Genomic DNA, 57,671 nt, shown 5'->3' with positions numbered 1-57,671 from the left:
AGGTACCATTGATAAGCATCAGAGCCACTTTCCACTTCCAGCAAAACTCCATGATAACAGTCTCCGGTTTTGGTAATTACCGGAATGGAAGAGAATCCTGCAAAATAGCCTCCATATCCCACGGCCCCGTTTCCTGCTGCAATTCCGGCAGTGACAGGTTTGGTAGACGTTACGGTAATATTTCCGGTAACATTGGCCTTTGAATAGGTCACCCAGTTAGGATTCCCGTTTACAGGCACAAATCCTGTAACAGGGGCTCCGTTTACGGTTACTGTTGCTCCGGTTTGGGTAATAATATTAAGCTTAGTATCATAAGATGTATTACCAATCTTATTAATATATCCTATTTCATTAATTTCTTTAGGTAAGAAACAGCTCAATGGCGGGATAAAGTTCATCCCTCCTGTCTGGTAAACCGTACTTCCGGATGCACCTGCAAGAAGCTGATATACATAGACATTTTTACTGGAGGAAATACTCATATTATAATTTCCGTTCCCCTGATTGATGTAGTTGTTACCCTCAATCATATAATAGTCACCTGCATTCAGATTGACCCCGTTCACGGGATTTCCGTTTACGGTAAGGGTGGTGCCGTTTTCTGTAGCAATGATCATTGCTTTTTCCATTCCTACACTATTAGGTCCGTTTCCTTTTACCATGATGAAATCTTTCCCAAGTCTTTCCGTAGGCACGGCCTGATCCATTAATACATCTACGTTGGTATTGTTTTGAGCAGTATAAAGGCCGTTAAAATTTCCGTTGGTTACCGATATCGGCTTGTTGGCAACAATTTTGGCTCCTAATAATCCTCTTCTGTTACTCGTTCCGCCCATATTGCTGTTCACATCAAGAATATAAGATTTTCCTTTACTCAGGGTGAAGGTTTTGCTGGCCGAACTGGTGCCGTTAGAGAAAATAATATTAGGGTTGTAGCCCGATACGGTTACTGTGGTATTGTCTTCCGTGGCCGTTACTCCTACGGTGGAATTTACATAGTCTTTTGGAGAGGTTGTGGGAGCTGTTCCAACAAAAAATGTTTTTCCAACCCCTGCCATTCCTTTAGAAGTAATAATTTCAGCCTGTTGGGGAACTGAAAACCTGAAGTTGGCAAAGAATTTTTTGGTTCCTTTTACATGCAGCCCCATAGAGTTTGCCGTGAACAGGCTGTTGGGTGTGGAAGCAATCATGTAATTGTTCGGAATGGTAAGCTGCACAGGATTGTTTTTACTTACCTGTACCGTAGAAAATACAGTGTTGTTATTAGAAATCTGTACCGAGAACGGAGTGGTTTCATTGGTTGATAAATATAAGAAACATTCAGGTGTTCCCTGAAGAGAGCTTGCAGACATAGGAGCAAACCAGTGCTCATTATCCAGTTGTGCATTAACGATTAAGCCAATAAAAGTGCAAAAAGCGAGTAGAAATTTTTTCATGCGTTATTATAAGGGGCCGCAAATTTAAGCATTAATAATCAATTTTTTATATAAAAAAAACATTGAAATCGAGTTTGTGGTATAATTGCTTAATATTTAAAATTGGCTTCATATTGCGTTAATGATCACCGTTTTTTCATAAAAAAATCCCGGTGAAATTTTCACCGGGATCAGATATTTTTAAAGTGTACAGATTATAAGCTTACTCTTACAAATCCTGTTACTTTCAGGTCTCCGTTTACAGATTTTACATAGTCAGCAACTGAGATACTTCCGTCTTTAATGAAGTCCTGGTGTACCAAAGTGTTGTCTTTGTAGAATCTCTGCATTTTACCTTTAAGGATATTATCGATAATGTTTGCAGGCTTACCTTCTTCAGTAAGTTTGTGTCTTTCGATCTCTAACTCTCTGTCGATAGTTTCCTGAGAAACTGCATTCTCGTCAAGAGCGATTGGGTTCATTGCAGCAACCTGCATAGAAACAGCTTTAGCAGCTTCGTCAGCTCCGTCTACTTTAGCAGAAAGAGAAGTGATGGCAGCGATTTTGTTTCCAGCGTGGATGTAAGCTCCTAAGAAATCTCCCTGGATTCTTTCGAAAGATCCGATCTCGATTTTCTCACCGATAACTCCTGTTTGCTCTACTAATTTCTCAGCAACAGTGATCCCGTGGAAGTCAGTCGCTAAAAGCTCTTCTTTAGTAGCAGCGAAGATAGCCATTTCAGCCAATTCGTAAGCTAGCTCGATGAAAGCTTCGTTTTTAGCAACGAAGTCAGTCTCACAATTTAAAGAGATGATAGCACCTAAAGTGTTGTCCTCGTTTACTCTTGCGATTACTGCACCTTCAGTAGACTCTCTGTCAGCTCTGTTAGCAGCAACTTTCTGTCCTTTTTTTCTAAGGATATCTACCGCTTTTTCGAAGTCTCCTTCAGCTTCAACTAGAGCTTTTTTGCAGTCCATCATACCTGCACCTGTTTGGTTTCTTAATTTCGCTACGTCTGCAGCAACTGGTGTATAAGACATAATATCTATTATTTTTTATTTAAGATTAGTATTAATTTTTAGCTTAAATTTAGAGCAGTGCAAAGATAATGATTTTAATGATAAACTAAAAAATGACTTTTCACGTTATTAATATATTTAATACTATTTTAAAGATTTGATTAATGAAAAAAATCTTCCTCCTTCTGTTTATATGCATTTTTTCTCTTGGTTTTAGCCAGAAAAAGAAAAAAACAAAATCTAAAGCTGTTGTAGAAAAAGAGACTGTTATTATTTATACAGAGCAGGATGCTGAAACTTCAAAGGAGACCAGGGTGATTGCGGGCTTCATCAAACAAAACCCGGGGCATGCCCGGAATGATTACTTTAAAAAAAGACTGATGGAAATTATCATGGCCGATAATTCTCCTGAAGCAAAGCCTACCATTAAACCGATAAGTAAAGAAAAAATTGAAAACATCGTTAAAAATAACGAGCTGAACAGTGGTAAAGTAATTGCAGCCAATAAAACATCTGCAGCTAAAACTGAAAATAATACCAATAATTCTGACAAGGTAAATAACGCAATCAATGCTTTGAAAGAAGAAAGACTGGCGAGCTACGCCTCAGCAAATTCTGCAAAGAGTGCGGGAACTTCTGCTAAAGCGGGTCCTAGTGAGGCCAATAAGAAAACAGCGGCCATGCTTACCCATCTTTTTAATAATGATGTCAATAAAAATGAGGCGTATGTCAATATTAAAAACAGGTCTTCCTGTAACCTGATTGTAAAGATAAACGGAAAGAAATACTATAATCTGAGTGTTCCTGCGAAAGGGGAAAACTTTATTCTGATCGATAAAGGAGAATATGTTTTGACAACAATGGTGTGTGACGCCAAATATTCATCATTAAAGAAGATTACTCAGGATATTGAGATTGCCCTCAATGTGTCTGAATAGAAGAGAAGGAAACTAAAGTAAAAAAGGTTAAGAAGCAATTCTTAACCTTTTTTTTTATCCTTTAAACTGACCCATCGCAATGAATTTATCCTGTCTCTGGGTTTCAAGCTCCTGTCCTGTAAATTTGGAGAATGCTTTGATATTTTGTAAAATAGAATTTTTCAAGTTTAAATAAGTGGTCTCCTGGTCATAATGAGCGCCCCCAAGCGGTTCCTCAATAATTCCGTCGATGAACTTTTCTCTTAAGGCATCTGCCGGAGTAAGATTCAGTGCGTTGGCAGCATCTTCTTTGTGATCCCAGTTTCTCCATAGGATAGAAGAGCAGCTTTCCGGTGCAATTACCGTATACCATGTATTTTCCAACATATATACCTTATTTCCTACACCTATTCCTAATGCTCCGCCACTGGCACCTTCTCCGATGATGTAAGTGAAGATCGGCGTTTTCAGCTGAACCATTTCAAAAATATTTCTTGCAATAGCTTCTCCCTGTCCTCTTTCTTCAGCTTCCAGCCCCGGATAGGCTCCCGGTGTGTCTACTAAAGTTACCACAGGAATGTTGAATTTCTCAGCAAGCTTCATCAATCTTAAAGCTTTTCTGTATCCTTCAGGATTGGGCATCCCGAATCTTCTGTGCTGTCTTTCCTTAGTTGTTCTTCCTTTTTGAGTTCCTATGATCATCACTCTCTGACCATCAAGGGTAATCAATCCTCCAATCATTGCCGGGTCATCAGCGAAATTTCTGTCTCCGTGAAGTTCTAAGAAACTGCCTTTGTCTGCCATTCCGTTGATGTAGTCCAGGGTATAAGGACGATCCGGGTGACGGGACAGTTGTACTCTTTGCCAAGGTGTAAGATTGCCATAGATTTCTTTTTTCTTTTCTAAAATCTTATCCTCAATCTGGCTGCATGCTAATTTTACATCAACACCACTTTCTTCTCCTACTAAAGAACACGTCTGGTATTGGTCCATCAATTCTTTGATAGGAAGTTCGAAACTTAAATATTCCATTTCTTGAAGTAAATTAAATCTTTCAAATGTATGAAAAATTATGGTAATTCTATTTAAAATTATTTATAGCATTGCTTATTCTGGCGCTACTTTCCTCTTTTCCAATGATTTCCAGAATGTCCGGAACGTCCGGTCCTTTCAGTTCACCTACCAGGGCTAAACGAAGCGGCATCATTACTTTACCCATTCCCAGTCCTTTGTTTTCTGCGAAATCGTGCATGGTCTGCTTTAATGTTTCAGCAACAAAGTCTGTAGATTCAAGGGCTGCGGACAGTTCACCTAAAATGGCAGATGTGTCTTCATTCCATGCTTTTTTAGATGCCTTTTCATCATAGGATGTAGGTGCTTCAAAGAAGAATTTCCCGTTTTCATAGAGATCTTTAGGGAAAGTTGCTCTTTCTTTCATCAGAGGAATTACTTTTAAAAGCTTTTCGTCCGAAACGTCAGATAAGTCAAGACCTGAATTTTTAAGCATCTCAAGGAGTTCTTCATCCGTTTTCATCTGAATATACTGGTGGTTGAACCATTCTGATTTTTCCTTGCTGAATCTGGCCCCAGCCTTATGTACTTTATGAAGATCAAATTCTTCAGCCATTTCCTCAAGAGAAAGAACTTCTTTATCGTCTGCAGGAGACCAGCCTAATAAGGCAACCATATTGATGAATGCATCAGGAAGATAGCCGTTTTCTCTGTATCCTTTAGAAACAGCACCTGTTGCCGGATCTTTGAAATCAAGCGGGAATACCGGGAATCCGAATTTATCACCGTCTCTTTTGCTTAATTTTCCTGAAAGTCCTTTCTTTAAAAACTGTTTTACAGCAGCAGTTAACGGATTGTCTTTATCATTTTCCCCCAGCATTGATTTGAATCTCGGGCTTTTCACTTCTGAGAAGAATGATTTGATGATCGGTGCAGCTTCATCAAAAGAGAATTGATCGTTTTTCGCCACAAATTCATCCGTGAAAGATTTTGTGATTCCGTCAATATTATCTTTATTGATTAAGGCAGAAACATCAGGTTTTAAAATTAAGGAAAGGTGGGCAAACTGTGGCGCTTCCCAGCCCATTGCCTCATATAATAAAGTGTGCAGTCCTAAAGATGGCAGCCATTCTTCACCACGGATCACGTGGGAGATTTCCATTTCGTGGTCATCAATGATGTTGGCGAAGTGGTAAGTAGGCATTCCGTCATTTTTTACCAGAACTTTATCATCTAAAGTATTGGTATTTACAGATGATTTTCCGCGGATGATGTCCTCCAGGTTCAATACTCTGTCTACAGGCATTTTGAATCTTACAACATACGGAGTTTTTGCATCCAGTAATTGCTGAACTTCTTCTTCAGAAAGGGCAAGACTGTTTCTTAAGCGGTTTCTTGTCTTATTGTCATAAGAGAAAACTTCCCCTTTTGCTTCGAATTCTGCACGGATGGCATCCAGTTCTTCCGGAGTGTCAAATGCCATATAAGCATACTCTGTTTTTAAGATCTGCTCTGTATATCTGTCATAGATATCTCTTCTTTCAGATTGTCTGTAAGGGGCAAATTTTCCTCCTTTCTTAGGGCTTTCATCAGGGATGATTCCGCACCATTCCAAAGCTTCTTCAATATATTCTTCAGCACCTTCCACATATCTGGCGGTATCTGTATCTTCAATTCTCAATACAAATTCTCCCCCCTGGTTTTTTGCAAAAAGGTAATCATATAATGCGGTTCTTACGCCTCCCAAATGTAAAGGTCCCGTAGGACTTGGAGCAAAACGTACTCTTACTTTCTCCATTTCAATTAAAATTTTGTGCAAATTTACTTAAAGTAACCCAAAAAAATGAATTGTTTAGAAGGATTCTGCAGGAATCGGGCTATAAAACAATAAACTACCCGTTTTCATGGGTAGTTTATTGTTTTTATGAAAAGAGTCTGTCTTTGTGAATAAAATTTACTTTATTCCGTCTATTTGTTTTTTATCTTTTTAAAGAACAGGTTGATCTTTTTCCTGATCTTATTATACAAGGTGCGTTCAAGATAGTTGACCCTCTTATTTAATTTTTCAATTTCACTCAGATAAAAGACATCGTTGGCATTACCGGAGGTCTTATTCTCTTCTGTTTTCAGATATGAACTCTCAATAAAGCCTAATCTGATTTTAAATAAATTCCCAATAAACCCAATGGAGAAATTATTTTCGATCTGAAGTCTGGCACTCTCTCTGATATTGTTCAGGGATTCAAAATGATCCTTGATGTACTGCAGTTTCTCAATCGCATCTGTCAGTCTTGGTTTGGCCAGGGTAAGCCCTTCGTCAATCAGCCCTTTTGTGTTGGATGTTTTTATGAAGTCATATTGAACAAGAAAACTGTTGTTCACATTCATAAAATCAAGATTACCGGAGTATCCTGTTCCTACCACAATTTTTCCATAGGCCATAGCTTCCGCCATCGTCAGGCCAAAACCTTCTGAGCCATGAAGTGAAATCAAAACATCGGACTGCTGAATTAAAGAATGTAATTTTTCTTTTGAAAAATGCTCATTGATGATGATGACATTCGGAATGCTGGTATAGCTTTCCAATGCTTTTTGGGCATCCTTACTTCTTTCAAGATTATGGGTTTTAACAATTAAAACGCTGTCTTTGCTGTCTTTAAAGACCGATGTAAAGGCTTCAAGGGTGGCTTCGGGATTTTTCCTGATGGTGGTACTCAGTGAATCAAAAATAGTGAGATAAATTTTCTGATTGCCGGAAATACCGTATTGAGCCGGGTCAAAATCTTTTGACTCTGCCAGTTTCTGAATAGGATGTGAGAACCTGATAACAGGAATTCCGGTATATTGTGTGAAAATATTGACGCAGAAATCACTCGGAACCCAAAGCTCATCAAAAACCCCTAAAATCTTGATGACCTTGTCTGAAACCTCCGGAAATTCCCAGGCCCAGTATATAATATTGTAATAGTCATTCAGTTTCAGATCCTGGTTTTTGGAGAAAAAATCACTGATGAAATTAATATTGATATGGAAAATATTAATTGAAGCGTCGTTTTCTGAAGCAGTATCTTCAATTCTCTCAAAGGTTTCACTGGAATAATTAATCCGGTTAACTCTGATACCGATCGCTTCCAGGGCTAAAGCATTCAGCCGGGTTGCTTCGGAAATTCCAAAGTTGCCGTTAAAAAAGCCATGATAATTCACACTCAACTGCATAACCTGTAATGTTTTTAATTTTTCTTCTGTAAAAATATAAACCATTTTCACGGGTATTATATTTTCCAGAGCTTATCTGTCAGAGACGTTTTTTTATTTTGTACTTTATTTTTTCAATGAAGTTCCTTTTCACTTTATGCTCTTCATTTTCGTGAAAATAATTGGCCCTCCATGGTTTATCCGACTTGGTAACCAGCTCAAATAAAATTCTGTTTTTTTCAGCCAGCTTAAGTCTTTTCTGGTAGGTTTCGTCATCCAGCAGATTTTTATCTGTAGTATACGATATTTTTTGATAATGGTTCTGATGAAGTACGATAGGCTGATCAATAATCTCTATCTGTAAACCTTTTAATTTGACCCTGTGTAGAAATTCATTGTCATCAAAAGCAATTCCTCTTGCAAACCTTTCGTCAAAACCTCCTAAATCATATAAGTTTTTCTTTGTAATTGCTGCACAAAAATGATAGCCTTTGGGATTGGTCACAGAATGATTGTACCAGCAGTCAAGGCCATCTCCGATATATCCTACATTATTGTCCGCCATTAATTTCTGAAGTTTTTCAGGGCTTTCCAATAGGGTATGCAGATTATCCGTACTTTCTATTCCAAGCGAAAAACAGGAGAAGCTTATATAATTACTGTCATTGATATGTTTTTGGGTATATTTTAATACATCACCATAATGAAGGCATTCAGGATTCTGTAAGATCACAATGTCGCCCTTAGCCTCTCTGAAGCCGATATTAAACGGAATACATGAGTTGAAATACCATTTATCCGCTTTTTCTAGCCTGATGACCTTCAGGAAAGGATATTGTTCCGTGAGGTCTTCCAGCCTTTCCTCTTCATCACTGCCATCATCCACAGCAATAACTTCCAGTTCCATTGATGGGTCCGGAGATTGGCTTACAATACTTGAAAGGGTATTTTCAAATAATTTTTTCCGGTTGTAATAGGCTGTTACTATTGATATTTTCATTTGAATAATAAGAATTTTCTCTTTTTCATTTTCCAGTTACTCTGAAAAATCACTCCTAAATAATTTTTTTTCAGTTTGTCAATATGATAAAACTTTTTCTCGAGCGCATATTGTTTTTCGTAATGATATACTTTAAAAAATCCTTCTATGGGATAGATATCGATCAATCTTGTCTTGAGAAGATATTCTCCGTATATCACACATTCTGAAGGGGTGGTTATAGCGTCAATATCGCTAAAGAAATCTTCAAAGCTTTTATTTTGCTCCTTTAAATATACTTCAATTAAATGTTCCCAAACCTTACAGCTCCAAAGATAGGGTGATGGGCCATAATCCCATTCTTTTCCTTTATTTCCGAAAAAAGGACGGGTAGCTCTTAAAGCCTCCTTAAAGAAAATCTTCTCAGAATCTATGCCTATGTTTTCCATAGTCTCCAGAAAAGATTTGGATTCATGCATGATGGTATAAGGTGTTTTGTCATCATACATAAAGTCTGAGTAATAAAAATCCCGGATGAACTCTGAATCTGCATCCACACACAGATAATTTTCACAGATCCCCAAACGGTAGACGTTTACTTTTATAATTTGCTGGTATCTCCAGCCGTCTTTAATATCGCATTGAATTACTTCCGAATCTTTAATCACTTTATAATGGCTGATTCTCTCCTTAAAGAAATCAAAATCAGGATCATTTACAGAAATAATAACGGGAATATTGTCTTTATTATGCTTCTCTATAGATTGCAAAAGAATCTGTGTTCTTTCAAAATCCGGTCTGTAGGTTTTTATAAATAAAATTAAAGGAGCTGCAGCCATGGTATATTAATTTAAAATTGATTTCCAAAGCTCAATGGCTTTGTCTTCCGTGAAATTGTTTTTAAAGAACCGGATGGCATCCTCTTTTTGTTTTTCATACAAAGCAGGATCGTTGTTTAACTGCATAATCATATCAGCAAACTTTTGGGGATCATCACTTACCTGGCATCCGTTTCCTGTTTTCTGAAAGAATCCGTCCACAGCTTTATCGGTTCCCACTACCGGTATACCGAAAGATAAGGCTTCCACCACTTTTATTTTGATACCGGTTCCGCCAAGCATCGGGCAGATGGCTATTTTACTTTTATGGTAATAGTCTTTAAGATTATCCACAAAGAAGAACTTTTCAATACTGTCATGGTCTGGAATACGATTGCAGATCCTTCCTATCACACATATTCTGATGTCTTTATTCAGCAGTGGCAGTACATGGTCTATAAACCAATTGAGCGCATCCACATTGAACGGATTATCTGAACCTACGAAAATAAGATCATATTTTTTCTCAGTAGCTTCAGTTTCAAAGTTTTCAGGGAAACTGGGCGGAATATTGATAACCTTGTCTCCTAAAAAGCTTTTAAAAATAAAATTTTCTTCGTTGGATATGGTAATCACCTTGTCATAGAATGCAAGATTCTGAATTTCTTCATTAAATTTTTCCCCGATATTGAGTTTTTTATTTTTGTAATATTCATTGAGGGTAATCCAGTCATGCGTATCAACAATGGTGGTTGCACCCTTCAGATCTATTTTTCTGATAAGATCTGTCCAGAATTCATAGTTGATCAGGACATAGTCGTATTTTTTTTTCTGATAGAACCCGGCAAATGTATCCAGGAAATACCGGGTATAAAAGTAGCCGTTATTTTCTGTTTTTTGCTTCGTGAACATCTTTATGATCTTGTATTTCCAGTAGGTGTAGCTTGATAAGTCTCTTACCGGTCTTCTTTTCAGGATCAGAAAATCGTCAATGATATTTTTGTCTATACTTTCAACCGAATCATCAAAGCCTCTGTAAAACTCATCAACGCCTACCAGGTCAATATTCAATCCTAAAGATTTTAAATGTCTGAGATTGGTATACGATCTTGCTACATTGCCCGCTCGTTTTGAAAACGGGTTTTCAGGAAAAAAAAATAATATTCTTTTATTTGAGTTCATTCTAGCGATTAGTTATTGTAAGTAATATTGAATGTAAGTCGTCAGAAAAGTGATGTAATTTACATTTAATAAATTGAATTATAATCTTTTGAGCTTTTCTTTTACCTCTTCGGGAGAAAATGCTCTCAGACTGTCAACGGAATTCCGGCTTAAGGTGTTCCAGAGTTCTTCATTACTGTCCAGTTCAAGGATAGCGTCTGCGAAACTCTTTTCATCATTGGCTATCAATACATTTTTTTGATCCGTAAGTTTCATTCCTTCGGCACCGATATCTGTAGTGACAACAGGGAAGAAATATTCAAAAGCCTGCCCGATCTTTCCTTTCACTCCTGCACCGAATCTGAGCGGAGCTACCATGATCTTTGAAGTCATAAACAGCTCTTCAATGCTTTCCACAAAACCTAAAAACTTAAATTTCGGAAATTGTCTGATATCTAGCTTTTCAGCCACATTACCAATGATGCTTACTTCCAGCTCAGGTTTGGTTTCCCACACAAGAGGCATGATCTTTTCATAAAGAAACTTTACTGCATCAATATTCGGTTCGTGGATAGAGCCGATGAAAATAATTCCTTTGCTTTCATTAAAACTTTTCCTTTCAGAAATATCTATTTTAGGATAGTGGATATTGGAAACGGTAATGATTTTGTGTTGATCCGCATACTGTGCCATGATTTCTTTTTCTTTGTCGGAAATGGCAATGATATAATCCAGCTGCGGGGCAACAACCGTCTCGAGGCGGAAGAAATGTTTATAATTTTTCTTTAATGAAATACGGTTCGGTTCAAGTTCTATGGCCCTTTTAAACCTTAAAAAATGAATGTCTACCATATCGTAAATAAAACGGGTGTCCGGCAGGATGCTTTTCATTTTCTTATAGAACAGATTCAGGGCAAGCGGACCGTTGAACCATACATAATCTATATTTTTAAACGAAGACAGAAAATCATAGATATTCTTATGCCTGCTGTTTTCAACAAAAACAATGACATTATGCTGCTGATAAAACTTTACATAAGAATTGTCTTCAAAGATATGGGGGGCAAAAAGAATACAGTTGTATCCCAGTTCTCTGTAGATCAGAATAAGCTCCTTCAGCCTGTTGGCACCGGACTCTTTATCATGGGCAGGAAAATCTCTTGAGGCAAAAAGAATTGTTTTTTGGGAAGCGTCATACAGCTGAATGTTGACGATATCCTGAGTCTGAAGATGTTTGAGTCTTTCGTTTCTCTCGAAGTGTTTTTTTATTTTTTTTAAGATCCCCATTTGTTAGTTTTTAGTGTCCAGCTCAAAGACTTTGTTCACCCAACTGTCCAGCGTATATCGGTTGTAGATTTCATCCGGAATTTTTTCGTAAGGTTTTTCAAAGAAAGATTTGTCAAGATTACTAATATTTTCATTTAAAATCAAAATATTATTGGGATTGTAAAAATCATAGGTGCTAATGGCTTCATTATCGGTAATGATTTTCTTTTCAAGGGCCATGGCTTCAAACACTCTGAAGCTGAGTCCGTATTGTCCTTCACGCATCAGGTCCAGAAGAACCTTTGAGTTTTTATAATATTTGGGAAGATCGTTATGAGGAATCTTTTTGATACTGAAGATCAGGAAAAGATTTTTAGGAACTTTAATGAAAATATTGGTAAGCTGGTGCTTCCATGATTTTTTTCCGATCACCATGATCTGGAACTTCAGCCCCTGATCGATCAGTTTTTTAGCCAGTAATTTGATCATAGAAACTCTTCGGTTGTCATAAGAAGTGATGTAGAAGAGATCCATTTCCGGATGCTGGGTTTCTTCCGGGGTATGGGGAAGGTAGATGTAGTTGGTGATTTTTTCAAAACCGTGCTGCTCCACATCCATCCTGTCAAAAGAGAAGATTTTATCAAAAAGATAAAGTTTATCCTCTACAGGAACCCTTTCAAGATTGTCATAAAGATACGTAATCAGCCTGTCTGTATATTCCCGGATCTTTTGAAGGGTAGAAAGATCAAAGGTATCAGGATTCAGAACCAATATCTGGTCCTGATGGCCAAGCTGTTCCAAAGAGTCAAGAACATACTTCTGTCTCTTTTCTGTTTTAAGGTTTTTATTTAAAAAAGTTTTGCTTAAAGCATTGACTGCCCTTTCGTTGAAGTTGGAGTGAGTAACGGAGCTGATTTTTATATGGTGCGCATCAATACCCCGTTTGCATAATGTTTCAACAATATACTTATCATAATCCCAAAAATCATAACTAATGATACAAATCTTCATCCAACTAATTTTGCTCTTTTTTTAATGATTCATATGTTTCAAACACACTTAAAGATTGAAGGTAAGACAGCTGATATCCTTCCTTTCCGTCTAAAACACCAAGTCTCATTATATAGGCTTTAAAGAATTTAAAAGCTGTTTTAAGATATTGAACTAAAACACTGTACTTTTTCCCTTTTGCAGCCAGTTCTTTTCCTTTTAAAACTCCGTAGTGAACCATTTTCTTTTTGTATGACTCATAATCTGAAACGGAATAATGAAGTAATTTATTTTTTAAAATCCCGATGCTTCCGTTCACTTCCAGGGTTTCATGTACTTTTTTTCCTTCCATATATCTGGCCCTGGATTTCCGGAAAAGCCTGAAGTTTTTATCAGACTGTGTTCCCGAAAAGTGGATCGGTTTCCGGCCAAAAAAGAATTTCCTGTAAAAATAATAGGCATCTTTTTGTACGGGTTTATCGAGCTCCGCTATAATTTCCTGTCTCAGGGCCGGAGTAATTCTTTCGTCTCCATCCAAAAATAATACCCAATCGTTTTTGGCAGCATCAAGCGCTAAATTTCTTTGTTTTGTAAAGTCTTCAAATGTATTCTGAATCACCTTTACATGGGGGAATTGTTTGGCAATTTCTACAGTTTTGTCCGTACTGAAAGAATCTACTATGATGATTTCATCACAAAAATCAAAGCATTCAAGGACTTCCTGTATATTTTTTTCTTCATTGTATGTTATGATCAAACCACTTATATTCATCACAACGATTTGTTTAATAAGGAAATACGTAATATCTCTCTTAATGTCATTCTAAATAGTTTTAATCTTCAAAGATAAGTTTTAATTTGAATTTTATAGACGAATCTTTGTCATTTATATCTATTCTCTGTATCCCGCTGAAATACTGTGCTGAAGGCACATTTCAGTTTATCCTGATTCATACAGCAAATACAATTCCTAAATTGAAAAAAACATCATTTTTTATATATTTTTAAGAGTATTCCGGGGAAATATCATGATTGATATAATAAGGGTATGGCTTACTGTACCATACCCTTATTCTTTTTCAGGAACCAGCAATGGGATATTGCTGATTGTATTGTTGCATCACTGAAGGAAATCTCAGCTATTTGTACTCAAGAATTGTTTTTTCGATAATTTTTACACAGTCCATCAGCTGCTCTTCAGTAATAACCAATGGCGGAGCCAGTCTGATGATGTTACCGTGTGTCGGTTTGGCCAGTAATCCGTTTTCTTTTAACTGTAGGCAAAGATTCCATGCTGTAGAGCTTTCCGGAGTATCGTTGATCAGGATTGCATTTAAAAGGCCTTTTCCTCTTACTTTGGTAATCAGGTCAGATTTTTCAATGATTTTTTCAATTTCAGCTCTGAACAGCTGTCCGAGTTGTTCCGCTCTTTCAGATAATTTTTCTTCAGCCACCACATCCAGGGCAGCTACTGCCACTGCACAGGCAATTGGGTTTCCTCCGAATGTAGAACCATGCTGTCCCGGTTTGATCACATTCATGATATTGTCATTCGCCAGCACTGCAGATACTGGATACATTCCTCCGGAAAGTGCTTTTCCTAAGATCAGAATGTCCGGCTGCACGTCTTCATGATGACAGGCGATTAATTTGCCTGTTCTGGCAATACCGGTCTGTACTTCATCGGCAATGAAAAGAACGTTGTATTGTTTACACAGTTCGGAAGCATTTTTCAGGAAATTTTCATCCGGAACATATACACCGGCTTCCCCCTGTATCGGTTCTACCAGGAAAGCGGCAATATTTCCTGCCTCTCTGCTCAGAACTTCTTCCAGGGCAGCAATATCGTTATAAGGAATCTTGATAAATCCGGGAGTAAAAGGTCCATAGTTTTGGTTGGCGTCCGGATCGTTGGAGAAAGATACGATCGTAGTTGTTCTTCCGTGGAAGTTGTTTTCACAAACGATGATTTTTGCAGCGTTCTCTGAAATCCCCTTTACTTCATAGCTCCATTTTCTGGCAAGTTTTACAGCTGTTTCCACTGCTTCAGCTCCGGAGTTCATCGGAAGAACCTTATCAAATCCGAAAAGAGTCGTGATCTTTTGTTCGTATTCTCCCAGTCTGGAGTTGTAGAATGCTCTTGACGTTAAAGCCAGTTTCTGGGCCTGTTCTACCAAAGCTCCTACAATTTTAGGGTGGGAGTGGCCCTGGTTCACAGCAGAATATGCTGAAAGAAAATCATAATACCTTTTGCCCTCTACATCCCAAACGAAAACACCTTCTCCGCGATCCAGAACTACTGGAAGAGGGTGGTAGTTATGCGCTCCATGTTTGTCTTCAAGGTCAATAAAGTACTGTGAGTTTTTTGTTTGTTCTGCTGTTGACATATGTTTTGGTTTTCAACAAATTTACAGAATATTAATGAGATGAATAAACAAAAATAGACTACAGTATATGGCTGTAATTGAAGTGTATTTTAAGGGTGAAATAAGCTGTAACAGTAAATATTTTCTTGCCGGATAAACTGTTGCAGGTATTCTATCTTTAATATTGGCAATATTATGATAACGTACTTTATTCTGTGAATAATATCCTTACTGTTTTTCTTCTAGTACGAAATATCAAATACTTTTTCCATTTGTTTTTCATTGACAGAGCCAGGTGTAGCCTTTAGTAAAGTATTACGGAGCCAAACTGCCAGACTGTTTTCATAATGAGAAATTTTACCAATGGCTGAGCTTGTGTTGACGATGTAATGCGCTTTTTTCATACGGAGTTTTTCGTATTCAGTGAAGACTTCATTCATGTTTTTCCCTTCACCAAAAAGTTTTCCGAGGATATATGCATCTTCAATGGCCTGACAGGCACCTTGTCCCATATTAGGAGTCGTTGCATGGGCGGCATCACCAATCAGGCAGACACGATCTTTTTGCCATTCATAAATCGGTTCCAGATCAGTAATGTCACTGATAAATATTTTCTCTTTGGGTGTTTCGGAAATCATTCTGGAAATTTCTGGATTAAATTCTGTAAAAAGTTCAGCAGGAATATTGGGATTTTTAACCAAATTCTCGTTCACCACAGCGTACCAATAGACTTTTTGATCATTAATTCTCACGAAGCCGAAGCGTCTGCCTTTTCCCCAGGCTTCATAAGCCTGATGACTGTATTTTTCTGTCCAATCGAATTCGCTCACACCACGCCAGCATTTCTGTTTGGCAGATCTCAGTTTTCCAATGTTTAAAATCTGATGACGCACTACTGATTTAATTCCATCTGCACCAATAACAGCGTCTGCATTAGCGATCGTTCCGTCTTCAAAAGTGAGTTGACAGCCATTTCCCTGTTCTATTTTGGATAAGCGTTTAGAAAGCTTAATGTTTTCAAAACCAATTTCTTCAGCCAGAATCATCTGCAAATCGGCGCGGTGAATGGCAATGTTGCATACCCCATATTTACTTTCGAATGTATCCAGTTGCACCTTCGATAAGGTATTGAGCTGTGGATCAGTAATTTTAATCGTTGAAATTTTATGACCTGCTTTTTCGATTTTGTGGCGAATGCCAAATTTGTCAAAAATCTGCATGGCATTATTGGCCATGATAATTCCGGCACCTACAGGTTTTATTTCGGGTGCACTTTCGTAAATGGTAACGTCCAGATTATTTTTTTGCAAAGCCAAAGCTGTTGTCAAACCACCAATTCCGCCACCGATTATTGCTATTTTCATTGTGATTGCATTTATATGATGAGACAAAATTAAAGGTCAGAAAAACCAAAAACGTTCACTTAAGGTAATTTTTTGAATCAGTAAATTCGTTTCCGGATTCTGCTCAGCGATTGTGGAGTAATTCCTAAATATGACGAAATATATTTTTGCGGAATTTTGTTCAGAATTTCGGGTGACTTTTTCAAGAGATTGAGATAGCGTTCTTCCGGTGTATAAAAAAACAACTCGTCCAGCCTTTGCTTTGCATCCAAAAAAACTAAATCGGATATGTGTTTTGCCAGTCCGAGCCAGAAAATATCTTTCTGAATTAAAAGTTCAACATCTTTTTTATCAAAATATAAAACTTCAGTTTTGAGAAGAGTCTTTATAACTGCCATTGATTTTTTCCCGGTGATATAACTTGCATAATCACCGATAACATCATTATTCACCTGTAAAAGATAGCTGATATCTTCTCCTTTTTCATTGATGTAATAAATCCGGACAGCACCGTTCAAAATGAATCCCAAGCGGTCAAAAACCCCATTTTTAGGTTCTATCATTTTGTTTTTATCATAAGTTACGATGTAGCAGATTTCCAAAAATTCCTCCGCACGTTCCATAGAAATTTGAAGTGTTTCTGCTAATTTTTCTTGTATTGCTGATGCCATCGCTTCTATGTAGATTTTGAATGATACTGCAAAAATAACTTTTCCTGCTTTATTAGGGTGATATATCGTACAAAACTAAAGAAGGCGCCTGAAAAGGCGCCTTCTTTTTATAGGAATGATAATTTTTAGTGATTATCATATTTTCTGTCCATTACAAAATCCTCCATGAATTTTGTAGTATAGTTTCCTGCAAGATAATCTTCATTATCCATTAGTTGTCTGTGGAAAGGAATGGTTGTTTTTACTCCTTCAATATAGAATTCCTCAAGGGCACGTCTCATTTTTGCAATCGCCTCCTCACGGGTTTGAGCCGTAGTGATAAGCTTAGCAATCATAGAGTCATAGTTGGAAGGGATTGTATATCCGGAATACACGTGAGTGTCTACTCTGATTCCGTGTCCGCCAGGGATGTTTAATCCTGTGATTTTTCCCGGAGACGGTCTGAAGTCTGCATAAGGATCCTCTGCGTTGATTCTACATTCGATTGAATGTAATTTAGGGTAATAGTTGATTCCTGAAATAGGAGTTCCTGCAGCAAGAAGAATCTGTTCTCTGATCAGGTCATAATCAATTACCTGCTCAGTAATAGGGTGTTCTACCTGGATTCTTGTATTCATTTCCATGAAATAGAAATTTCTGTGTTTGTCTACAAGGAATTCAATAGTTCCTACTCCTTCGTATCCGATGAATTCGGCAGCTTTTACGGCAGCGTCACCCATTTTCTCACGAAGTTCGTCTGTCATGAACGGGGAAGGTGTTTCTTCAGTAAGTTTCTGATTTCTTCTCTGTACAGAACAGTCTCTTTCTGAAAGGTGGCAAGCTTTACCGAATTGATCACCTGCAACCTGAATTTCGATGTGTCTAGGCTCTTCAATCAGTTTTTCCATATACATCCCTCCGTTTCCAAAGGCCGCTACAGCTTCCTGAATGGCAGATTCCCAATGATCTTTAAGGTCTTCAGCTTTCCAGACAGCTCTCATTCCTTTACCACCACCACCGGCAGTTGCTTTGATCATTACAGGATATCCTGTTTCTTCAGCAATTTTTACAGCGTGTTCGTAAGATTCAATTAAGCCATCTGAACCTGGTACACATGGTACACCTGCAGCTTTCATGGTAGCTTTAGCATTCGCTTTGTCTCCCATTTTCTCAATCTGTTCAGGAGAAGCACCGATGAACTTGATTCCGTTCTTCTGGCAGATTCTTGAGAAGTTGGCATTTTCAGATAAGAATCCGTAACCCGGGTGGATTGCGTCTGCATTGGTAATTTCTGCTGCAGCAATAATGTTAGGGATTTTAAGGTATGAGTCTTTGCTCATCGCAGGACCGATACAAACCGCTTCGTCAGCAAATCTTACGTGAAGACTGTCTTTATCTGCAGTAGAGTATACGGCAACGGTCTTGATCCCCATTTCTTTACAAGTACGTAAAATACGCATTGCAATTTCGCCACGATTGGCTATTAATATTTTTTTGAACATCTTCTTCAATTTGAAAATTAGATAATTTGAAAATTAGATAGTGTTATTTTAATGTAGAATTTAATCTAACATCTAATGTCTAACATCTAACTTCTAAATTAAGATGGATCTACTAAGAATAAAGGTTGGTCATACTCAACAGGAGTAGCGTCGTCAACCAGGATTTTAACGATTTTTCCGCTGATCTCAGATTCAATCTGGTTGAATAATTTCATTGCTTCGATTACGCAGACTACTTTACCAACAGAAACTTCGTCACCTACATTTACAAATACATCTTTATCAGGAGATGGTTTTCTATAGAAAGTACCGATCATTGGAGATTTGATCGTTACATATTTGCTGTCATCAGATGCAGCTTCAGCTTTCTCAGCAGGTGCCGCAGCAGGAGTTGCAACAGGTGCCGGAGCAGCTACTGCCTGTGGCGCAGTGTGGTATACTGCAGGTTGTGCATAAACAGCATCGCTTCCAGCTAATGGAGTTTTAATAGTGATTTCGAAATCTTTAGTTTTGTACTTCACCTCTGATACTTCAGCCTTAGATACAAACTTAATAAGATTTTGTATGTCTTTAATGTCCATAAATTTGATATTTGATTTGATGCCAAAGATACCAAAAAAACGTAAAAAACAACAAAAAACCGCCAAATTTTATCAAAATTGGGCGGTTTTTGTATTAAAATGAGGCTTTTTCAGTGAAAAGCGACTCTTAGTTTTCTTCAGTAGCAGCTACTTCTTTTTCCAATACTACTTTACCTCTGTAGTAAAGTTTTCCTTCATGCCAGTGAGCTCTGTGGTATAGGTGAAGCTCTCCTGTTGTTGCATCTTTAGCTAATTGAGGAACTACAGCTTTGTAGTGAGTTCTTCTCTTATCTCTTCTTGTAGACGACTGTCTTCTCTTTGGATGTGCCATTTTCTAATAACTTTTTTAATTGATGAGCGATGAGATTCATCATCTCATCATATTTAAATTATTCTATTTAATTATTGTCTCTTAACTTTCTCAAAGCGTCCCATCTCGGGTCACTTTCATGTTCTTTCTCTTCAGTTTCCTCCATATCTTTCGGACTGAACTGTTCAAGAATTTTCAGATCTTCATCACTTACATTCGGTGAAATCTTTTTCATCGGGATAGAAAGCATGACATTCTCATAAATCAGATGCGCTATGTTGAATGCATGATCGCTGGTAGGAATCGTAATGACATCTTCATTGCTGTCATCATATTCTTCCCCGAAGTTCACCAGAATCTTGATTTCATTTTCAATAGGATAGTCGAAATCTTCGTTTGTAATATCACAAACAAGCTCTACCCAACCTTTTATTTTAATCTCAAACTCTAAAAAAGTAGTGTGCTTATCCAGTAAGACATTCACTTCTATTCTAGGATTTGTAAATTCCTGCTCAGTGTCAAATAATTGAAAGAACGTTTTATCTATCTCAAACTTGAACTCGTGTTTTCCGTTTTTAAGTCCGGAAAAGCTTACGTCATAGTTTCTTAACTTGTCCATAAAATGAGTGTGCAAAAATATGCATTTTTTTTATAATAACAAATAAAATCCCAAACAAATTAATTTAAAATTTGTTTTAAAGATTTATGCTTCAGTTTCCTCAGGAAGATCTTCGTCTATTCCATTGTCAACAGCCATTTTTCTTGGCTGAAGACGGTTATTCATCAGTTCGCTGTATTCACTTCTGTTTCTGAAAACCTTGATTGCAGTGAATATCGCTTCTGTAAAACTCTGCTCATCGGCAATATTTTTCCCCGCAATATCATAGGCAACGCCGTGATCCGGAGAAGTTCTGATGAACGGAAGTCCTGCCGTATAGTTTACACCTTCCTCATAAGCCAGCGTCTTGAAAGGAGCAAGCCCCTGATCATGATACATTGCTAAAACGGCATCAAAACTTTTGTATTTGCCGGGTTGGAAGAAGCTGTCTGCAGGGAAAGGTCCAAATGCCAATACACCGTTATCAGAAAGTTCTTTGATGGCAGGCGCAATGATCTCAATCTCTTCGGTTCCGATCACGCCACCGTCACCTGCATGAGGATTTAATCCCAAAACAGCAATTTTCGGCTTCTGAATACAGAAATCTTCAATAAGAGTCTGATTCAATACCCTGATCTGCTTCTTGATCTTTTCCTTGGAAATGTTTTCCGCCACCTGGGCAATAGGAATATGATGCGTGGAAACTGCCACTTTCAGATCTTCAGTCACCAGGAACATCAATCCTTTTTTACTGAATTTTTCCTCAAAATATCCGGTATGTCCGGCATGCTTAAAGCCCATTTTTACCATTTCATCCTTATTGATAGGAGCGGTTACAAGAACATCAATATCTCCTTTCATTAAAGCTTCTGTAGCTGCCTCCAGAGAATCTATCGCCATTTTGGTAGATTCTTCAGTAGGAACACCCAGTTCTACGTTAACGTTCTCTTTGGTAAGATTCACCATGTTAAGTTTCCCGGCCTGAGCCTGTGACGCTTCATTAACGTAGTTGAAATTAAGATTCAGCTTGAAAATATTTTTCTGATAAGTGAATAATTTCCCCGAACCAAAAATTACAGGAGTGAAAAAATCCGTAATGCTTTTGTCTTTCAGAGACTTCATAATGATCTCCGGGCCGATGCCGTTGAAATCACCGATTGAAATTCCTACTCGTACTTTATGGTTTTTTGGGCTCATTTTGATTATCTTTGAAGATTATAATTTACAAATTTAGCAAAAAATAATATGTTCACAGGAATTATTGAAGCAGTTGGCGTTATTGAAAAGATTGAAGAAAAAGGAAGCAACATAGATTTCACTCTGACATGCCCTTTTACAAACGAACTTAAAATCGATCAGAGCCTGGCACATAACGGATGCTGCCTTACTGTAGTGGAGATTAGAGAAAATCAATATGTGGTAACTGCCATCAACGAAACACTTGAAAAAACCAACCTTGGAAAATGGGAGCTGGGAACCGTTGTAAATCTTGAACGCTGTATGAAGATGGACGGAAGACTGGACGGTCATATCGTTCAGGGACATGTGGATACAACCGGGGAAGTGGTAGGAATTGAAAACAGGGACGGAAGCTATTTTATTACCATTGCATATGCTGCAGACGGAAACTTTGTTACCGTACCTCAGGGGTCAATTACTGTCAATGGGATCAGTCTTACCGTGGCTAAAAGTGAGGATGCTCAATTTTCTGTTGCAATCATCCCCTATACGTGGGAGTTTACCAACATGAATCATCTGAAAATTGGTGATAAAGTAAATCTTGAATTCGACATTGTTGGTAAGTATATTGCTAGGTTAATTAAAAAGTAGAATGTCGATTAATAAATATAAAGGATATAGCTTAAGGAACCGGGTGTTTTTCGGTTTTCTGTTGGTATGTTTTTTAAGTGTAGTGGCTACTTCACTTGTTCCGTATTTTGTGCTGAGAAATAATTCTCTGCGGCAAAGTAATATTGAGATGCAGGAGAAGACTACGGCAGTAATGAGATACCTGGATTATGCAGTAAGCCGTACACTTGTAGAGACCAAAGATTTGCCAACGGTTTTGGGGAGTAAGATTTTCGAAATAGGGGATATTAATCAGCATGATATTTTTATTTATGATCTGAAAGGACATTATCTGCTTTCCAATAAAGACGAGGCTTTGGTTGAGCAGAAGACCATTCCTATAGAAATTGTTAATAAAATGCTGGCTACCGATGCCAGAGTGGATATGACAAGGTATGATGCAGCCAAAGATGCCAAGCTTACCTCCTCTTATCTGCTTTTGAAAAATAATGAACTGAAGCCGATAGGTGTAGTTTATATTCCCTTATATCATAACGAATCTGCTTATCTTGAAGTCCTTCATCAATATGTAAAATATATTCTTTTAGTAGATATATTCCTTATTTTATTCAGTATATGGATCAGTTGGGTGACGTCTAACAGTCTTGCCAAGACCATTACCAAATTCTCTGATATGATCACCCGTATTACGTTATTTGAGAATGAAATGCGTCCTATCAGATATTATAAAAATGATGAGCTTAATGCGCTGGCAAGAGCTTACAATAGGATGATCCTTCAGATTCAGGATCAAAAAGAGAGGCTGCGCTTCAAAGCATCGGAGGAAGCCTGGAGAGAAATGGCCAAGCAGGTGGCGCACGAAGTGAAAAACCCGCTTACTCCTATGAAACTCACCATTCAGAATTTTGAGAGAAAATTTGATCCGGAAGATCCGAATATCCGGGAGAGGGTAAAGCTGATGAGTAAAACGATGGTGGACCAGATTGACCTGATTGCTACGGTTGCCTCTGCTTTTTCAGAATTTGCCAAGCTTCCTGAAAAAAATAATGAAGTCATCAATCTGAATACGGAAGTAGCAGATATTCTCCGTGTATTCAATGACGACAGCATCTTTATGCATGCTAATAAGAGCAATATTATGATCAATATGGACAGGATCTACCTGTCCAGAATCATTACCAATCTTGTTACCAATGCCAAGCAGGCTGAAAGTGATGAAAGAAAACTTATCATCAATGTAGATGTGGAGCAGCACCAGAGAAGAGTTATTATTTCTGTTCAGGATAACGGAATCGGAATTCCTGAAAATATGTATGAACGGATTTTTGAACCCAATTTTACCTCCAAAAACAGTGGAATGGGACTTGGGTTATCTATGGTAAGAAAAATGATAGAAGATTACAAAGGTGAGATTTCTGTGAAATCAGAAGTAGGGAAGGGATCTACATTCATCATTACATTGCCTACCAATTTATAGTGAAACCTTTTACATTTAAACAATTTGAAATTCAGCAGTCCAGAGACGTCTTCCGTGTAGGAACAGACGGTGTTCTGCTCGGTGCTTTGGCAGCTGTAGAATCTGCTTTCCGTGTTTTGGAAATTGGCACAGGTACGGGACTGATCTCACTGATGCTAGCCCAGAGAAATCCACAGGCTGATTTTCTAGGACTGGATATCAGTGCAGATGCAGCGGCATTGACTGCGCTTAATTTTGAAAATGCACCGTTCCGGGAAAGGATGAAAAATATTCATCAGGACTTTAAAACTTTTGCAACAGAAGAAAAATTTGATCTTATTGTTTCCAATCCACCTTATTTTGAAGAGTCCGGATCTGAAAAAGATAAGATTGCCCGCCAGACTGTAGAATTGAATTTTATGCAGCTGATCAGTAAATCTGCCCAGGTTTTGTCTGAAGGCGGAATTCTTTCAGTGATTATTCCTGTTGAGGCCGGGGAAGTCTTTATTTCCATAGCAGGAGAAAATAAGCTCTTTCTGAACCGTAAGGTAAATATCAAAGGGATTGAAGGGGCTAAAGTCAAAAGGCTGGTCCTTGAATTTTCGTTGACAGAAAAACAGCTTAGTGAATCTGAATTTATTATAGAAAAAAGTCCGAGAATATACTCGGACCAATATCTTGAACTCACAAAGGAGTTTCATGTCTTTAAAAAAAGAAACTAGGCGTTTTTTATTCAAATAATTCTGCCGTATCCAGTACTGATACTTTTCCATCCTCACATCTGATTGCTTCTCCCGGGAAGTTCTGGATCATATGGTAGTCATGGGTGGCCATTACAACCGCAGCGCCGTTTTCAAGGGCTACCTGCTTCAGTAAGGTCATGATTTCGTTGGATGTTTCCGGGTCAAGGTTTCCTGTAGGCTCATCCGCCAGGATAAGATCAGGGTGGTTGAGAAGTGCTCTTGCAATAGCGATACGCTGTTGCTCACCTCCGGAAAGTTCGTGCGGCATTTTATGCTTTTTACTTTTCATGTTCACGCTTCCCAGTACTTCGTTGATACGGTCTTCTATTTTTACTTTATCATTCCATCCTGTAGCTTCAAGAACGAACTTCAGATTCTTTTCAACAGTTCTGTCTGAAAGCAGCTGGAAGTCCTGGAACACGATTCCCAGTTTTCTTCTGAGATTAGGGATGTCGGATGGTTTTAGCTTGGCCAGGTCAAATCCTACAACAGCTCCGTGTCCTGATGCCAAAGGAATGTGTCCGTAAAGCGTCTTTAGGAGTGAGCTTTTTCCGGAACCTGTTTTTCCGATAAGGTAGCAGAATCTACCTTTTTTAATGTTAAGATTTACATCAGAAAGAACAGTAAAGTTTTTTTGGGCAATTTTTGCATTCTGTAAACTTATGATATTGTCTCCGGAGATATTGGTATGCGGCATAATTTAATTTTAAAGGCTATTTCTAACAAAAAATTTCAATCTTTAAAAATAGAAAAAAGAAGTCTATCTGACTCTAATTTTAATAAATTTTAACAACAAAAAATGCCTGAAAAGGAACTTCTCAAGCATGTTTTGTATATGATAATAAAAAGATTATCTCTTAGCGCGTGCAGCACTTATAGTTAAACTCTTTCTGCCTTTAGCTCTTCTCGCAGCCAAAACTCTTCTTCCATTTGGCGTAGACATTCTTTCTCTGAAACCGTGTTTGTTTCTTCTCTTTCTTTCTGATGGCTGGAATGTTCTTTTACTCATTACTATATGTTTAAATCGTAATTAATCTATTAATTTTCAGGTTGCAAAGATATAGAAATTTTTATAAGATACAAACTTTAATAATCTTTTTTTGAAAATATTTGAGATGTTTTTCTGCCAAACATTTACAAACCCTTACAGGATCCCTGATTTCGGGTGCAAAAATAATATTTAAATGATTTATATAAAAGCTCTATCTTTGAAAACTTTAATTTTAACGAAAATAAACACCCGATGTTTACACCAGCAGAACTTTTAGAAATCAATACATTACTTAGCCCTGAAACCAAAATAGTTATCCTGACCCATTATAATCCGGATGGTGATGCTATTGGCTCCAGTCTGGGCTTAAAGCATTATCTGAAAGCAAAAGGAATTCATGCTGAAGTAATTGTACCCAACGATTTTCCAAAGTTTCTGAAATGGATGCCGGAATCAAAAAAAGTAATCATCGCTGAATACAAAAGAAAACTGGCAGCGGATATGATTGCGGCGGCAGATGTTATTTTCTGCCTGGATTTTAATTCTCCGTCAAGAATAGGATTATTAGGAGACTGGCTCATAAAAGCGGAGGGTAAAAAGATCCTGATTGATCACCACCAGCAGCCGGAGCCGTTTGATTTTGTTTACTCTGATACGGTAATCCCGGCGACTTCCCAGATGGTTTATCATTTTATTGAAGCAATGGATGATGAAAAACTGGTGAATCAGGATATGGCGGAATGTCTTTATACAGGGATTATGACCGATACCGGAGGCTTCCGTTTTCGTTCTACCAGTGCTACCACGCACAGGATTATTGCAAACCTTATTGAAAATGGGGCAGATCCTGCCATGATCACTTCCAATACCTGGGATACCAATACTGTTTCCCGTCTTCATCTACTGGCTTTGGTTTTAGGTAGAATAGAGGTGGTGAATGACGGCAGGGTGGCTATTTTAAGCCTTACAAGAAATGAGCTTAAAGAATTTGGTTTCCAGAAAGGGGATACGGAAGGTTTTGTAAATTATGGTTTAAGCATTGCCGGGGTGAAAATGTCAGCGTTCTTTATGGAAGATCTGTATGAGGACTTTATCAAAATCTCATTCAGAAGTAAAGATGATGTAGATGTGAACCAGTTCTCCAGAAAATATTTCAACGGAGGCGGGCATATTAATGCTGCAGGAGGTAAATCCAATGATTCTTTACCGGGAACGATTGAAAAGTTCAAAGCAAGACTGATTGAAGAGAATTTATAAAATATATAGACTTTCTAGCGGTTCGGTAATTCGGCGCCCCAACTTTTGCGGTAACCTTTTTCTTCAAGTTCTGCACAAGTATATTCGTATACCTGCTGAAACATTTCGTCCATATATTTCTTGTTGAAAAGACTGAATTTTGTCATTTTCGGAGGATCTAAAAATATATTGCAGTGCTTTACCTTGGAATATACGGATTTGGCAATGGCTAAGTGAAGAATCCTGTCAAATTCTTTCATCAGGCTCATTTTTTTCAATTCATCATAGCTGATTGAGTTGACATGAGAGGCGATCAGAAAATCACATTTGTCAATAATAGGTTCTATAGGAAGATTGTCCAGAACGCCGCCGTCCACATAGATCTTATCGCCCATCCTTACCGGAGGCAGAATGAAAGGAACGCTGGAAGAGGCCAATAGAGGGCCGAACAGTTCACCTTCAGAAAAGAAATCTACAATCCCGTGAGTCATTTCCGTAGCAGTTACATAGACCGGAATTTTGAGAATGCTGAAATTGTCTTCCGGGAAATAATCTCTGAAGAGTTTTAAAATAAAATTGGAACTGAAAATTCCGTTCTTTGACAGTTTTAAAGCAGACCGGGAAAAAAAAGAGGTTTGCCGTACAATTTCCATCATTTCGTCCGGACTTTTTCCGAAAGAATAAAAGGCACCAATGATAGACCCTGCACTGGTTCCGGAAATGATATGAGGCTTCAGGTTATACTCTTCCAGGGCTTTAAGAACAGCAATATGGGCAATCCCACGCATTCCTCCGCCTGAAAGTGTAAGTCCGATAACCGGTGGTTTCTTTTTTTTGAACGAGAATAAACCCATCGCCGCAATTATTCTCTACTAATATACAGGATTTTTTGTAAATGCCCGTTAAGGTTCATCACACTCAGAATCAGTTTTCAGGAATAACGAATAAAACTCTTTGTTCATTCTTTCATCATGATCTACTCTTTTGATTTTACTATTGGAGCAGTTTCCCCAGCCGAAAGTAATCAGGTCAATTGTAGCGTAATCTTTCCTGTCCGGTGAATTCAGGTGGTTGTTGAACTCAGCAGTTTTTCCTTCCGGATCCGCATTGTTTTTATTCATTTGTTCCCTGAGTTTTTTCCATTCTTCCATCATCTGTTCGTCAGTAGAATTCAGCGCTTTTGTGAAATTCTGACAGGTATTGCTCTTCAGGAGTACCGAAGGATCGGAATAGGCTGCTATTCTTATTTTCTCCATTTCATACCGTTGGGCAAGAGCTTCGGATTGTACCTTTTTTACATTCTGCCAATAAGGTGTGTTCACGACTGTAAGATCCTGGAGCATCTTTTTTTTCTCTGCGAAATCTTTATCGAGTTTTGCCAGTATCTGATCCTTGTCCTTTCTTATTTCCTGAAGATCCCGAAGGTTAAATACAGACGGAGCATCCAGTAATGTACTTCCCGGTTCAAACCAGAGTTTGTAAGTTCCTTCGATCTCTGCCCTGGAATAGGTATTGCTGTCAAAATAACCTTTATTATCGCACAATTCGGTAACGAAATGAAAGAGTTCTTCTTTAGGTGCAGAAGTGCTTTTTAAAGAGTCTGTCTTGGCTGACGCTGTAGCAGCAGTATCTGTAAGTGTTTTGTCAGGAGAAGGCTGCTTGTCTTTTTTGCAGCTTAAAAGTGAAAGAAAGAGCAGGGTTGTTATGGTAATTCTCATAGTTTTTATAATACCAGTTTTTTAGGAAGATTATGCAGAAGTTCAGTGTTGATGATTTCAGCACAGATGCCGGGTTTTTCCCAATGTCCGTTGTGTCCGCAATCCAGAATATAAGATTTTATATTCGTTCTGTCCGGAAGGTTTTTGATCGTCGTTTCCGTTTTTACGGCATTGTCATGCTTTCCTGCCAATACCAGAATTTTGGTTTCCAGATTTTGCATGATATGTTTTTTATCTGTTCGTTCCACCATACCTTTTACACAGGCAAGAGCTCCCATATTGTTGGTGGAAAGTGCAGTTTCCAGGGCGGTTTCTATTTTCCCCTCCAGGATATCCCTCTCATTCGGGTTAAACAGGTTGGGGATTCCGGCTCTTACATAATGGGCAAATGCATCTTTGATGATTCTGTAGCTTTTGATACGCTGCTGTTTTTTTTCCTCGTCATCGGCGAAATAAGTGGAAAAAAAGAGTGTTAGGCTTTTCAGTGTATCAGGATATTTCTCGGCAAAGGCCAGTGAAGTGTAGCCTCCCATAGAATGGCCCAGCAGGTGTACTTTATTCAAATTCTGGCTATCCAATACCTTTTTGACTTCTTCCGCCATCAGTTCCATCGTGTGAACTTCTCCAAAGATTTCAGACTGTCCATGACCGGGAAGGTCAATTTTCAGTAGTGAAAAATCTTTGGAAAGATGAGGTTCCATATCGCTCCATATCGACAGGTTTTCCATAAAACCATGGAGAAGTACAAGTGTTTCTTTTCCGTTTCCTTTTCTTTCAAAATTCAGCATGATTCCAAAATTATAGATTTAAATAATGCAGCAACAGATATGCCGCTATTCAATTGTACTTTCAAATGTAGACAAAAAAGAGCATTTTGAAAATGCCCTTTCTCTTTTATTGAGTTAATTCCTTATAAACTTTCGTTTCCCAGGGTTTGATATCTGTTACTCCGTACCGTTCTTTTTTGGCAATGGCCAGATTATCCAGCATATCTACAAAGTTCTTATAGTTGGCCTCATCAGTAGGCTTGATGATTACTGTAAAGTTTTCCGGTTTTGGAGCGTTTTTATAAGCTTCGGAAATGATTTTTGAAATCTTTATTCCACTGAAATCAGTTTCCTTAAGGTTGCCTGTGTTTAAATCTGCGGCATCACTCTGATGGTAAAATATCCGGTTATCCTTACCCAGAATAAATGTTATCTGATTGGTGGTTCCAATTACCTTAGTATCTGTAACAGGTCCTTTTGCAGGTAACCCCAGATCCATGACATTAGGTTTTGTAAAATTGGTTGTGAACATAAAGAACGTGATGAGCAGAAATCCCAGGTCGACCATAGGAGTCATGTCTACTCTGATCAGTTTTTTCTTTTGCCTGCCACTCTGTTTTTCTTGTGCGATTACTTCAGCCATAATTAATATTTTAAAATGTTAAACGGTATTTGATGAAAACTTTAAAAACCTGATCGTGGTTTTGAAAAGTTGATACAAAGTTCATACCTAAAGTTGTAATTGTTTAATAATTTTTCATTTTAATTAAATAATTATACTTAAATACTGTTAAAATCAAATAATTTAAATTATAGGTTGCTGATTCAGATGCTATTGACGGATAGATATCTTTTCAGATAAAATGACTTCCTGTTTGTTTTTTATCTGTATGATATAGATTCCATTAGTGAATGCAGCAGTATTGATCCTTACTTTTTCTTCATGATATTGTTGGGAGAAAAGTTTCCTTCCCGATATATCAATAATATCAATCACAGCACCTTTTGGGAGATTGTTCACATAAATAAAATCCTTTGCATGATTGGGGTACACAGAAGGTTTGCTGATAAATTGATTTTCCAAAGTATTCAATTGCTCAGGAGCCAATTTTACGATCCAGGCATCACTGCTGCCGTGTCCTGCCGTAACATCTCCGTCTGCAGAAAAGGATCCTCCTGCAACGATATATCCGCCGTCAGCAGTCTGCTGAATAGAATAAGCCTGATCAAAAGCGTTGCCACCCAACGATTTCTGCCATTGCATATTTCCTGAAGTATCTAATTTTACAATCCAGTAGTCAGCACTTCCGTGATTTCCTGTAATATTTCCGGATGCAGCTTCTCCGGCCACAATATATCCTCCGTCGGAAGTTTGTTGGACAGAATAAGCATAATCGTTGCCATTGCCGCCAAAATATCTTTGCCATAAAGGATTTCCGTTGGCGTCTAACCTGGCCACACAGTAATTGGAAACTCCAAAAGCTGTAGGAACTTCAGAATTCACAGAGTTGGAACCTCCGGCCACAATATACCCTCCATCCGGGGTCTGCCTGATAAATTCGGCAGCATCAGCAAGGTTGCCCACTAATGATTTTTCCCATTGTATATTCCCTGATTCATCCAGTTTCACGATCCAGAAGTCTTCGTTTCCATGATTTCCTGTAACGTCTCCATTATTAGAGGCAGCACCTCCGGCTACAATATATCCTCCGTCAGAAGTCTGTTGGATGGATTCTGCCCTGTCGTAAGAAGTTCCGCCCAAAGATTTTTGCCATTGTAGGTTTCCTGAAGCGTCCAACTTTACGATCCAGTAGTCTGAATATCCGTGATTTCCTGTAACATCCCCGTCGTTAGAATGAGATTCTCCGGCGACTATATATCCTCCGTCAAAAGTTTGCTGAATAGAATTGGCTTTATCCTGATTGCTTCCGCCTAATGATTTCTGCCATTCTATGTTTCCTGTGGCATTCAGTTTTACAATCCAGTAATCTGAATTTCCATGATTTCCTGTAACATCTCCGTTGGTAGAAGATGATTCTCCAGCCACAATATACCCTCCGTCAGAAGTCTGTTGAATAGAATTTACATTATCATCATAATTTCCACCAAGTGATTTCTGCCATTGTATAGCTCCTGAAGCATCTAATTTTACGATCCAGCAATCGTAATATCCCTGATTGGCTGTAACATCTCCGTCACTGGAAGTAGATCCTCCGGCTATAATATATCCTCCGTCAGACGTTTGCTGAACAGAATTTGCCTGATCTCCGCCACTTCCGCCCAAGGCTTTCTGCCATTCTATGGAAGGAGCAGTCTGAGCTGCTAATGCAGAACAGATAAAAAATAAAAAAATAGAGCTGAAATATCTCATATGTATTTGAATTGGTGTTAGTTGCTCAAATGTAATTAATTTTGAATTACCTATCGTGTTTTCTTGTTTATTTCATTCATTAAAATAAAAAAAACTCACACCGTAAAGTGTGAGTTGTAGATGATATGTAAAAAAATTATTTACTTTTCTTGTAAAAATTAACCCCGCATTCGAGGAACTTTTTAAAATCCTCTTTCGGCATATACCCTGAAACAGGAGTATTGATCACCTTACCTTCCGGAGTTATCAGCACATAGTGAGGCTGTGAGTTATTGTTAAAATTCACCTGCTGGAATAAGCTCCACCGGTCACCAATAGTTTTTACCTTTTTGACCTGTCCGTCTCCAAGATCAATTTTAGTCTTCTGATCTTCAGGAAGCTCTTCTTTGTCATCCACATATAGAGAAGCCAGTACCACATCATTCTGAAGAATCGGTAAAATATCAGCTTCACTCCAAACAAACTCTTCCATTTTTCTGCAGTTTTCACATCCGTACCCTGTAAAGTCGATCAGGATAGGTTTATTTTCCTTTTTGGCAATTTCTACAGCCTTGAAGAAATCGTGCTCAGGATGCATTCCTAAAATTCCATCCTTTTCATCATGGAAATAACTTACATTCAGTGGAGGTAAAATTCCGCTTAAAAGCTGCAGTTTCGGACGCTCAGAAGGAATTAACCCCTGAACCAGGTAAATCACAAAACCAATACCCAGCGCCCCTAAAACCTTTCTTGTAATAGAAATCTTAGGCTTTTTATCATCATGCGGGAACCTGATCAGCCCAAATAAATATAAAGCCAGCCCTAATGCGATAACGATCCATATTCCGATGAAAAGCTCTCTTTTTAACAAGAATGTTTTAGAAACAAGATCAGCTTTCGATAAGAACTTTAAAGCCAGAGCCAGTTCTACGAAACCTAAAACAACCTTCACCGTATTCATCCATCCACCTGATTTCGGAAGACTCTGCAATGCCTGCGGGAATAAAGCCAGCAATCCGAAAACAATTGCCCATGCCAGCCCGAATCCTGCTAATGCAAATGTCAATAACATTGGTACATTCGTGGAGCCCGTTACCGCACTTCCCAATAAACTTCCTAAAATAGGACCTGTACAGGAGAAAGAAACAATAACCAGCGTGAGTGCCATAAAGAAAATACCGATGATACCTCCGGCCTCTTCCGCCTTTGAAGATTTGTTGGCAATAGAACTCGGTAAAGTAATATCATAATACCCGAAGAAACTTCCGGCAAAAAAGATGAATATAATAAAGAAGGCAATATTAAGCCATACACTTGTAGAAATCTCATTGAATATATTCCCTGCAATTCCGTCGATAACGTGGAAAGGAATACTCAATAACACAAAGATCAGCAGGATGAAAAACCCGTAGATAAGCGCATCCCTTTTCCCTTTCGCCTTATTTTTGCTTCCCTTGGTGAAGAATGAAACCGTCAGCGGGATCATCGGGAAAACACATGGCGTAAGCAAAGCAATTAATCCCCCGATAAAACCTAAGAACAGGTAAGTCCAGTAATTTTCATCCACCTTTTCTGAAGCCGTACCACAATCCGTTAACGGATTTTTGAAATCAATCGTTTCAATTTTCAGCTGTTTAGGATCAAGTTTTGGACCTTCAGAAATGGTAACCTCCTGTTTTTCAGGATTCTCAGTTACAGTTTCAACTGCTTTTACAGAATCTTTTGCAGGTTCTGCGTTTTCTTCCGTGACCGCTTCTTCCGTTGCTCCTTTCGGGGTCACCTTCTGATTGAACTCTAACGTATTGGGAGCCAGACAAACCCTGTCGTCACACGTCTGATAAGTGATCTCAGAAGTAACATCCGCCGGTTTTGCAGGATCTTTTAATTTGAATTTCTGCTTAAATCCGGCCGAATTGGAATAGTAGACAATCGTTCCCCCGAAAGCTTCAGAAAACTCTTCGTGTTTTTTCCCTGTTTCAGTAAACTTCCCGATCAGCTCGATATTTTTTCCTGTTACTTTGTATTCGGTTGGGATTCCTGTGTCTTCCGGCAGGTCTTTTGAATAAATATGCCAGCCGCTTTCCATCGTTGCATTCAACACCGCTTCGTACTGGTTGTTGCCAAGATCGTTGATGGTAAATTTAAACTTTACGGGATTTTTGATCTGTGCGTTAATTCCCGTTGCCAAAAATAGCAGAATTAATAAAAACCAATTTCTAAATTTCATTGTTCATTTCATTAAAAATTTTGAGACTCCATTTTGTCTTCTCATCTTTTGCATATCTTCTGTACTGTCTGTCCAGATTTTTGCCTCGCTAAAATAGATAATTTTTCGTCCCTAAAAAACTTGGGAACTTTCTTTTTTAAGCCTGAGGTTTAAATATTCCGACTTTTGTCTTAATAACAATAGAAGTGTAACTTATTCTATCATTCAAGAGGATTATTGATTGGGTCAATTTTTCTGATTTACAGCGTTGACCATGTAAAAACTTCTGAAAAAATCAATTCAGATTTTTTATAATATCCTCTACAGATGCTCTCTTTTTATAATCTGTATCAAAATGTCTCCACGTAATTTCTTTACCTTCATTAATGATGAAAGTGGCTGATACAGGAAGTCTTCCCGAATGATCTGATCTGCTGTTAGCGAAATCGTCCTTTAATTTCGAGTTGTAGAAATTAAGTGTTTCACTGTCGGGGGTATAAAGAACATCGAATGCTTCAGCAATTTTATATCCCTCATCATATAAAACGGTATAATCTGTCTTTGTTTTGCTAAGTGTCTTTTCTATAAATTCCGGTTTTTCAGGAGAAATAATAACAAGCTGTGCATTCTTCGATTTCAGTTCAGGAGCCAGATTTTGTAAAGTTTCAATGTATTTGTTACAATAAGGGCACCATTGTCCACGAATAAATACTATAACCAGTTTTTTGTTTTTTTCTGATGAAGAAAATGTATTGCCCAGGTGATCTTTCGCCGTGAAGTTATCAATTTTATCTCCTATCATTCTGCCTTTTACCTGGTCTAGGTTTTTGCCGGATTGGGGCGCTTTTTTTTTCAAAACCGATGCTCCTACTCCTAAAAACTGTTCAGGATTATAATATCCAAAATCATATTGAACGAGTTTCCCTTTTGGATCCAGGAATAGGAAAGAGGGATAGTTGACTACTTTAAATTCTTTGGCGAGGTTCAGGCCTTCTTTTTCTGCATCTATAGCAATATTCACAAAATTTTTGTTGAACATTTCTCCAATTTCAGGATCTGTGAAAGTATTTTTCGCCATGAGCTTACAAGGCCCGCACCAGGTGGTGTACAGATCAATGAAGATCAGTTTATTCTCTTTTGCTGCGATTTTTTTTGCGGCTTCCAAATCAATTTTTTGAAAATTGATACCCTTGCTTTGTGCATTCATTGAAATTCCTATTCCTATAAGAAAGCTCAATATCATTTTTTTGAACATATATTTCTTTTCTTATTATGTTCTCTGAACAATAAAAAAATCACCCGTATATTTGAATGTTTTACGTAATGTATTGGTTATCAGGTGTAAAAAATACTATTGTTTTTAGCCTTTTTAATCTGTTCAACACATTTGTACTTTTGGTTTTGGGCATTATGCCTGCTGGAATACTGATATTTGTCCTGGATTTCCTCTATACTTTTATTTTCGATAAAAATGTCATGGATCAGATTCTGGCAATGGGAAGAAATGGATTTTATATAACCCATCAATTTTTCCCAGTAATATCTTTCATTCTCAATGGCAGCACTTATTTCCTGCTGATGTTCTAAGAAGTAAATCTCAGGAGATTCTATATAAAAATGTTTATGCTTTAATTTTTTAAACCAGAGGTTTTTAACAATTCCGATAATGTAATTTCCGAGACAGGTCTGAACTTTAAACTCGTCAGCATTCAGTTTTTGATAAAGAATGAGTAATGCATCCTGAAACACATCTTCAGCATCTTCCTGACTGCCTTTATTCTTGAGAATGAATTTTTGAGTATAACCGAAATACTGTTGGTATAAAATTCCAAAAGCTATATTGCTGTCTTTCTTAAAATCATCAACAGCTAATAAATTAGTTGTTTTTCTGTCCACTTTACAGTTATCTTTTTTTGAGTCGTTCTGTCTGTCTGGTATCTGCGATCCTGCCTAAGAGGGATGACCCCCAAAATATGGTTTCTGGAATCACATAGTAACCAGGTCTTTTCCCTTACCAATGCAGATAATTTCTCATCCCTGAAAAATTTTGAAATCTTCTTTTTCCCCGAAAAACCGGCTGGATAAAACTCATCTCCCTCTTTTTGCTTTCTCAAACGCAGTGGAAATTGAAGTTTTTCAGCAGCAAAATGCCATTCAAAATCCTTATTTATTTCGTCAATGCTTTCAATATAATCTACGAGATTGATGTTAATTTGGTTTTCAGAAAAATCAAAATGACCAATCAGTTCTATTTCCCCGTCAGTATCCTGTTCATCATTCTTACTAATAAAGATCAGCTCATCACGGTTAACGATCAAACGGTATTCTTTTGAAAAAAAAGAACTGTTGTTTTCCGCTTTAAAAATTTTAGGAATTTCTTCTTCCTGATTGAACCCGTATCTCTTTAAAATTTCAAACTTTACGAAACCACTTTCCTGATCCAGCTTTTCCTTTGATAAGATTTTATGCTCAGGGTTAAAAATACTCAGCGTATTTTCTATTTCCTGAATCTGTTTTTGTACAAAATCCTTGGTTTGGTTCAGGTAAGAAGAACTCTTTTTGAAGTTTTCCAGAAAATGATCATTCGTCTCCATTAATGCAGGAACAATTTCATTCCGGATCTTATTTCTCAGATAATCACTTTTTTTATTGGAAAGATCTTCCCGGAATTCAATATGATTCTGCTCTGCAAACTGATAGATTTCTTTTTTTGAAAAACTCAGAAGCGGGCGGAGAATATTATTGTCATTGGCAGGAATGCCGCTCAGTCCATTGATGCCGGCAGCCTTGGAAAGGTTGATGATAAATGTTTCCAGCTGGTCATTCAGATGATGGGCAGTCACCAGAAACTTAAGGTCTTCTTTTTCCTGAATTTCTTTAAAAAAACGGTAACGAAGCTCCCTTGCCCACAGCTGGATGGAATTTTCCGGTTTGTTATCCTTCTCCGAAACCTGGTACAAATGAAACTTTATATGATTTTTCTCACAAAAATCCTGTACAACTTTCTGGTCCAGATCAGAATCTTTACCACGCAGTTTGTAATTGATATGAGCTACCTCAAACCGGTATCCTGAATTGCCCTTCGTCTTTCTTAAACCGTTGAATAATGAGGCCAGGACCATAGAGTCTGCCCCTCCGCTCACCGCCAGAAGGTAAGTGTGTTTTTCAGGCTGCTGAACAAGATTTTCTAACTGATAACTAAAGCTTGATTTTTTCAACATATACGTTGAGAATTTCTTTTATGCAAAGATAACCGATATAATTCAATTGAATTTTCCTAACTTTGATTGGTCTAAAAAAGATTATTTATGAAGATTTTAAAAATTGTAGCAGTTTCTGCAATGGCACTGGGGCTGACATCTTGTGTAAGCAAGAAGCAATATGATGCGCTGAGCACAAACTATAAGCAGTGTATTGAAAATATCGGCGAAAGACAAAGGGAAATTCAGGATCTGAAATCTCAGAATTCTGCATTGACAGGAGAAAATAACTTATTGAAATCTCAGCACGATGCTTTGAAATCATCTCTTGATGCATGTCTGTCCAATACAGGAAAAAGCTCTGCCAACATTGATAAACTGGTAGGCGAAATCAATGCTTCCAATTCTTATATCAAGCAACTGATTTCAAGCAATGCTAAGAACGACAGTTTGAACCTTGCCCTGTCTAACAAGCTGAAGAGATCTTTGGATAATGTATCTGATGAAGATGTACAGGTGAAAGTACTGAAAGGTGTGGTAATGATCTCCCTTTCTGATAAAATGCTTTACAAAACAGGAGATTATAATATCTTGCCTGCAGCTCAGGAAGTGCTTGGTAAAGTAGCAAAAGTGATCAATGATTACGATAAGTATTCTGTACTGATTGAAGGTAATACAGATAACGCACCGTTGAACTCTGCCAACCTGCCAAGAGACAACTGGGATCTTTCTGCACTCAGAGGTACTTCTGTAGCGAAAGTTCTTCAGACCCAGTTTGGGGTAGATCCTGCAAGAATTACAGCAGGAGGACGTTCCGAATACAATCCTAAAGCGACAAATATGAGCGTTTCAGGAAGAGCAGAAAACAGAAGAACGGAAATCATCATTATGCCTAAGCTGGATGAATTCATGAAGTTAATGGATATTGCTCCGAAAAAATAATTATTGAATAACAGGTACTTGTTTAAACTTTCTGCAACTCCTGTTATTCTTTAACCATACCAGCCACAAAAGCTGAGAACTCAAAAATAACTTGAGTTTTTAGCTTTTGTGGCTTTTTGCTTTCCTGGAATCCGGAATTTTTTATGAAATGAATTATTGTTTCCCATGTAACTTTTAAAGCAATAGAACTACCTATTAAAAAAAACGATATAGCCTTTGGGAATCAGAATAATAGGTTAATGTTGAGGAAGAAAATTCGCCACTGCTTATCAGAAATTGATCCATAAATAGTAGGCATATGAAAAAAATAATTCTATCGGTAAGCTTATCAGGCCTGTTTTTACCCGGAATAACCTTTGCACAAACGGAAACTTCAGGAAGGGACAAAATATATAAAGCAACTCACGTCAAAAGTACAGAGCTGAAGCACACGAAGCTGAAAGTAAATTTTGATTATCAGAATGAACAAATGAATGGGGAAGAATGGCTTACCGCCTCTCCTTATTTTTACCCGTCAGATTCACTCATACTGGACGCCAAAGGAATGTTGATCCACGAAGTGGCAATAGATAGGAACGGGAGTAAAGTTCCGTTAAAGTATAATTATGCCCATAATGTTCTTACAATTACTCTGGATAAAACCTATAACAGAAATCAGGATTATACGGTTTATATAAAATATACTGCCCGCCCTGATGAAGCAGAGAAACAGGGAAGCCCGGCAAAAGGATTGTATTTTATTAATGCGCAGGGGACAGATAAGGATCATCCGCCTCAGATCTGGACAGATGGAGAGTCGGAATATTCATCTGTATGGTTTCCTACGATAGATAAGCCGAATCAGAAGACTACCCAGGAAATTTATATGACCGTTCCGGATCAGTATATAAGTCTTTCCAACGGTGTTTTAAAAGAATCCAGGAAAGAATCCGGTAACCTGAGAACAGACCATTGGGTGATGAATCAAAGACACGCCGTTTATCTTTTCTTCATGGGAGTAGGAGAGTACTCGGTCGTAAAAGATAAGTGGAGAAATATTCCGATCGATTATTATGTGGAAAAGGAATATGAACCTTATGCCAGACAGATCTACGGAAATACCCCTGAAATGATGGAGTTTTTCTCTAAAAAATTAAACTACGACTATCCGTGGGCAAAATATGCACAGATCTCAGCAAGAGATTATACAAGCGTAGCCATGGAAAATACAACAGCCACGCTTCACAATACTGACGTTTTGCAGAAACCGGGACAGTTGACCGATGAAAACAAATGGGAGGAATATATTGCCCATGAGCTGTTTCATCATTGGTTCGGAGATCTGGTAACCGCAGAAAGCTGGAGCAACCTTACCCTGAATGAGTCTTTCGCCAACTATTCCGAATATCTCTGGAATGAATACAAATACGGAAAAGATCAGGGAGATTATCATTTAATGGTAAATGTAAACCGGTACCTCAATAGCCCTGCGGATTTTGATAAAGACCTGGTAAGGTTCAGTTATGATTCGCCGGAAAATGTTTTTGATGTGGTCTCCTATCAGAAAGGAGGAGGAATTCTGCATATGCTGAGAAATTACTTAGGAGATGAAGCTTTCTTCGCAGGAATAAGCGATTTCCTGAAAACCCATGAATATAAAAATGCAGAAGCTCAGGAATTAAGATTATCATTTGAAAAAATTTCAGGTAAGGATCTGAATTGGTTTTTCAATCAATGGTATTATGGAAGCGGAAATCCTAAATTAAACTACTCATATACTTTTGAACCGGTAAAAAAACAGGTGGAGCTCGTGATCAGCCAGTCTCAGGAAAAACCTTTTGAGTTCCCTCTGGCAATAGACCTGTATGATAACGGAAAACCTGTACGTTATAATGTCTGGGTAAATGCTAAAGCTAAGAATACTTTCAGCTTTAATGTTTCAAAAAATCCTGATCTGATCAATATCAATGCAGACGGAATATTGCTTTCTGAGATTACCGATAAAAAATCAGCTGAGCAGAACCTGATGCAGTTTGCCCATTCTAAAGAGTTTTTAAGCCGTTATAAAGCATTGACGGGAATCAAAGATCATCTGAATGATCCTGCATCAGTACAATTGCTGAAGGCTGCCCTGAAAGATCCTTTTTTCCGGATCCGTATTAAAGCTTTGGAGCTGATGGATCTCACGAATAAAGATCATGCAAAAATACTGACTCCCGATGTGGAAAAGTTAGCTGCTAATGATCCTAAAACATTGGTGCAGGCCGCTGCCGTCGCTGCCCTGGCAAAAACGAAAAATAAAAAATACCTTCCTTTATTTGAAAAAGGGGTGAATGCGGTTTCCAATGCCGTAAAAATAAATTCCCTGAAAGCAATCATAGATTCAGAACCTTCCAAAGCGGATAAGATGACTGATAAAATCGATCTTTCCGGAGTATCCCAGAGTCAGCTCATTAAACTGCTTCCTACTGTAGTAAAGAATAAAGTAGTTTCTCAGATGCCTTACATTGCTCCTGTTGCAGCCTTCTATCCATTGGTTAAACTTAGAAATCCCGAATTGGGTAAACCTGCAGAAGACGGCTTTAACTGGATTATGAGCTCTGATAATCTCATCGCAACAGAAAATGTTGCCCGGGTTTTAACACAGTCAAAAGATGGGTTGCTGAAAGATCCGGAAACCAGAATGATGTTTTCTCAAATGCTGAAAGAAGGGTTGGCCAAAAAAACAGAGCTTTTGAAGCAGAATCCGCAAAACGCAGAAAGCATCAATAAACAAATTGCTGTCTTAAATAAAATAGCAGAAATCTATAAGTGATCACATACGTTTTAGATTGATCCGATAACCTGCAGATACAGCAGTCTAATAATAAAAATAAACTCCGAAGGAGATCGGAGTTTATTTTCTTAATCAAATTAATTCTTCTTTTCTCAAGAGCGAAATAATTCGTCGTAAAAATGAATTGGATATTTCAGTCTTAGTTTTTTTGGCAGAAGAATTGGTCCTGCTATGCGGCAGAACGCTTTTTTGATTCCCATGGTTAGTTTGTGTTTCTCCTGCAATCATTTGTTTCTCTTAGTGTTTTTACCCGTTTTTCTCTTCACAAAATTATTATTAATACCACATCAAAAACATCCGTATTTTCCCGGTATTTTGTATGGGGTTTTCCCTGAGGAATTATTTTTGCTAATTGTAAAAAATAGTAAACTAATGGCATGTTTTGAGGATGAGTTGTTCTTAACTTATGTGAAATCAATTGTTTATTTGAATAATAATATGTATATTTAAATCTCTTATTGATGAAATAAGTAAAGAGGTATCCGAAAATCTTTAAGAGTAGGAAATTAAACTAAACCAAAATCATTATGAAAAATCTACAAAAACTTTCAAGAGGACAGATGAAAAATGTGCAGGGAGCTGCTATTGATTGTAACCCGCAGATAATTTGTCAGAGACACACTGACTGCTGTCCGGGATGGGCATGCCCGGGGAGAGGACAATATTGTATAGCAATTTAAGATTTCACTGCATACAGGCAGGTATAGATGAAAAAAAGAGAGATTGATTCTCTCTTTTTTTGTTTGATCATGCGAATACAGCCGCCGTATTTAAAAAAGAAACTTTAAAATTCCGTAAATTTGTTTAAATTAAAATTGTATGAGTTTTTTTGAAGAAAAAAATCCTGAAATGGATCGATATTTGGAAGCACACGCTTCTTCGGAATCTGAAATTCTGAAAAAACTGAGAAGAGAAACTTATCAAAAAACAACGCAGCCGCATATGATCTCCGGATATCAGCAGGGAAGACTGCTGACGATCATTTCCAAGATATTGCAGCCAAAAAATATTCTTGAAATAGGAACTTTTACGGGTTATGCAACTTTATGCCTGGCATCAGGACTAAGTAAAGACGGGAAAATCACTACGCTTGATGTGAATGAAGATCTGGCGTATCTGCCGAAGAAATACTTTGAAGAAAGCGAATATGCTGATCAGATTGATTTCAGACTTCAGGATGCTAAAGAATTCCTCAAAGAAAGTGATGAGGTTTTTGACCTGATTTTTGTAGATGCCGATAAGGAGAATTATGCAGAATATTTCAGACTGCTGAAGCCCCATACAAAATCAGGATCCGTAGTTCTGTTTGACAACGTGTTGTGGTATGGAAAAGTCCTGGAAGAAGACCCGAAACAGAAATCTACACAGTCTATTAAAGAATTAAACGATTTAGCCGCAAAAGACGATGATTTTGAAAATCTTATTTTACCTTTGCGGGATGGAGTAAATTTTCTTAGAAGAAAATAAATTAAAAGATTTAAAAATTAAAAAAATAAATATTTTACGGAATCTGATTCTTTAATCTTTAAATCATTCAATCTTTTAATTTTAATCAATGAATAAAGGAATTTGTATAGTTACGGTAGCACCTGTTCGGGCAGAAAATTCTGACAGGGCAGAAATTGTTACGGAAATATTGTTCGGGGAAAGTGCTGATATTTTGGAGGTTGATAAAAACTGGACCAAAATAAAAATGCACTATGACGGCTATGAAGGATGGATGGATACCAAGCAGATAAAGCCTGTAACAGATGAAGAGCTGGCCAACAGGAAAGTGACTGTAGTGACAGAAGATTTTTCTTCCGTTTTAACCAATGACGGAAAAATGCTTTTGTCTATGGGATCAGAAGTAGAATTTCCTGCAGTGGCGTCAAGAAGAAGCCATGACGTAAGAGAAAGCATTGCCCTGACTGCAAAAGAATTCCTTAATATCCCTTACCTGTGGGGAGGGAAAAGCTTTTTTGCCGTAGACTGCTCCGGATTTACACAACTGGTTTATAAAGTTCACGGAATCAAAATTCCAAGAGATGCTTCCCAGCAGGCCGAAGTAGGAGAAGCCCTTACCTTTGTGGAAGAAACACAGCCGGGAGACATGGCTTTCTTTGAAAATGCCGAAGGAAAGATCATCCACGTAGGAATTATGCTGGAAAACCAGAAGATCATTCATGCATCAGGAAAAGTAAGAATCGATACCCTGGATTCCACAGGGATTTTCAATAAAGAAATGAATAAGCATACTCACAAGCTGAGAGTGCTCAGAAGTGTTATTTAGAACAAAATAAAATGAAAGCTTCCAGAATACTATTGATGGTAAATATCCTTTTGCTTATTGTGATCTGGATTTTTACAGGCATAAAGTATGCGGAACTTCCGGAGATTATTCCTACCCATTTTGATTTTCAGGGAAATGTAGACGGAGAATCTGAAAAATCAATGATCTGGATCCTGCCCTGTATCGCAGCTTTTATTTCTTTTGTTTTCTGGGGAGTGCCCAAAAATCCCAACTCTCCTTTGGTAAACGTTCCTGACAGCTTTCGTAATAAAGAAACACTGGAGCTGTATATGTTTTCACTACAGTTTCCTGTAATGCTCTTATTCCTGGATATTGTTGTAGAAAGTATACGGATTGCAGAAGGAAAGCAAACCGAGCTCAGTAATGCCGTTTTCTTCATCTTAGCCTTGCTTTTTATAGTGCTTGGAGTAGGTATGGTAAAAGCCATTCAGGAAGGGAAAAAACAAAAATCTGACGACTAAATCAAACCACCATTGGAACTGCTTTACAATATATTTATCAGCCTCCTTACTTTCGGAATGAAAGTGTTTTCTTTATTTAATGCAAAAACTAAAAAAGGCGTTGAGGGAAGAAAAGAGTCTTTGCATAAAGTGCAGACTGCATTTTTAAAAACTGATAAAGTAATCTGGATGCATGCTGCAAGCTTAGGTGAATATGAACAGGGGCTTCCTGTTTTGGAAAAGCTTAAAGAAAAACTCCCTGATCATAAAATACTGGTGACTTTTTTCTCTCCGTCCGGCTATGAAAATGTCATTAAAAAGAAACATATAGCCGATGTGATCTGCTACCTTCCGTTTGATAAAAAAGCGGCTGTAAGGCAATTTATCTCACAGTTTGATGTTAAACTATTTTTTACGGTGAAGTATGATTACTGGTATAATCTGCTTGCTGAACTGAAAAGCAGGAATGTAAAGATTTATGTAATTTCTGCCCTTTTCTACGAAAACCAATCCTTCTTCACTTCATATGGAAAATGGTTTGTAAAACAGCTGCAGAAAAATGTAGACTGGTTCTTTCATCAGACACAGGTTTCTTTTGCCCTGGCCAAAAGTATAGGCCTTACGCAATCTTCCGTGACGGGAGATACGAGATTCGACAGGGTAAAGCAGCTTCGTGACCGCGATAATCATGTGAAACATATTAAACAATTCGTAGGAGACCATAAAGCAGTTGTTTTTGGAAGTTCATGGCAGGCAGAAGAGAAAATTGCTGCCATAGTCTACAGGAAAAATCCTTATCTGAAAATTATTATAGCTCCCCATGATCTGAAAAGAGTGGAGCATTTAAAAAACCTGTATCCTGATGCATTGTTGTACAGTAAAGTGGAAACCAGTGAATTGCCGATTACTGATTACCCGATTTTAATCATTGACAGCATCGGTTTATTGTCAAAACTATATTCCTATGCAGATGTTGCTGTAGTGGGCGGAGGATTCCATGATGCGGGACTGCATAATATTTTGGAAGCGGCAACCTTTGGAGTTCCGGTAGTTTTTGGAAACCGCTATAAAAAGAACCCTGAGGCAGACGAACTGATTTCTTATGATGGTGGAAAGTCTTTTGGAGACGAATATGCAGCCGCAGAATCTGTTCTGTTTCTGACTAATGAAGACAACCGGGAAGAGCTTGTATCAATGTCACAGAATGCCCGAAAATTTGTAGATGAAAAACCTGATTCAACGGCTATGATTTTACAGAAGATCTTATCTTAAAAATCCCTGGCTTTTAGTGTCTTTCATGATCTGGTCAATGTTTTCCGGAATATTGGCACACTCAAACCAGTTAAAGTTAAGTCCGTTATTGATGCAGAGTTTTTGAAGATAATGATTTTCTAAAATTTTCTTTTCAGCATCACGCAGATAGTCGTCAATTTCCATCCAGTAATCTTCGTCCAGCTTTCTGATGAGAGTAAGGGATTTGAATATCTTATTGATGATATAGAGGTATAATTTGTATACATTGTCAAAACGCTGTCTGCTCAGATCTGCATTATAATCTAAAATAGCATTTACAAGAAGCAGATTGAGAGAGACTTCACCAAATTTATCCGTTGTTATTTTGACGTGTTCCGTTATTTCGGCACTGATTTTTCGGATAATGGTCAGGAAATACTTGGTATTCCCGATGTATTTGGCAGCCAAAAGAACTTTTTCCTTTACCTGATCCTCCATAAAATCCCTTTTATCATCGGTAGTTTCCGGATCAATGAGCTCAAAATACAACTTTTTAGAGAGCAATTTATCCTTTCTCAGCAATCTGAAGATCAGTTTATCTTTCTCAGGACTGGAGAAGGCACTTAATGCAGCTTTAAATTCTTTTGAATACTCCATTAATTGAAAATTTTCGAATATTTCAGGAATCCGTTCAGGGCCCAGTTTGCCGTATAATACAGAGATGTCACGGTAGAAAATCCCATAAAATCTTTATACACGAGGTACTGGTCTCTGATGATGTTTTTCTTATTTCTGGAAACACTGTTTTCACGCATTCTGTATTTGGCTAAGGTTTTATTGATGGGCATTCCTTCAGGAATTACTTTTAAGAGATTCAGCCACATCACATGGTCTTCCCGTTTACTTTTTACCGGAAACAGGAACTTTCCGACTCTTTTTGTATCGTACATTGTTGAAACCGGTGCCAGGCGACAGGTCTTCAGGAGATTAGAGAATGTTACCACTTTATCAGCCAGGAAATCTTTCAGGATAGGCTGAAGCTGCTCATTACATCTTGAATAGTTACAATAAACAAGTTCTGCGTGATGTTCCTGCATGTAATCTGTCATGGTTTCAAGATATTCCGGATACCAGAAATCATCGGAATCCAAGAAAGCGATATATCTTCCCTGAGCCCTTTCAAGACTGTTATTTCTTGCATTGCCGGCTCCGCCGTTTTTTTCCAGGACCTGAAGTTTTATCCGTGGATCGTTGTATTTCTTGATGATCTCAACCGTATTGTCTTTAGAAAGATCGTCGGTGATCAGCCATTCCCAATTCTCATAGGTCTGGTTCAGAACAGATTGTATCGTTTCTTCAATAAATTCTGCCGAGTTGTAACAGGGGGTGATGATGGAGACAAGATCTTTCATTTGTGCTGTAAAATATCGGTAAAATTATAAAAATCTTTTTTCATAAAAATGCCAGGAGGCAATTCCTACTCCAATTACGGTCAGCATGCAGACAAGACTCATCACATACGGATTGTAATCCTCAAACAGTCCCAATGTCTGGAATACCCTGATAATAGGGAAGTGGAAGATATAAATACCATAGGTGAAATCGCCGTATTTCCCGAAATTATTCAGGAACTTAAAGGAGTAAGCGATGTAAAGGACTATGATACTGATCATCATTGGTGAGAATAATTTGATATTGAAAATCAGATCTATCCACACCGTAATCATGGCGATGATAAAAAGTGTGTTCTTATGCTGGATAAATTTATCAAAATTGAAGTATAAAAGCATTCCTCCGATAAAATAGCACAAAGAACCGGGTAGCTGTCTGGAGATGGCAGCTCTTCCTGTCATTTCAAAATAATTAAGGAAAATCAGGGAAAGGAAATATAAAATAATCAGGCTGGTATTTCTGTATTTATTATTTTTTCCGAAGAATAAAAATATCAGCGGAACTGCTATATAAAAGCACATTTCTATTTTAAGAGTCCATAATGCTCCGTTTACCGCCTGATTCCCGAATACTCCGGGTAGCCATGGCGCCTTAAAGTTCATAAACAGAGAATTCCAGAACAGATATTTATACACCTGGGTGTTGCTGAAATATTCAGAGAATGGCAACGTGCTTACAAGACTCAGTAACAGCGCACATAAAAATACAACAAGCAGATAGGCGGGAACAATCCTGTTGAATCTTTTTTTGGCGTAGCTCTTTAAGCTGGAAGACCTTTCGTAGCTTCTCGCAATCAGGAAACCGCTTACAATAAAAAATGAAAAAACGGCAACTTCTACCGGGCTATACGTCAGAACATGAAGTTGTTGAGATTGGCTTAATGCTCCCAGATGTCCTACAAAGACAATGAAAGCGAGGAGAACACGGATGAAATCAAAATTGTTTTTCGTTATATCCTGCATTTGCATTTTTTTTCATACTTTCCTACAAAAATAGCTTTTTTAATAAAACAGAGGGAATTTCGCAGGTTCAATATTTGTTAAATAAAAGGAATATGGCGTCTGAGTGTTTTTAAATATGTATAAATAATGATCGATGAAATAATTTTTCATAAAAAATAGTGATATAAATCAAAAAAATTATAATTTTAGCGCTTGAAAAAATTGATCTATGAAGAAATTAGCATTACTATTTGCAGGTTTGTCATTGTTTGCCGCTACAGGATGTAGTGATGATAATGATAATGTCCTTGAAGCTCCTTTGGTTGGGACATGGCAACCATTAAAAGAAGTAGTTACTACTGTAGAGACAGGAGAAGATCCGGTTTCTAACACGATTACTTATACTGATTGTCAGAAGCAGTCCAGATGGTGGTTCGGTGTAGATTATAAAGGAGGGCAGAAAACTTCCGGAGATACTGCTACACCAGGGCAGTGTGCTGTTCTTTCTGACAAGAAATTCAATTATACCTATGATAAAGATGCAAAAACGGTTCAGATGAAGATTCAGGGAGTTGTAGAACCGGAGAATGCAAAGGTGGTTACGCTGGACGATACAACACTTAATCTTGCTGTAAGAGAAGAAACGCAGGATCCTACCGTATTCCAGACAAGAACTTATACATTCAAAAGAGTTCCTCAATAATAGTATACTTCAGGATATAAAAAAACAGATCTCATCTCCGGATGGGATTTTTTTGTTGAGCGGAGCATGCAATTCATTATAAATTAAATTTTTATTTCCTTTAAAATCACTAATTTTGTGAATCTTGTCAAAAAGAAAATCATTCAATATTTAAAGTCTAACATATAACATATACAATAAAGTGTTTTACGATCATCAGCAGATAGAAAAAAAGTGGCAGAAATACTGGGAGGAAAATCAAACATATAAAACCTCCAATAACACGGATAAACCTAAATTTTATGTACTCGATATGTTTCCGTACCCATCCGGGGCAGGGCTTCACGTAGGTCACCCGCTTGGATATATTGCATCAGATATTTATGCGAGATACAAAAGACACCAGGGGTTTAATGTGCTTCACCCGGTAGGATATGACAGCTTCGGACTCCCTGCTGAGCAGTATGCCATTCAGACAGGCCAGCATCCGGCGATTACCACAGAACAGAATATCAACAGATATGAAGAGCAGTTAAGAAAAATCGGATTCTCATTCGACTGGAGCAGAGAGGTGAGAACTTCAGATGCGTCTTATTATAAATGGACACAGTGGATCTTCATTCAGCTGTATCATTCATGGTATAATAAAAATACGGATAAGGCAGAAGCTATTGAAACCCTGATCAGACATTTTGAAGAAAAAGGAACCGAAGGATTAAATGCCAATCAGAACGACGAATTGAATTTCACGGCAGAAGAATGGAAAAATGCTTCTGATCTTGATAAAGAAGATATCTTATTAAACTACCGTCTTGCTTACAGAGCAGAAACTACTGTAAACTGGTGTCCGGCATTAGGAACAGTTTTAGCGAATGACGAAGTAAAGGATGGAAAATCTGAAAGAGGAGGCTTCCCTGTATTCCAGAAAAAAATGATGCAGTGGAGCATGAGGATTTCTGCTTACTCGGAAAGATTACTACAGGGGCTTGCTACATTAGACTGGCCGCAGCCTTTGAAAGATTCCCAGGAATACTGGATCGGAAAATCCCAGGGTGCGCAGGTTCAGTTCCAGGTAGAAGGCCATGACGAAATCGTTGAGGTGTTCACTACAAGACCTGACACGATCTTCGGGGCTACTTTTATGGTGTTGGCTCCGGAAAACCCATTAGTGGAAACTATTACTACAGCTGCACAAAAAGCAGAAGTAGATGCTTATATTGAAGAAACTTCCAAAAAAACGGAAAGAGACAGAATGGCTGACGTGAAAAACGTGAGCGGAGCTTTCACCGGAAGTTATGCGATCAATCCGTTCAGCGGAGAAAAAATGCCGGTCTATATTTCAGACTATGTGCTGATGGGCTATGGAACGGGAGCGGTAATGGCTGTTCCGGCACATGATGAGCGTGATCACAGATTTGCAAAGAAATTTAACCTTGAAATTAAAAAGGTTGTAGAAACCGAAGAAGACGTTCAGGAAAAATCTTTTGATTCCAAAGATTCCGTTTGTGTAAATTCTGATTTCTTAAACGGATTACATTATAATGATGCAAAGTCAAAAATAATTGCTGAGATTGAAACGAAAGGAATCGGTCACGGAACTACAAACTACAGACAGCGTGATGCGATTTTCTCAAGACAGCGTTATTGGGGGGAACCGGTTCCTATCTATTATAAGGAAGGGATGCCTTACACGTTGCCAACCTCTGCTTTGCCATTGGAACTTCCTGAAGTTGAAAAATATTTACCGACTGAAGACGGCGATCCGCCACTGGGGAATGCAAAAGAATTTGCCTGGGATGAAGCCAATCAGAAAGTAGTAGCTACAGATTTAATTGATGACAAGACCATCTTCCCGTTAGAATTATCTACAATGCCGGGATGGGCAGGAAGTTCATGGTACTTCCTTAGATATATGGATCCTAATGATGAAGAAACTTTTGTTAAAAAAGAACTGGCAGACTATTGGGGACAGGTAGATTTATATATTGGAGGTAGCGAGCACGCAACCGGTCACCTGTTGTACTCCCGTTTCTGGAACATGTTCTTAAAAGACAGAGGATATATCAGTCATGATGAGCCATTCCAAAAATTAATCAACCAGGGGATGATCTTAGGAATGAGTGCATTTGTCTATAGAATAGACGGTACCAATCAATATGTATCTAAAAATCTGGCAAGCGGATATCAGACTCAGCAGATTCACGTAGACGTATCCTTATTAAAAGGAACCTCTGACGAATTGGATACTGAAGCCTTCAAAGCATGGAGACCGGATTATGCTTATGCAGAATTTATTCTGGAAGACGGCAAATATATTACAGACCGTGAAGTAGAAAAAATGTCCAAGTCTAAATACAATGTGGTAAATCCTGATGATATCTGTGAAGAATACGGAGCAGACGGTTTAAGATTGTATGAAATGTTCTTAGGGCCATTGGAGCAGTCCAAGCCTTGGAATACACAGGGGCTTAGCGGAGTATACGGTTTCCTTAAGAAATTCTGGAATCTTTATTTCAACGGTGATACTTTTGAGATTTCTGATGAAGAGCCTACAAAAGCAGAATATAAAGTTTTACATACCTTAATAAAGAAGGTGGTTTATGATATTGAAAACTTCTCTTTCAATACTTCAGTATCATCATTTATGATTGCTGTAAACGAGCTTCAGAAATTAAAATGTAACAAGCGCAATATTTTAGAACCTCTTGCCGTTATCATTTCTCCATATGCACCGCATATCTGTGAAGAATTGTGGAGTTTATCAGGACATGACACGTCTGTCGAATTCGAGAAGTTTCCGGCATTAAACGAAGATTATCTGATCGAGGATGAAATTGAATATCCTGTAAGTGTAAATGGTAAAATGAAGTTCAAAATTTCGCTTTCTGCTCAATTATCTGCTAAGGAAGTAGAAGATTTGGTGATTTCAAATGAGAAAATGCAACAGATTTTGGAAGGAAAAACCCCTAAAAAAATCATTGTAGTCCCTCACCGTATTGTGAATATCGTAATTTAAAAAAAAATTAACATTGGGAAATTAAAAAAAATGGGTGTCTAATTTTTTTGATTTTTTAACCTAAATGTTAAATTTGGAAAAAATAAATAAAATAATTTAAAATAATTATTATTTCGAAATCGTATTAAAATTTCTTTATCAAAAAAAAGCAAAATGTTTAATTAAGACTCTTGCATTTTAATTAATTTTGCCTTTAATTTACACCCTGTAAAATTTTAAAACAATATAATTTAGTTAAATATGGAAATGAATGTTTCAAAAAATGATGAGCAAGTAGTTGCTAGAAAGGCAGGAGGTTTAAATCCAGCTGTTATTATTCCTATTCTATTTGCTATAGGAGTATGTATTTATTTATTCGTTCTTGGTAGCCCAGGAAACTTTAAAGATGCAGAAAAACTAGGAAGTGGGTCTGTAGCTTTCTCAAGTGTTGAAGGAAAAGACATTCACCCAGAGTCGTTTTTAGGGATTATCTACAAAGGAGGGGTTATCGTACCAATCTTGATTACTTTCATGATCACTGTAATCGTTTTCTCTTTTGAAAGATATTTCGTTCTTGGTAAAGCTGCCGGAAAAGGAAACTTAGACAATTTCGTAGTACAGGTAAGAAGCTTACTAAACCAAAACAAAATCGACGAAGCTATCGAAGAGTGTGACAGACAACAAGGTTCTGTAGGTAACGTAGTAAAAGAAGGTCTTACAACTTACAAAGCTCTTGCTCACGATACAACTTTAAATAAAGAGCAGAAAATGGTAGCGCTTAACAAAGCTATCGAAGAAGCTACTACTCTTGAGATGCCAATGCTTGAGAAAAACATGATGATCCTTTCTACTTTAGGTACTGTTGCAACGTTAGTAGCACTACTTGGAACTGTAATCGGGATGATCAAGGCGTTCTTCGCATTAGGTTCAGGAGGTGGTACTCCGGATGCAGCTGCTCTATCTACCGGTATCTCTGAAGCCTTGATCAACACGGCATTAGGTATTGGTACTTCAGCAATCGCTATTATCCTTTATAACTTCTTTACTTCTAAAATTGACGGATTAACTTACAAGATCGATGAGATCTCTATGAGTATCCAACAATCTTTCGCTGAATTCAACTAAGAATTAGCAAGATATTTGCATTAGCAATTAAAAGAAGTTTAATTAAAAATATTTTATAATAATGGCGAGAGTCAAACCAAAAAGACATGGAGTAATTACGGACATGACTGCAATGTGTGACGTTGCGTTCCTACTCCTTACGTTCTTTATCTTGACCACTCAGTTTAAAAAGCCTGACGTGGAGCAGATCAAACCGCCATCTTCAATTTCGGAAAAATTGCTTCCTGATGCTAGTTTAATGACTATCAACGCAACTCCGGACGGGAAATTCTATTTCCAGCCGGTGGAAAATGCATCAGAAAGACTTGCACTTTTAGATAAAATGGGACAAAAGTATGGTATTACTTTTGACACTAAACAAAAAGCGGCATTCCAGAAAGTTCAGGCAATCGGTGTTCCTATGAACAAACTGAAAGGTTACCTGGATATGTCTGAAGATGAGCAGAAGAATTATAAGAGTCCTACAGGAGTTCCTATGGACAGTACAAATAAGCAATTAATTGATTGGGTAAAAGAAAGTTTGAGCGTTAATCCTGAATACAAATTAGCGATTAAGGGTGACGTTACAACTGAATATCCTAAAGTTAAGAGTCTGTTTGAAGGTTTAAGAGATATTGATTTTCTTAAATTTTGGTTGATTACATCACAAGAAGGTAAACCTAACGAATAATATCGATAGAAATGGCAGAAGTACAAGTACAAGAGAAAGGCGGCAAGGGCGGCAAAGTCCGTTCCAAGAAGCAGAGTACCAGAGTCGACATGACTCCGATGGTGGACTTGGGTTTTCTATTGATTACCTTCTTTATGTTCACAACTACATTCAGTAAACCGAATGTTATGGATTTGGGTCTTCCGGCTAAGCCGAAAGATGAAAAACAAAAACCACCTCCAACAGAAATTAAACTTTCTAACTCAATTTCTATCTTATTAGGAAAAAATAACAGAGTTTTCTGGCACCAGCAGGATGCAACTTCCTTAAATGACCAGACGCTTATGGAAACTACTCTTGATAGAGAAGGAATTAGAAAAGTAATTCAGCAGGCAAAATCTAGAGCTGCAGATCAAACGAAATTTACCGTGATCATTAAGCCGACTGACGATGCTGTATATAAGAACTTTGTTGATATTCTTGACGAAATGGCAATTACCAAAAGTGAGCAGTACGGTGTTACCGATGTGAAGCCTTGGGAAAAAGCTGTGTATGACAAGAAAGTAGGAGGTGCTGCTGCACCAGCTGCTACAAAGTAATTTAACCATAAAATTGTTATATCTACTATGGCAGATGAAAATGTATACGGTCAGAATCTAACATTAGATGAGATTGTATTTGAAAATAGAAACAAGGAATATGGTGCCTATGATCTTAGACATCAGTATCCGAGACTTTTAACGAAGTCATTTATCATCGGAACAGCTTTATTCCTTTTGGCAGCTTTGTCACCGTTCATCTATCTTACGATTAAAAATCTTACAGCTCCGCCTAAGCAGGAAGTAAAGGCAGATCTTGTAGAGATCATTGAAGATGAGCCGATTATTGATCAGCCGAAAGAAGAAGAACCACCTCCACCACCTCCACCACCAAAAGAAGAGGAGAAAATTGAGGTAATTCAGAACGTTGTTCCTGAGCCTGTAAAAGCTCCGAAAATTGAAACTCCACCACCACCGATTTCTAAGCAGTTGGAAACTCAAACTGGTTTACAGAATCAGGAGGGGGTAAAAGCTCCGGCTTATACACCACCACCGCCACCACCATCTACAGGTACTAAAGCAAGTACAGTAGAAGTGAAAGCGAATAACCCTAACGAAATCTACAAAGATGTAGACCAGTCTGCAGAATATCCTGGAGGTATGGGTGCATTAAGAAAATTCTTAGGAGATAACTTCGATACTTCCCTGATGGAAGGAGGTGAAGGTACACTTAAAGCTAAGCTTAAGTTCGTTGTAGAAAAAGACGGAACTGTTTCGAACGTTACCATTGAAGAGAAATCTCCAAATGGCGACTTCAACAGTGAAGCAATGCGTGTAGTTAAGAAACTGAAAAAATGGACTCCTGCGAAGAGAAACGGGGAGAGCGTTAGATCTTACTATAGCGTACCATTTACTATGAACTTTGAATAATTAGACTTATTTATTCAGAATATAAATAAAAAGGGAGGCATATGCTTCCCTTTTTATTTTTTTTGTATTTTTGTTACATGATGTTCAATTGGTTATCCCTGATCACGGGATTGTTTTATATCGTTTTAGGAATTGTAGTGATTGTCTATAAATTCTTCTTTACCATTCTGGAACCCGGAGTAGCCTATGCATTGGGTGTATTGCTGATGATCTATGGAGTATTCAGGATTTACAGGGCAGTTTCAAAAATCAAAAAATCAAGAGATGAGGAATAGTTTTAAGATTACGGCCCTTTTTGCTGTGATCATGATGATGGCAGGCTGTAAAAAAGAAGAGAAATCCCCGTCTTATCATAAAGGTGATCTTACCATTCTTACTGACGAATCTTTTCAGAGCGTTACGGAAGCATTAGCTGAAGGCTATATGATCAATTATCCGGATACCCGCATCAAAGTAGAAACAAAGAAAGAAGACTTAGGTTTTCTTGACCTGCTGAAAGGAAATGCAAAGGTTGTGGTAATGTCCAGAAACCTTAATCCTGAAGAAATAAAGACATTTGAAGAAAGAACCGACCTTAAATTTCTCCCTGCTAAATTTGCAGCGGATGCAGTTGTTTTTGTAGTTCCTAAAGACTCTCCGAAAGAAAGTATTACAATGGATGAGATCAGCAGTGGTCTCTTATCAGATAAAAAAGAATTTATCTTTGACGGAAATAATTCCAGTAACCTGAATTTTGTAGCTGAAAAACTCAAAAAACAGCCGAAGGATCTTAAATACTCCATTATTCCAGGAAATAAGGAGATTATAGAGGAAATGGGAAAATATCCCGATAAAATCGGTGTTGTAGGATTGAATACTTTCAGTCGTCCTTATGATAAAACCTCAGAGAAATTGAGAGAAATGGTAAAAGTTCTGCCTGTGGTAGATAAAGGAGTATCCTATACCGCAGATCACGCCGGACTTAGCACCATGAAATATCCTTTTACAAGAGTACTTTATTTTCTTGTAAACGAAGGTAACTTTAACATTGCCAACGGATTTATAAGATTTTCATGTACCCATTTAGGACAGAAAATTGTCCAGAAAGAAGGCTTACAGCCCTATAACCTGTACAAAAGAGAAGTACAGATGCGTTAAAAATTATTAAACTCACAATTTACCCCTGATAAAAATATGATTTTGGTCTGAAAATTGTGTAGAATATAACTCAATTATTAGAAAATATAAAATGAAAGATATAATGAATATGAATGTAAAGAAGATTGCTTTTGGAGCAGCCGTAGTATTTTTTACGGGTTTTGCCTCTGCACAGACATTGCAGGACGGTATCAACAGTATAGACAGTGATAAGTTTGCTCAGGCAAAAACAAATTTCACTGAAATGATCGCTAAAGAACCTACTGCTGAAAACTACTTCTATTTAGGAAATACTTTCTTAAAACAAGGAGAACCGGATTATGCAAAGGCTACTGAAAGCTTCAACAAGGGATTGGCTGCAGACAGCAAAAGCTATCTTAATAAAATCGGTCTTGCTACCGTTAAGTTAGGAAAAGGAGATAAAAATGCTGTTGCGGAAATTCAGAAAGTAGTAACAGACTCAAGAGAGAAAGATGCCGAAGTACTGTTCAGAGCTGCAGAAGCTTTAACTTTATTCGAAAAGAACAGTTCTCCTGATCTGGCTATTCAGTTCCTGACAAAAGCAATTGAAAAAGCGGAGAAAAAAGGAGTTCCTGCACATTACTATTATACATTAGGAGATGCTTACAGATTGAAAAGAGCTCCGGGTGAGGCTATGTCTGCTTATGATAAAGCATTACCTGTAGCTAAAAATAAAGCTTCAGTTTATACAAGAATGGCTACCTTATGGATGGCAGCACAGGTATGGCAAAAAGCAAAAGAAAGCGTTGATAAAGCAATTGCTGTAGACCCTACTTATGCACCTGCATATAAAGCATTGGCAGGATATGATATCAGATACCAGCAAAATGCAAAAGCTACACAGGACCTTATCAATTATACAAAATATGCCGATGAGGATCCGTATACTCAGTTAGAAATTGCTAAATTATATTTCACAAACGAAGATTACGCTAACTCTAAATCAGTTTTAGATAAAATCTTTGATAAAATTGAAGATCCTATCAAGTTCAAATTAAGAGCTTATCAGGCTTATGCTGACAGAAACTATGCAGATGCTAAGCAAAACATGGATACATTTGTTTCTCAGGCTGAGAAAACAAGAATCCAGCCTGCTGACCAGGGATTACAGGGGCTTATCGCTGCCGGATTAGCAAAAGATGAAAAAGATGCGGCTAAAAAATCTGCTTTAATGGCTGAATCTCAGCAGAAAGTGGCGATTGCAAAAGCGGCAAAAGATGAAACAATGAAGTGGGATCTGGAATTGGCTAACATCGCTGGAGGTGGTGGTGCTTCTCAGGCAGATGCGGATAAAGGACCTACAAACCCTACCATTGAAGCACTGAAGAAACAAGTAGCTGCCAACAGCCAGGATTCTGATGCCCTGTTTAAATTAGCTACAGCTTACCAGGATGCTAAAAACTGGAATGGAGCAATCCTTACATGGCAGAAAATGTCAGCCCTTCTTCCTGACTGGGCTCCGGCATATTACAGCCAGGGATATTCTTACCAGCAGGCAGGAAACAATGAAGCAGCAAAATTAGCTTACGAAAAATTCATCAGTACCGTAAAACCGGCTGATCAGGAAGCTAATAAGCAGACTCTTGCATATGCTTACTTTGCAGTAGCTTATATGAGCAAAGAATCTGATATAGCAAAAGCAAAAGATTATGTTGCAAAATCTTTACAGTTGGATCCTACTTACCAGGATGCTGTAAAATTAAATGCAGAGATCAATAAGTAATTTAAAATTTAAATTATAGATATTAAAACTTCCCATTCTTAATGTTTGGGAAGTTTTTATTTTAAACTTATCTTTGAATTATATGAAAACTGATATACTTGCTTTTGGAGCACATCCTGATGACGTAGAGCTGGGATGTGGCGGGACTATTGCCAAAATGGTTGCCGAAGGAAAAAAATGTGTTGTTGTAGACCTTACAAGAGGAGAGCTGGGGACAAGGGGTACCGATGAAACAAGAAAAGCAGAAGCGGCAGACGCTGCTAAGATCTTAGGACTTTCAGCAAGAGAGAACCTGGGAATGAAAGACGGCTTTTTGGTCAATTCTGAAGAATATCAGATGAGGATCGTAAAAATGATTCGCAAATACAGGCCGGAAATCGTCTTAGCCAATGCAATTGATGACAGACATCCGGATCATGCAAAAGGAGCGAAATTAGTGTCGGATGCGTGCTTTTTATCCGGACTGCGAAAAATTGAGACCGTAATGGAGGGAGAGATTCAGGAAGTATGGAGGCCCAAGCATGTTTTTCATTATATTCAGTGGAAAGATATCAAACCAGAGTTCGTTATTGACATTTCAGAATTTCTTGATAAAAAGATTGCATCATGTATGGCCTACAAAACCCAGTTTTATGACCCAACTTCAAAGGAACCTGAAACTCCGATTACAACAAAAGACTTTTTTGAAAGCTTAACCTACCGTGCACAGGATTTGGGAAGATTATCGGGAGTGACTTATGCTGAGGGCTTTACGTCAGAAAGATTAATTTCTTTGAAAAATTTTGACGGAATTGTTTGGTAGTTGAGGAAATTGTCCTATATTTGCACTCAGAAAACGGTGATTGTAGCTCAGTTGGTTAGAGCGTCGGATTGTGGTTCCGAAGGTCGTGGGTTCGAGACCCATCATTCACCCAAAGAAAGTACACTTTTTGAAAGTGTACTTTTTTATTTTATATCTGTTTGAATAGAAAATACTTCATTTTTTTTCTGTGTTTCATAATCACTTTTTTCCATACCCCGCTTAAATTTTATACGCCGTATAGGAAAAACGGGTTTCTTCAGATTGTTTTAAACTGACTTCGGGAATTGAGATCAAAACTATTATATTTAACAAACCAATCATGAGATAATTCTTTGCAGGATATCTTGAACCAAAA

The 57,671-nt window shown here is 37.8% G+C and carries 55 protein-coding genes and 1 tRNA gene (1 of these 56 only partly in view); 23 read left to right on the top strand and 33 right to left on the bottom strand.

Annotated features, from left to right (window positions below):
* Both BBI00_RS14990 and tsf read right to left on the bottom strand, forming a co-directional pair.
* Nucleotides 1-1,436 carry the 5' end (the start) of a T9SS type B sorting domain-containing protein gene (locus tag BBI00_RS14990; RefSeq protein ID WP_065399509.1) on the bottom strand. The gene continues 1,906 nt to the left of window position 1, outside the view, so the window shows 1,436 of its 3,342 coding nt (coding positions 1-1,436); its start codon is at nucleotides 1,434-1,436; the stop codon falls past the left edge of the window.
* A 194-nt stretch (nucleotides 1,437-1,630) separates the two neighbouring features.
* Nucleotides 1,631-2,455 carry a translation elongation factor Ts gene (gene tsf, locus BBI00_RS14985; protein WP_065399508.1) on the bottom strand — a complete coding sequence of 275 codons (825 nt, stop codon included), beginning with the start codon at nucleotides 2,453-2,455 and terminating at the stop codon, nucleotides 1,631-1,633.
* Between the two features lie 143 nt (nucleotides 2,456-2,598).
* On the opposite strand from tsf, the gene BBI00_RS14980 reads away from it, so the two are divergent.
* A complete protein-coding gene (locus BBI00_RS14980; RefSeq protein WP_065399507.1) occupies nucleotides 2,599-3,372 on the top strand; it encodes a DUF6759 domain-containing protein in 774 nt (257 codons plus the stop codon).
* 54 nt (nucleotides 3,373-3,426) lie between these two features.
* Here BBI00_RS14980 and BBI00_RS14975 read toward each other — a convergent pair whose 3' ends face one another.
* From BBI00_RS14975 to pdxA, 17 genes are all read right to left on the bottom strand, one after another.
* Nucleotides 3,427-4,383 (bottom strand): acetyl-CoA carboxylase carboxyltransferase subunit alpha, encoded by a 957-nt coding sequence (locus BBI00_RS14975; protein WP_065399506.1) that lies wholly within the window; start codon nucleotides 4,381-4,383, stop codon nucleotides 3,427-3,429.
* Nucleotides 4,384-4,432: 49 nt separating this feature from the next.
* Nucleotides 4,433-6,160, bottom strand: a complete 1,728-nt coding sequence (gene gltX, locus BBI00_RS14970; protein WP_065399505.1) for a glutamate--tRNA ligase — start codon at nucleotides 6,158-6,160, stop codon at nucleotides 4,433-4,435.
* A gap of 170 nt (nucleotides 6,161-6,330) precedes the next feature.
* A complete protein-coding gene (locus tag BBI00_RS14965) occupies nucleotides 6,331-7,623 on the bottom strand; it encodes a glycosyltransferase (RefSeq protein ID WP_065399504.1) in 1,293 nt (430 codons plus the stop codon).
* 34 nt (nucleotides 7,624-7,657) lie between these two features.
* Entirely contained in the window at nucleotides 7,658-8,557 is a 900-nt protein-coding gene (locus BBI00_RS14960; RefSeq protein WP_065399503.1) for a glycosyltransferase family 2 protein, read from the bottom strand.
* A complete protein-coding gene (locus BBI00_RS14955) occupies nucleotides 8,554-9,375 on the bottom strand; it encodes a DUF6492 family protein (RefSeq protein WP_065399502.1) in 822 nt (273 codons plus the stop codon). Before BBI00_RS14955 ends, BBI00_RS14960 begins: the two co-directional genes overlap by 4 nt.
* 6 nt (nucleotides 9,376-9,381) lie before the next feature.
* Nucleotides 9,382-10,536 (bottom strand): glycosyltransferase family 4 protein, encoded by a 1,155-nt coding sequence (locus BBI00_RS14950; RefSeq protein WP_065399501.1) that lies wholly within the window; start codon nucleotides 10,534-10,536, stop codon nucleotides 9,382-9,384.
* 78 nt (nucleotides 10,537-10,614) lie between these two features.
* Nucleotides 10,615-11,802, bottom strand: coding sequence for a glycosyltransferase family 4 protein (locus BBI00_RS14945; protein WP_065399500.1), 1,188 nt, complete (start codon nucleotides 11,800-11,802; stop codon nucleotides 10,615-10,617).
* A 3-nt stretch (nucleotides 11,803-11,805) separates the two neighbouring features.
* Nucleotides 11,806-12,792, bottom strand: a complete 987-nt coding sequence (locus BBI00_RS14940) for a glycosyltransferase family protein (RefSeq protein WP_065399499.1) — start codon at nucleotides 12,790-12,792, stop codon at nucleotides 11,806-11,808.
* A gap of 4 nt (nucleotides 12,793-12,796) precedes the next feature.
* Complete coding sequence (locus tag BBI00_RS14935) at nucleotides 12,797-13,543, bottom strand: glycosyltransferase family 2 protein (RefSeq protein WP_065399498.1); 747 nt, start codon at nucleotides 13,541-13,543, stop codon at nucleotides 12,797-12,799.
* Between the two features lie 367 nt (nucleotides 13,544-13,910).
* The gene (rocD, locus tag BBI00_RS14930; RefSeq protein ID WP_065399497.1) at nucleotides 13,911-15,158 is read right to left on the bottom strand and encodes an ornithine--oxo-acid transaminase; all 1,248 of its coding nucleotides are present in this window, start codon (nucleotides 15,156-15,158) and stop codon (nucleotides 13,911-13,913) included.
* A 221-nt stretch (nucleotides 15,159-15,379) separates the two neighbouring features.
* Nucleotides 15,380-16,501, bottom strand: coding sequence for an FAD-dependent monooxygenase (locus BBI00_RS14925; protein WP_065399496.1), 1,122 nt, complete (start codon nucleotides 16,499-16,501; stop codon nucleotides 15,380-15,382).
* Between the two features lie 77 nt (nucleotides 16,502-16,578).
* Nucleotides 16,579-17,151, bottom strand: coding sequence for a Crp/Fnr family transcriptional regulator (locus tag BBI00_RS14920; protein ID WP_083988514.1), 573 nt, complete (start codon nucleotides 17,149-17,151; stop codon nucleotides 16,579-16,581).
* A gap of 125 nt (nucleotides 17,152-17,276) precedes the next feature.
* The gene (gene accC, locus BBI00_RS14915; protein ID WP_065399495.1) at nucleotides 17,277-18,632 is read right to left on the bottom strand and encodes an acetyl-CoA carboxylase biotin carboxylase subunit; all 1,356 of its coding nucleotides are present in this window, start codon (nucleotides 18,630-18,632) and stop codon (nucleotides 17,277-17,279) included.
* Between the two features lie 98 nt (nucleotides 18,633-18,730).
* Nucleotides 18,731-19,213 (bottom strand): acetyl-CoA carboxylase biotin carboxyl carrier protein, encoded by a 483-nt coding sequence (accB, locus tag BBI00_RS14910; RefSeq protein WP_065395338.1) that lies wholly within the window; start codon nucleotides 19,211-19,213, stop codon nucleotides 18,731-18,733.
* Nucleotides 19,214-19,340: 127 nt separating this feature from the next.
* Nucleotides 19,341-19,544: a 50S ribosomal protein L32 gene (gene rpmF / locus BBI00_RS14905; protein WP_002976251.1), complete on the bottom strand. Its 204-nt coding sequence runs from the start codon at nucleotides 19,542-19,544 to the stop codon at nucleotides 19,341-19,343.
* Between the two features lie 67 nt (nucleotides 19,545-19,611).
* Nucleotides 19,612-20,142: a YceD family protein gene (locus BBI00_RS14900; RefSeq protein ID WP_065399494.1), complete on the bottom strand. Its 531-nt coding sequence runs from the start codon at nucleotides 20,140-20,142 to the stop codon at nucleotides 19,612-19,614.
* Nucleotides 20,143-20,226: 84 nt separating this feature from the next.
* Entirely contained in the window at nucleotides 20,227-21,318 is a 1,092-nt protein-coding gene (gene pdxA / locus BBI00_RS14895; RefSeq protein WP_065399493.1) for a 4-hydroxythreonine-4-phosphate dehydrogenase PdxA, read from the bottom strand.
* A 48-nt stretch (nucleotides 21,319-21,366) separates the two neighbouring features.
* Between pdxA and BBI00_RS14890 the strand changes: the two genes are divergently transcribed.
* From BBI00_RS14890 to BBI00_RS14880, 3 genes are read left to right on the top strand one after another with little or no spacing between them, the layout of a single operon-like run.
* On the top strand, nucleotides 21,367-21,951 hold the full coding sequence (locus BBI00_RS14890) for a riboflavin synthase (protein ID WP_065399492.1): 585 nt from the start codon (nucleotides 21,367-21,369) through the stop codon (nucleotides 21,949-21,951).
* 1 nt (nucleotide 21,952) lies between these two features.
* Complete coding sequence (locus BBI00_RS14885) at nucleotides 21,953-23,407, top strand: sensor histidine kinase (RefSeq protein WP_065399491.1); 1,455 nt, start codon at nucleotides 21,953-21,955, stop codon at nucleotides 23,405-23,407.
* Nucleotides 23,407-24,108, top strand: coding sequence for a tRNA1(Val) (adenine(37)-N6)-methyltransferase (locus tag BBI00_RS14880; RefSeq protein WP_065399490.1), 702 nt, complete (start codon nucleotides 23,407-23,409; stop codon nucleotides 24,106-24,108). Before BBI00_RS14885 ends, BBI00_RS14880 begins: the two co-directional genes overlap by 1 nt.
* A 7-nt stretch (nucleotides 24,109-24,115) precedes the next feature.
* On the opposite strand, the gene BBI00_RS14875 is transcribed toward BBI00_RS14880, so the two are convergent.
* Nucleotides 24,116-24,826, bottom strand: a complete 711-nt coding sequence (locus BBI00_RS14875) for a cell division ATP-binding protein FtsE (protein WP_047373550.1) — start codon at nucleotides 24,824-24,826, stop codon at nucleotides 24,116-24,118.
* A gap of 153 nt (nucleotides 24,827-24,979) precedes the next feature.
* Nucleotides 24,980-25,138, bottom strand: coding sequence for a 50S ribosomal protein L34 (gene rpmH, locus BBI00_RS22975; protein WP_034681061.1), 159 nt, complete (start codon nucleotides 25,136-25,138; stop codon nucleotides 24,980-24,982).
* A gap of 234 nt (nucleotides 25,139-25,372) precedes the next feature.
* Between rpmH and BBI00_RS14870 the strand changes: the two genes are divergently transcribed.
* Nucleotides 25,373-26,377, top strand: coding sequence for a DHH family phosphoesterase (locus tag BBI00_RS14870; RefSeq protein WP_065399489.1), 1,005 nt, complete (start codon nucleotides 25,373-25,375; stop codon nucleotides 26,375-26,377).
* A gap of 14 nt (nucleotides 26,378-26,391) precedes the next feature.
* Here the strand turns inward: BBI00_RS14870 and BBI00_RS14865 are convergent, their stop codons facing one another.
* The 9 genes from BBI00_RS14865 to tilS all read right to left on the bottom strand — a co-directional run bounded on the left by BBI00_RS14865 (nucleotide 26,392) and on the right by tilS (nucleotide 36,618).
* The gene (locus BBI00_RS14865; protein ID WP_065399488.1) at nucleotides 26,392-27,210 is read right to left on the bottom strand and encodes a patatin-like phospholipase family protein; all 819 of its coding nucleotides are present in this window, start codon (nucleotides 27,208-27,210) and stop codon (nucleotides 26,392-26,394) included.
* Between the two features lie 48 nt (nucleotides 27,211-27,258).
* The gene (locus BBI00_RS14860) at nucleotides 27,259-28,074 is read right to left on the bottom strand and encodes a hypothetical protein (protein WP_083988513.1); all 816 of its coding nucleotides are present in this window, start codon (nucleotides 28,072-28,074) and stop codon (nucleotides 27,259-27,261) included.
* Nucleotides 28,075-28,079: 5 nt separating this feature from the next.
* Complete coding sequence (locus BBI00_RS14855; RefSeq protein WP_065399487.1) at nucleotides 28,080-28,862, bottom strand: alpha/beta fold hydrolase; 783 nt, start codon at nucleotides 28,860-28,862, stop codon at nucleotides 28,080-28,082.
* Nucleotides 28,863-28,968: 106 nt separating this feature from the next.
* The gene (locus tag BBI00_RS14850) at nucleotides 28,969-29,484 is read right to left on the bottom strand and encodes a biopolymer transporter ExbD (protein ID WP_065399486.1); all 516 of its coding nucleotides are present in this window, start codon (nucleotides 29,482-29,484) and stop codon (nucleotides 28,969-28,971) included.
* A 189-nt stretch (nucleotides 29,485-29,673) separates the two neighbouring features.
* Entirely contained in the window at nucleotides 29,674-31,212 is a 1,539-nt protein-coding gene (locus BBI00_RS14845; protein ID WP_065399485.1) for a T9SS type A sorting domain-containing protein, read from the bottom strand.
* Nucleotides 31,213-31,348: 136 nt separating this feature from the next.
* Complete coding sequence (locus BBI00_RS14840) at nucleotides 31,349-33,418, bottom strand: protein-disulfide reductase DsbD family protein (protein WP_065399484.1); 2,070 nt, start codon at nucleotides 33,416-33,418, stop codon at nucleotides 31,349-31,351.
* Nucleotides 33,419-33,692: 274 nt separating this feature from the next.
* Nucleotides 33,693-34,640, bottom strand: a complete 948-nt coding sequence (locus BBI00_RS14835) for a redoxin domain-containing protein (protein ID WP_165602530.1) — start codon at nucleotides 34,638-34,640, stop codon at nucleotides 33,693-33,695.
* 92 nt (nucleotides 34,641-34,732) lie between these two features.
* Nucleotides 34,733-35,293: an RNA polymerase sigma factor gene (locus BBI00_RS14830; RefSeq protein ID WP_065399482.1), complete on the bottom strand. Its 561-nt coding sequence runs from the start codon at nucleotides 35,291-35,293 to the stop codon at nucleotides 34,733-34,735.
* Nucleotides 35,266-36,618: a tRNA lysidine(34) synthetase TilS gene (tilS, locus tag BBI00_RS14825; protein WP_065399481.1), complete on the bottom strand. Its 1,353-nt coding sequence runs from the start codon at nucleotides 36,616-36,618 to the stop codon at nucleotides 35,266-35,268. Before tilS ends, BBI00_RS14830 begins: the two co-directional genes overlap by 28 nt.
* A gap of 87 nt (nucleotides 36,619-36,705) precedes the next feature.
* Between tilS and BBI00_RS14820 the strand changes: the two genes are divergently transcribed.
* The 7 genes from BBI00_RS14820 to BBI00_RS14795 all read left to right on the top strand — a co-directional run bounded on the left by BBI00_RS14820 (nucleotide 36,706) and on the right by BBI00_RS14795 (nucleotide 44,359).
* Nucleotides 36,706-37,539 (top strand): OmpA family protein, encoded by an 834-nt coding sequence (locus BBI00_RS14820; RefSeq protein WP_065399480.1) that lies wholly within the window; start codon nucleotides 36,706-36,708, stop codon nucleotides 37,537-37,539.
* Between the two features lie 298 nt (nucleotides 37,540-37,837).
* Nucleotides 37,838-40,333: a M1 family metallopeptidase gene (locus tag BBI00_RS14815; RefSeq protein WP_065399479.1), complete on the top strand. Its 2,496-nt coding sequence runs from the start codon at nucleotides 37,838-37,840 to the stop codon at nucleotides 40,331-40,333.
* A gap of 548 nt (nucleotides 40,334-40,881) precedes the next feature.
* Complete coding sequence (locus BBI00_RS23095; RefSeq protein ID WP_123843563.1) at nucleotides 40,882-41,034, top strand: CCPGW family putative bacteriocin; 153 nt, start codon at nucleotides 40,882-40,884, stop codon at nucleotides 41,032-41,034.
* 139 nt (nucleotides 41,035-41,173) lie between these two features.
* Nucleotides 41,174-41,821 (top strand): O-methyltransferase, encoded by a 648-nt coding sequence (locus tag BBI00_RS14810; protein ID WP_065399478.1) that lies wholly within the window; start codon nucleotides 41,174-41,176, stop codon nucleotides 41,819-41,821.
* Nucleotides 41,822-41,909: 88 nt separating this feature from the next.
* Nucleotides 41,910-42,626, top strand: coding sequence for a C40 family peptidase (locus BBI00_RS14805; RefSeq protein ID WP_065399477.1), 717 nt, complete (start codon nucleotides 41,910-41,912; stop codon nucleotides 42,624-42,626).
* Between the two features lie 11 nt (nucleotides 42,627-42,637).
* A complete protein-coding gene (locus tag BBI00_RS14800; RefSeq protein WP_083988512.1) occupies nucleotides 42,638-43,108 on the top strand; it encodes a DUF1648 domain-containing protein in 471 nt (156 codons plus the stop codon).
* A gap of 12 nt (nucleotides 43,109-43,120) precedes the next feature.
* Nucleotides 43,121-44,359: a 3-deoxy-D-manno-octulosonic acid transferase gene (locus BBI00_RS14795; RefSeq protein ID WP_065399475.1), complete on the top strand. Its 1,239-nt coding sequence runs from the start codon at nucleotides 43,121-43,123 to the stop codon at nucleotides 44,357-44,359.
* Here BBI00_RS14795 and BBI00_RS14790 read toward each other — a convergent pair.
* The 3 genes from BBI00_RS14790 to BBI00_RS14780 are packed head-to-tail and all read right to left on the bottom strand — an operon-like array spanning nucleotide 44,351 to nucleotide 46,734.
* Nucleotides 44,351-44,977, bottom strand: a complete 627-nt coding sequence (locus BBI00_RS14790; protein WP_065399474.1) for a deoxyuridine 5'-triphosphate nucleotidohydrolase — start codon at nucleotides 44,975-44,977, stop codon at nucleotides 44,351-44,353. The genes BBI00_RS14795 and BBI00_RS14790 overlap by 9 nt on opposite strands.
* Nucleotides 44,977-45,732: a glycosyltransferase family 2 protein gene (locus tag BBI00_RS14785; RefSeq protein ID WP_065399473.1), complete on the bottom strand. Its 756-nt coding sequence runs from the start codon at nucleotides 45,730-45,732 to the stop codon at nucleotides 44,977-44,979. Before BBI00_RS14785 ends, BBI00_RS14790 begins: the two co-directional genes overlap by 1 nt.
* A gap of 24 nt (nucleotides 45,733-45,756) precedes the next feature.
* Nucleotides 45,757-46,734 carry an acyltransferase family protein gene (locus BBI00_RS14780; RefSeq protein WP_165602529.1) on the bottom strand — a complete coding sequence of 326 codons (978 nt, stop codon included), beginning with the start codon at nucleotides 46,732-46,734 and terminating at the stop codon, nucleotides 45,757-45,759.
* Nucleotides 46,735-46,942: 208 nt separating this feature from the next.
* On the opposite strand from BBI00_RS14780, the gene BBI00_RS14775 reads away from it, so the two are divergent.
* From BBI00_RS14775 to BBI00_RS14725, 11 genes are all read left to right on the top strand, one after another.
* Complete coding sequence (locus tag BBI00_RS14775) at nucleotides 46,943-47,416, top strand: lipocalin-like domain-containing protein (protein ID WP_065399471.1); 474 nt, start codon at nucleotides 46,943-46,945, stop codon at nucleotides 47,414-47,416.
* A 181-nt stretch (nucleotides 47,417-47,597) separates the two neighbouring features.
* The gene (leuS, locus tag BBI00_RS14770) at nucleotides 47,598-50,411 is read left to right on the top strand and encodes a leucine--tRNA ligase (RefSeq protein ID WP_065399470.1); all 2,814 of its coding nucleotides are present in this window, start codon (nucleotides 47,598-47,600) and stop codon (nucleotides 50,409-50,411) included.
* A gap of 240 nt (nucleotides 50,412-50,651) precedes the next feature.
* Nucleotides 50,652-51,515: a MotA/TolQ/ExbB proton channel family protein gene (locus tag BBI00_RS14765; RefSeq protein WP_065399469.1), complete on the top strand. Its 864-nt coding sequence runs from the start codon at nucleotides 50,652-50,654 to the stop codon at nucleotides 51,513-51,515.
* A 61-nt stretch (nucleotides 51,516-51,576) separates the two neighbouring features.
* A complete protein-coding gene (locus BBI00_RS14760; RefSeq protein ID WP_065399468.1) occupies nucleotides 51,577-52,185 on the top strand; it encodes an ExbD/TolR family protein in 609 nt (202 codons plus the stop codon).
* An 11-nt stretch (nucleotides 52,186-52,196) separates the two neighbouring features.
* Nucleotides 52,197-52,763: an ExbD/TolR family protein gene (locus BBI00_RS14755; RefSeq protein ID WP_065399467.1), complete on the top strand. Its 567-nt coding sequence runs from the start codon at nucleotides 52,197-52,199 to the stop codon at nucleotides 52,761-52,763.
* Between the two features lie 27 nt (nucleotides 52,764-52,790).
* Nucleotides 52,791-53,633, top strand: coding sequence for an energy transducer TonB (locus tag BBI00_RS14750; RefSeq protein ID WP_065399466.1), 843 nt, complete (start codon nucleotides 52,791-52,793; stop codon nucleotides 53,631-53,633).
* A gap of 77 nt (nucleotides 53,634-53,710) precedes the next feature.
* Entirely contained in the window at nucleotides 53,711-53,908 is a 198-nt protein-coding gene (locus tag BBI00_RS14745) for a DUF308 domain-containing protein (RefSeq protein ID WP_174715421.1), read from the top strand.
* Nucleotides 53,898-54,770 (top strand): PstS family phosphate ABC transporter substrate-binding protein, encoded by an 873-nt coding sequence (locus BBI00_RS14740; RefSeq protein ID WP_065399464.1) that lies wholly within the window; start codon nucleotides 53,898-53,900, stop codon nucleotides 54,768-54,770. The genes BBI00_RS14745 and BBI00_RS14740 overlap by 11 nt, the downstream gene beginning before the upstream one ends.
* Nucleotides 54,771-54,861: 91 nt before the next feature.
* On the top strand, nucleotides 54,862-56,514 hold the full coding sequence (locus BBI00_RS14735) for a tetratricopeptide repeat protein (protein ID WP_065399463.1): 1,653 nt from the start codon (nucleotides 54,862-54,864) through the stop codon (nucleotides 56,512-56,514).
* Between the two features lie 82 nt (nucleotides 56,515-56,596).
* A complete protein-coding gene (gene bshB1 / locus BBI00_RS14730) occupies nucleotides 56,597-57,316 on the top strand; it encodes a bacillithiol biosynthesis deacetylase BshB1 (protein ID WP_065399462.1) in 720 nt (239 codons plus the stop codon).
* Nucleotides 57,317-57,351: 35 nt separating this feature from the next.
* Nucleotides 57,352-57,427 (top strand) — tRNA-His (locus BBI00_RS14725).
* Nucleotides 57,428-57,671 lie beyond the last annotated feature (244 nt).

The organism is Chryseobacterium arthrosphaerae, assembly GCF_001684965.1.
Lineage (GTDB): Bacteria > Bacteroidota > Bacteroidia > Flavobacteriales > Weeksellaceae > Chryseobacterium > Chryseobacterium arthrosphaerae.
This window is presented reverse-complemented; position numbering and strand designations above follow the sequence as displayed.

What these genes read in the sequence shown, in the direction of transcription:
- tsf (WP_065399508.1), bottom strand. Translation starts at nt 2,455, where the DNA reads ATGTCTTATACACCAGTTGCTGCAGACGTAGCGAAATTAAGAAACCAA.
- BBI00_RS14980 (WP_065399507.1), top strand. Translation starts at nt 2,599, where the DNA reads ATGAAAAAAATCTTCCTCCTTCTGTTTATATGCATTTTTTCTCTTGGT.
- BBI00_RS14975 (WP_065399506.1), bottom strand. Translation starts at nt 4,383, where the DNA reads ATGGAATATTTAAGTTTCGAACTTCCTATCAAAGAATTGATGGACCAA.
- gltX (WP_065399505.1), bottom strand. Translation starts at nt 6,160, where the DNA reads ATGGAGAAAGTAAGAGTACGTTTTGCTCCAAGTCCTACGGGACCTTTA.
- BBI00_RS14965 (WP_065399504.1), bottom strand. Translation starts at nt 7,623, where the DNA reads ATGGTTTATATTTTTACAGAAGAAAAATTAAAAACATTACAGGTTATG.
- BBI00_RS14960 (WP_065399503.1), bottom strand. Translation starts at nt 8,557, where the DNA reads ATGAAAATATCAATAGTAACAGCCTATTACAACCGGAAAAAATTATTT.
- BBI00_RS14955 (WP_065399502.1), bottom strand. Translation starts at nt 9,375, where the DNA reads ATGGCTGCAGCTCCTTTAATTTTATTTATAAAAACCTACAGACCGGAT.
- BBI00_RS14950 (WP_065399501.1), bottom strand. Translation starts at nt 10,536, where the DNA reads ATGAACTCAAATAAAAGAATATTATTTTTTTTTCCTGAAAACCCGTTT.
- BBI00_RS14945 (WP_065399500.1), bottom strand. Translation starts at nt 11,802, where the DNA reads ATGGGGATCTTAAAAAAAATAAAAAAACACTTCGAGAGAAACGAAAGA.
- BBI00_RS14940 (WP_065399499.1), bottom strand. Translation starts at nt 12,792, where the DNA reads ATGAAGATTTGTATCATTAGTTATGATTTTTGGGATTATGATAAGTAT.
- BBI00_RS14935 (WP_065399498.1), bottom strand. Translation starts at nt 13,543, where the DNA reads ATGAATATAAGTGGTTTGATCATAACATACAATGAAGAAAAAAATATA.
- rocD (WP_065399497.1), bottom strand. Translation starts at nt 15,158, where the DNA reads ATGTCAACAGCAGAACAAACAAAAAACTCACAGTACTTTATTGACCTT.
- BBI00_RS14925 (WP_065399496.1), bottom strand. Translation starts at nt 16,501, where the DNA reads ATGAAAATAGCAATAATCGGTGGCGGAATTGGTGGTTTGACAACAGCT.
- BBI00_RS14920 (WP_083988514.1), bottom strand. Translation starts at nt 17,151, where the DNA reads ATGGCATCAGCAATACAAGAAAAATTAGCAGAAACACTTCAAATTTCT.
- accC (WP_065399495.1), bottom strand. Translation starts at nt 18,632, where the DNA reads ATGTTCAAAAAAATATTAATAGCCAATCGTGGCGAAATTGCAATGCGT.
- accB (WP_065395338.1), bottom strand. Translation starts at nt 19,213, where the DNA reads ATGGACATTAAAGACATACAAAATCTTATTAAGTTTGTATCTAAGGCT.
- rpmF (WP_002976251.1), bottom strand. Translation starts at nt 19,544, where the DNA reads ATGGCACATCCAAAGAGAAGACAGTCGTCTACAAGAAGAGATAAGAGA.
- BBI00_RS14900 (WP_065399494.1), bottom strand. Translation starts at nt 20,142, where the DNA reads ATGGACAAGTTAAGAAACTATGACGTAAGCTTTTCCGGACTTAAAAAC.
- pdxA (WP_065399493.1), bottom strand. Translation starts at nt 21,318, where the DNA reads ATGAGCCCAAAAAACCATAAAGTACGAGTAGGAATTTCAATCGGTGAT.
- BBI00_RS14890 (WP_065399492.1), top strand. Translation starts at nt 21,367, where the DNA reads ATGTTCACAGGAATTATTGAAGCAGTTGGCGTTATTGAAAAGATTGAA.
- BBI00_RS14885 (WP_065399491.1), top strand. Translation starts at nt 21,953, where the DNA reads ATGTCGATTAATAAATATAAAGGATATAGCTTAAGGAACCGGGTGTTT.
- BBI00_RS14875 (WP_047373550.1), bottom strand. Translation starts at nt 24,826, where the DNA reads ATGCCGCATACCAATATCTCCGGAGACAATATCATAAGTTTACAGAAT.
- rpmH (WP_034681061.1), bottom strand. Translation starts at nt 25,138, where the DNA reads ATGAGTAAAAGAACATTCCAGCCATCAGAAAGAAAGAGAAGAAACAAA.
- BBI00_RS14870 (WP_065399489.1), top strand. Translation starts at nt 25,373, where the DNA reads ATGTTTACACCAGCAGAACTTTTAGAAATCAATACATTACTTAGCCCT.
- BBI00_RS14865 (WP_065399488.1), bottom strand. Translation starts at nt 27,210, where the DNA reads ATGGGTTTATTCTCGTTCAAAAAAAAGAAACCACCGGTTATCGGACTT.
- BBI00_RS14860 (WP_083988513.1), bottom strand. Translation starts at nt 28,074, where the DNA reads ATGAGAATTACCATAACAACCCTGCTCTTTCTTTCACTTTTAAGCTGC.
- BBI00_RS14855 (WP_065399487.1), bottom strand. Translation starts at nt 28,862, where the DNA reads ATGCTGAATTTTGAAAGAAAAGGAAACGGAAAAGAAACACTTGTACTT.
- BBI00_RS14850 (WP_065399486.1), bottom strand. Translation starts at nt 29,484, where the DNA reads ATGGCTGAAGTAATCGCACAAGAAAAACAGAGTGGCAGGCAAAAGAAA.
- BBI00_RS14845 (WP_065399485.1), bottom strand. Translation starts at nt 31,212, where the DNA reads ATGAGATATTTCAGCTCTATTTTTTTATTTTTTATCTGTTCTGCATTA.
- BBI00_RS14840 (WP_065399484.1), bottom strand. Translation starts at nt 33,418, where the DNA reads ATGAAATTTAGAAATTGGTTTTTATTAATTCTGCTATTTTTGGCAACG.
- BBI00_RS14835 (WP_165602530.1), bottom strand. Translation starts at nt 34,640, where the DNA reads ATGATATTGAGCTTTCTTATAGGAATAGGAATTTCAATGAATGCACAA.
- tilS (WP_065399481.1), bottom strand. Translation starts at nt 36,618, where the DNA reads ATGTTGAAAAAATCAAGCTTTAGTTATCAGTTAGAAAATCTTGTTCAG.
- BBI00_RS14820 (WP_065399480.1), top strand. Translation starts at nt 36,706, where the DNA reads ATGAAGATTTTAAAAATTGTAGCAGTTTCTGCAATGGCACTGGGGCTG.
- BBI00_RS14815 (WP_065399479.1), top strand. Translation starts at nt 37,838, where the DNA reads ATGAAAAAAATAATTCTATCGGTAAGCTTATCAGGCCTGTTTTTACCC.
- BBI00_RS23095 (WP_123843563.1), top strand. Translation starts at nt 40,882, where the DNA reads ATGAAAAATCTACAAAAACTTTCAAGAGGACAGATGAAAAATGTGCAG.
- BBI00_RS14810 (WP_065399478.1), top strand. Translation starts at nt 41,174, where the DNA reads ATGAGTTTTTTTGAAGAAAAAAATCCTGAAATGGATCGATATTTGGAA.
- BBI00_RS14805 (WP_065399477.1), top strand. Translation starts at nt 41,910, where the DNA reads ATGAATAAAGGAATTTGTATAGTTACGGTAGCACCTGTTCGGGCAGAA.
- BBI00_RS14800 (WP_083988512.1), top strand. Translation starts at nt 42,638, where the DNA reads ATGAAAGCTTCCAGAATACTATTGATGGTAAATATCCTTTTGCTTATT.
- BBI00_RS14790 (WP_065399474.1), bottom strand. Translation starts at nt 44,977, where the DNA reads ATGGAGTATTCAAAAGAATTTAAAGCTGCATTAAGTGCCTTCTCCAGT.
- BBI00_RS14785 (WP_065399473.1), bottom strand. Translation starts at nt 45,732, where the DNA reads ATGAAAGATCTTGTCTCCATCATCACCCCCTGTTACAACTCGGCAGAA.
- BBI00_RS14780 (WP_165602529.1), bottom strand. Translation starts at nt 46,734, where the DNA reads ATGCAGGATATAACGAAAAACAATTTTGATTTCATCCGTGTTCTCCTC.
- BBI00_RS14775 (WP_065399471.1), top strand. Translation starts at nt 46,943, where the DNA reads ATGAAGAAATTAGCATTACTATTTGCAGGTTTGTCATTGTTTGCCGCT.
- BBI00_RS14765 (WP_065399469.1), top strand. Translation starts at nt 50,652, where the DNA reads ATGGAAATGAATGTTTCAAAAAATGATGAGCAAGTAGTTGCTAGAAAG.
- BBI00_RS14760 (WP_065399468.1), top strand. Translation starts at nt 51,577, where the DNA reads ATGGCGAGAGTCAAACCAAAAAGACATGGAGTAATTACGGACATGACT.
- BBI00_RS14755 (WP_065399467.1), top strand. Translation starts at nt 52,197, where the DNA reads ATGGCAGAAGTACAAGTACAAGAGAAAGGCGGCAAGGGCGGCAAAGTC.
- BBI00_RS14750 (WP_065399466.1), top strand. Translation starts at nt 52,791, where the DNA reads ATGGCAGATGAAAATGTATACGGTCAGAATCTAACATTAGATGAGATT.
- BBI00_RS14745 (WP_174715421.1), top strand. Translation starts at nt 53,711, where the DNA reads ATGATGTTCAATTGGTTATCCCTGATCACGGGATTGTTTTATATCGTT.
- BBI00_RS14740 (WP_065399464.1), top strand. Translation starts at nt 53,898, where the DNA reads ATGAGGAATAGTTTTAAGATTACGGCCCTTTTTGCTGTGATCATGATG.
- BBI00_RS14735 (WP_065399463.1), top strand. Translation starts at nt 54,862, where the DNA reads ATGAAAGATATAATGAATATGAATGTAAAGAAGATTGCTTTTGGAGCA.
- bshB1 (WP_065399462.1), top strand. Translation starts at nt 56,597, where the DNA reads ATGAAAACTGATATACTTGCTTTTGGAGCACATCCTGATGACGTAGAG.